53 protein-coding genes are annotated in these 57,671 nt (G+C 40.5%); 46 read left to right on the forward strand and 7 right to left on the reverse strand.

The window, feature by feature from the left end; all coding sequences use genetic code 11:
* Positions 1-37: 37 nt before the first annotated feature.
* From H4J54_RS13730 to H4J54_RS13765, 8 genes are all read left to right on the forward strand, one after another.
* Positions 38-1,012 (forward strand): hypothetical protein, encoded by a 975-nt coding sequence (locus tag H4J54_RS13730; protein ID WP_182191543.1) that lies wholly within the window; start codon positions 38-40, stop codon positions 1,010-1,012.
* 230 nt (positions 1,013-1,242) lie between these two features.
* Positions 1,243-1,671, forward strand: coding sequence for a 50S ribosomal protein L13 (gene rplM, locus H4J54_RS13735; RefSeq protein WP_182136671.1), 429 nt, complete (start codon positions 1,243-1,245; stop codon positions 1,669-1,671).
* Between the two features lie 3 nt (positions 1,672-1,674).
* Complete coding sequence (gene rpsI / locus H4J54_RS13740) at positions 1,675-2,067, forward strand: 30S ribosomal protein S9 (RefSeq protein ID WP_182191544.1); 393 nt, start codon at positions 1,675-1,677, stop codon at positions 2,065-2,067.
* A gap of 1,082 nt (positions 2,068-3,149) precedes the next feature.
* On the forward strand, positions 3,150-3,740 hold the full coding sequence (gene petA / locus H4J54_RS13745; RefSeq protein WP_182136669.1) for a ubiquinol-cytochrome c reductase iron-sulfur subunit: 591 nt from the start codon (positions 3,150-3,152) through the stop codon (positions 3,738-3,740).
* Complete coding sequence (locus H4J54_RS13750) at positions 3,740-5,008, forward strand: cytochrome bc complex cytochrome b subunit (protein ID WP_182136668.1); 1,269 nt, start codon at positions 3,740-3,742, stop codon at positions 5,006-5,008. The genes petA and H4J54_RS13750 overlap by 1 nt, the downstream gene beginning before the upstream one ends.
* Positions 5,005-5,703 carry a cytochrome c1 gene (locus tag H4J54_RS13755; protein ID WP_182191547.1) on the forward strand — a complete coding sequence of 233 codons (699 nt, stop codon included), beginning with the start codon at positions 5,005-5,007 and terminating at the stop codon, positions 5,701-5,703. The genes H4J54_RS13750 and H4J54_RS13755 overlap by 4 nt, the downstream gene beginning before the upstream one ends.
* A 96-nt stretch (positions 5,704-5,799) precedes the next feature.
* Positions 5,800-6,441, forward strand: a complete 642-nt coding sequence (gene sspA / locus H4J54_RS13760; RefSeq protein ID WP_182191549.1) for a stringent starvation protein SspA — start codon at positions 5,800-5,802, stop codon at positions 6,439-6,441.
* A gap of 11 nt (positions 6,442-6,452) precedes the next feature.
* Positions 6,453-6,935 carry a ClpXP protease specificity-enhancing factor gene (locus tag H4J54_RS13765; protein ID WP_259367072.1) on the forward strand — a complete coding sequence of 161 codons (483 nt, stop codon included), beginning with the start codon at positions 6,453-6,455 and terminating at the stop codon, positions 6,933-6,935.
* A 90-nt stretch (positions 6,936-7,025) separates the two neighbouring features.
* On the opposite strand, the gene hemL is transcribed toward H4J54_RS13765, so the two are convergent.
* The 4 genes from hemL to H4J54_RS13785 all read right to left on the reverse strand — a co-directional run bounded on the left by hemL (position 7,026) and on the right by H4J54_RS13785 (position 12,033).
* Positions 7,026-8,309 carry a glutamate-1-semialdehyde 2,1-aminomutase gene (hemL, locus tag H4J54_RS13770; RefSeq protein WP_182191550.1) on the reverse strand — a complete coding sequence of 428 codons (1,284 nt, stop codon included), beginning with the start codon at positions 8,307-8,309 and terminating at the stop codon, positions 7,026-7,028.
* Between the two features lie 45 nt (positions 8,310-8,354).
* Positions 8,355-9,365: an aspartate carbamoyltransferase gene (locus H4J54_RS13775; RefSeq protein ID WP_220464247.1), complete on the reverse strand. Its 1,011-nt coding sequence runs from the start codon at positions 9,363-9,365 to the stop codon at positions 8,355-8,357.
* Positions 9,366-9,913: 548 nt separating this feature from the next.
* Positions 9,914-10,345 carry a CopD family protein gene (locus tag H4J54_RS13780; RefSeq protein ID WP_182191552.1) on the reverse strand — a complete coding sequence of 144 codons (432 nt, stop codon included), beginning with the start codon at positions 10,343-10,345 and terminating at the stop codon, positions 9,914-9,916.
* Positions 10,345-12,033: a chloride channel protein gene (locus H4J54_RS13785; RefSeq protein WP_182191554.1), complete on the reverse strand. Its 1,689-nt coding sequence runs from the start codon at positions 12,031-12,033 to the stop codon at positions 10,345-10,347. The genes H4J54_RS13780 and H4J54_RS13785 overlap by 1 nt, the downstream gene beginning before the upstream one ends.
* 58 nt (positions 12,034-12,091) lie before the next feature.
* Here H4J54_RS13785 and H4J54_RS13790 point away from each other — a divergent pair, with 58 nt between their 5' ends.
* The 11 genes from H4J54_RS13790 to H4J54_RS13840 all read left to right on the forward strand — a co-directional run bounded on the left by H4J54_RS13790 (position 12,092) and on the right by H4J54_RS13840 (position 23,771).
* On the forward strand, positions 12,092-12,835 hold the full coding sequence (locus tag H4J54_RS13790) for a DUF6776 family protein (protein ID WP_182191556.1): 744 nt from the start codon (positions 12,092-12,094) through the stop codon (positions 12,833-12,835).
* Between the two features lie 64 nt (positions 12,836-12,899).
* Positions 12,900-13,241: an iron-sulfur cluster insertion protein ErpA gene (gene erpA / locus H4J54_RS13795; protein ID WP_182191558.1), complete on the forward strand. Its 342-nt coding sequence runs from the start codon at positions 12,900-12,902 to the stop codon at positions 13,239-13,241.
* A gap of 291 nt (positions 13,242-13,532) precedes the next feature.
* Positions 13,533-14,942, forward strand: a complete 1,410-nt coding sequence (locus H4J54_RS13800) for a M20/M25/M40 family metallo-hydrolase (protein ID WP_182191560.1) — start codon at positions 13,533-13,535, stop codon at positions 14,940-14,942.
* A gap of 473 nt (positions 14,943-15,415) precedes the next feature.
* Positions 15,416-16,033: a tetratricopeptide repeat protein gene (locus H4J54_RS13805; protein WP_182191562.1), complete on the forward strand. Its 618-nt coding sequence runs from the start codon at positions 15,416-15,418 to the stop codon at positions 16,031-16,033.
* Between the two features lie 156 nt (positions 16,034-16,189).
* A complete protein-coding gene (rnr, locus tag H4J54_RS13810) occupies positions 16,190-18,637 on the forward strand; it encodes a ribonuclease R (protein ID WP_182191564.1) in 2,448 nt (815 codons plus the stop codon).
* Positions 18,638-18,715: 78 nt separating this feature from the next.
* Positions 18,716-19,474 (forward strand): 23S rRNA (guanosine(2251)-2'-O)-methyltransferase RlmB, encoded by a 759-nt coding sequence (rlmB, locus tag H4J54_RS13815; protein WP_182191566.1) that lies wholly within the window; start codon positions 18,716-18,718, stop codon positions 19,472-19,474.
* A gap of 436 nt (positions 19,475-19,910) precedes the next feature.
* On the forward strand, positions 19,911-20,354 hold the full coding sequence (gene rpsF / locus H4J54_RS13820) for a 30S ribosomal protein S6 (RefSeq protein ID WP_182191569.1): 444 nt from the start codon (positions 19,911-19,913) through the stop codon (positions 20,352-20,354).
* Positions 20,355-20,361: 7 nt separating this feature from the next.
* Complete coding sequence (gene priB, locus H4J54_RS13825) at positions 20,362-20,694, forward strand: primosomal replication protein N (RefSeq protein ID WP_404851907.1); 333 nt, start codon at positions 20,362-20,364, stop codon at positions 20,692-20,694.
* Between the two features lie 64 nt (positions 20,695-20,758).
* A complete protein-coding gene (rpsR, locus tag H4J54_RS13830; RefSeq protein ID WP_077283912.1) occupies positions 20,759-20,986 on the forward strand; it encodes a 30S ribosomal protein S18 in 228 nt (75 codons plus the stop codon).
* 20 nt (positions 20,987-21,006) lie between these two features.
* Positions 21,007-21,459, forward strand: a complete 453-nt coding sequence (gene rplI, locus H4J54_RS13835; protein ID WP_146879299.1) for a 50S ribosomal protein L9 — start codon at positions 21,007-21,009, stop codon at positions 21,457-21,459.
* A gap of 461 nt (positions 21,460-21,920) precedes the next feature.
* Positions 21,921-23,771, forward strand: a complete 1,851-nt coding sequence (locus tag H4J54_RS13840; protein ID WP_182191571.1) for an EAL domain-containing protein — start codon at positions 21,921-21,923, stop codon at positions 23,769-23,771.
* Here H4J54_RS13840 and H4J54_RS13845 read toward each other — a convergent pair.
* Positions 23,725-24,669: a 1-aminocyclopropane-1-carboxylate deaminase/D-cysteine desulfhydrase gene (locus tag H4J54_RS13845; RefSeq protein WP_182191573.1), complete on the reverse strand. Its 945-nt coding sequence runs from the start codon at positions 24,667-24,669 to the stop codon at positions 23,725-23,727. The genes H4J54_RS13840 and H4J54_RS13845 overlap by 47 nt on opposite strands.
* Before the next feature lie 130 nt (positions 24,670-24,799).
* On the opposite strand from H4J54_RS13845, the gene H4J54_RS13850 reads away from it, so the two are divergent.
* The 27 genes from H4J54_RS13850 (at position 24,800) to tldD (ending at position 55,884) form a co-directional block, all read left to right on the forward strand.
* Positions 24,800-25,708, forward strand: coding sequence for an MSHA biogenesis protein MshI (locus H4J54_RS13850; protein ID WP_182191575.1), 909 nt, complete (start codon positions 24,800-24,802; stop codon positions 25,706-25,708).
* Positions 25,701-26,297: a PilN domain-containing protein gene (locus tag H4J54_RS13855; protein ID WP_182191577.1), complete on the forward strand. Its 597-nt coding sequence runs from the start codon at positions 25,701-25,703 to the stop codon at positions 26,295-26,297. Before H4J54_RS13850 ends, H4J54_RS13855 begins: the two co-directional genes overlap by 8 nt.
* Before the next feature lie 4 nt (positions 26,298-26,301).
* Positions 26,302-27,000 (forward strand): hypothetical protein, encoded by a 699-nt coding sequence (locus tag H4J54_RS13860; RefSeq protein ID WP_182191580.1) that lies wholly within the window; start codon positions 26,302-26,304, stop codon positions 26,998-27,000.
* Positions 26,993-27,322 carry a hypothetical protein gene (locus tag H4J54_RS13865; RefSeq protein WP_182191582.1) on the forward strand — a complete coding sequence of 110 codons (330 nt, stop codon included), beginning with the start codon at positions 26,993-26,995 and terminating at the stop codon, positions 27,320-27,322. The genes H4J54_RS13860 and H4J54_RS13865 overlap by 8 nt, the downstream gene beginning before the upstream one ends.
* Positions 27,319-29,031, forward strand: a complete 1,713-nt coding sequence (gene mshL / locus H4J54_RS13870) for a pilus (MSHA type) biogenesis protein MshL (protein ID WP_259367073.1) — start codon at positions 27,319-27,321, stop codon at positions 29,029-29,031. The genes H4J54_RS13865 and mshL overlap by 4 nt, the downstream gene beginning before the upstream one ends.
* 11 nt (positions 29,032-29,042) lie before the next feature.
* Positions 29,043-29,951, forward strand: coding sequence for an ExeA family protein (locus H4J54_RS13875; protein WP_182191584.1), 909 nt, complete (start codon positions 29,043-29,045; stop codon positions 29,949-29,951).
* Positions 29,948-31,054 (forward strand): lipopolysaccharide assembly protein LapB, encoded by a 1,107-nt coding sequence (locus tag H4J54_RS13880; protein WP_182191585.1) that lies wholly within the window; start codon positions 29,948-29,950, stop codon positions 31,052-31,054. Before H4J54_RS13875 ends, H4J54_RS13880 begins: the two co-directional genes overlap by 4 nt.
* A 1-nt stretch (position 31,055) precedes the next feature.
* Positions 31,056-32,771, forward strand: coding sequence for a GspE/PulE family protein (locus tag H4J54_RS13885; RefSeq protein ID WP_182191586.1), 1,716 nt, complete (start codon positions 31,056-31,058; stop codon positions 32,769-32,771).
* 11 nt (positions 32,772-32,782) lie between these two features.
* The gene (locus H4J54_RS13890; RefSeq protein ID WP_182191587.1) at positions 32,783-34,021 is read left to right on the forward strand and encodes a type II secretion system F family protein; all 1,239 of its coding nucleotides are present in this window, start codon (positions 32,783-32,785) and stop codon (positions 34,019-34,021) included.
* 28 nt (positions 34,022-34,049) lie between these two features.
* Positions 34,050-34,556, forward strand: coding sequence for a hypothetical protein (locus H4J54_RS13895; RefSeq protein ID WP_182191588.1), 507 nt, complete (start codon positions 34,050-34,052; stop codon positions 34,554-34,556).
* Between the two features lie 299 nt (positions 34,557-34,855).
* Entirely contained in the window at positions 34,856-35,473 is a 618-nt protein-coding gene (locus H4J54_RS19705; RefSeq protein WP_182191589.1) for a type II secretion system protein, read from the forward strand.
* Between the two features lie 52 nt (positions 35,474-35,525).
* The gene (locus H4J54_RS19710) at positions 35,526-36,035 is read left to right on the forward strand and encodes a type II secretion system protein (RefSeq protein ID WP_182191590.1); all 510 of its coding nucleotides are present in this window, start codon (positions 35,526-35,528) and stop codon (positions 36,033-36,035) included.
* A gap of 489 nt (positions 36,036-36,524) precedes the next feature.
* Positions 36,525-37,016, forward strand: a complete 492-nt coding sequence (locus H4J54_RS19715) for a prepilin-type N-terminal cleavage/methylation domain-containing protein (protein WP_182191591.1) — start codon at positions 36,525-36,527, stop codon at positions 37,014-37,016.
* 56 nt (positions 37,017-37,072) lie between these two features.
* Positions 37,073-37,561, forward strand: coding sequence for a prepilin-type N-terminal cleavage/methylation domain-containing protein (locus tag H4J54_RS19720; RefSeq protein WP_310650128.1), 489 nt, complete (start codon positions 37,073-37,075; stop codon positions 37,559-37,561).
* Entirely contained in the window at positions 37,551-38,141 is a 591-nt protein-coding gene (locus H4J54_RS13920) for a prepilin-type N-terminal cleavage/methylation domain-containing protein (protein WP_182191592.1), read from the forward strand. Before H4J54_RS19720 ends, H4J54_RS13920 begins: the two co-directional genes overlap by 11 nt.
* A complete protein-coding gene (locus H4J54_RS13925; RefSeq protein ID WP_182191593.1) occupies positions 38,141-39,085 on the forward strand; it encodes a PilW family protein in 945 nt (314 codons plus the stop codon). The genes H4J54_RS13920 and H4J54_RS13925 overlap by 1 nt, the downstream gene beginning before the upstream one ends.
* Positions 39,075-39,566, forward strand: a complete 492-nt coding sequence (locus H4J54_RS13930) for a pilus assembly PilX N-terminal domain-containing protein (protein ID WP_182191594.1) — start codon at positions 39,075-39,077, stop codon at positions 39,564-39,566. Before H4J54_RS13925 ends, H4J54_RS13930 begins: the two co-directional genes overlap by 11 nt.
* 953 nt (positions 39,567-40,519) lie before the next feature.
* Positions 40,520-41,059, forward strand: a complete 540-nt coding sequence (locus tag H4J54_RS13935) for a PEP-CTERM sorting domain-containing protein (RefSeq protein ID WP_182191595.1) — start codon at positions 40,520-40,522, stop codon at positions 41,057-41,059.
* A gap of 436 nt (positions 41,060-41,495) precedes the next feature.
* Complete coding sequence (locus tag H4J54_RS13940) at positions 41,496-44,336, forward strand: DUF6701 domain-containing protein (protein WP_182191596.1); 2,841 nt, start codon at positions 41,496-41,498, stop codon at positions 44,334-44,336.
* A 257-nt stretch (positions 44,337-44,593) separates the two neighbouring features.
* Entirely contained in the window at positions 44,594-45,637 is a 1,044-nt protein-coding gene (locus H4J54_RS13945) for a rod shape-determining protein (RefSeq protein WP_182191597.1), read from the forward strand.
* Between the two features lie 135 nt (positions 45,638-45,772).
* Positions 45,773-46,654 (forward strand): rod shape-determining protein MreC, encoded by an 882-nt coding sequence (mreC, locus tag H4J54_RS13950; RefSeq protein ID WP_182191598.1) that lies wholly within the window; start codon positions 45,773-45,775, stop codon positions 46,652-46,654.
* The gene (gene mreD, locus H4J54_RS13955; RefSeq protein WP_182191599.1) at positions 46,651-47,130 is read left to right on the forward strand and encodes a rod shape-determining protein MreD; all 480 of its coding nucleotides are present in this window, start codon (positions 46,651-46,653) and stop codon (positions 47,128-47,130) included. The genes mreC and mreD overlap by 4 nt, the downstream gene beginning before the upstream one ends.
* 1 nt (position 47,131) lies before the next feature.
* Positions 47,132-47,719, forward strand: a complete 588-nt coding sequence (locus H4J54_RS13960; RefSeq protein ID WP_182191600.1) for a nucleoside triphosphate pyrophosphatase — start codon at positions 47,132-47,134, stop codon at positions 47,717-47,719.
* 12 nt (positions 47,720-47,731) lie between these two features.
* Positions 47,732-49,195 carry a ribonuclease G gene (gene rng / locus H4J54_RS13965; protein WP_182191601.1) on the forward strand — a complete coding sequence of 488 codons (1,464 nt, stop codon included), beginning with the start codon at positions 47,732-47,734 and terminating at the stop codon, positions 49,193-49,195.
* A 171-nt stretch (positions 49,196-49,366) separates the two neighbouring features.
* The gene (locus tag H4J54_RS13970) at positions 49,367-53,548 is read left to right on the forward strand and encodes a YhdP family protein (protein ID WP_182191602.1); all 4,182 of its coding nucleotides are present in this window, start codon (positions 49,367-49,369) and stop codon (positions 53,546-53,548) included.
* An 82-nt stretch (positions 53,549-53,630) separates the two neighbouring features.
* On the forward strand, positions 53,631-54,443 hold the full coding sequence (locus tag H4J54_RS13975; protein WP_259367398.1) for a carbon-nitrogen hydrolase family protein: 813 nt from the start codon (positions 53,631-53,633) through the stop codon (positions 54,441-54,443).
* Complete coding sequence (gene tldD, locus H4J54_RS13980; protein WP_182191603.1) at positions 54,436-55,884, forward strand: metalloprotease TldD; 1,449 nt, start codon at positions 54,436-54,438, stop codon at positions 55,882-55,884. Before H4J54_RS13975 ends, tldD begins: the two co-directional genes overlap by 8 nt.
* 78 nt (positions 55,885-55,962) lie before the next feature.
* Here the strand turns inward: tldD and H4J54_RS13985 are convergent, their stop codons facing one another.
* Together H4J54_RS13985 and H4J54_RS13990 are read right to left on the reverse strand one after the other, a co-directional pair.
* The gene (locus H4J54_RS13985) at positions 55,963-56,799 is read right to left on the reverse strand and encodes a S1 RNA-binding domain-containing protein (RefSeq protein ID WP_182136631.1); all 837 of its coding nucleotides are present in this window, start codon (positions 56,797-56,799) and stop codon (positions 55,963-55,965) included.
* 79 nt (positions 56,800-56,878) lie between these two features.
* Complete coding sequence (locus H4J54_RS13990; RefSeq protein WP_182191604.1) at positions 56,879-57,346, reverse strand: TerB family tellurite resistance protein; 468 nt, start codon at positions 57,344-57,346, stop codon at positions 56,879-56,881.
* Between the last annotated feature and the right edge of the window lie 325 nt (positions 57,347-57,671).

A 57,671-nucleotide genomic window follows, 5' to 3' on the forward strand; every position in this document is an offset into this window, starting at 1 on the left:
ACAAGTTGTTTTTATAGTGAAAAGGAGTTTATAAAAAATGATTAACAAGAGGATTGTTAGCTTTAGCACCATATTCATGGTGCTAGTGTCGTTAAATGTATTTGCTGGGGTAACTGATAATCCTTTTAGGAAATCACTCGAAATAACAAAAGCATATCTGCCAAAAGCTATTTTGACTATGTGGCAGAGTGAGCATTTGATATGGCGAGCTCAGTTATTTAATCGCGCGTGTGAGCAAAATACTCAAGCGGTAAAACACGCGATTAATGCCGGATTTGTCTTAGTGAATCAAGTCATTATTGATCAAGCGATAATAAATCATCAGCTGATTGATGAAAACGCTAAACTGATATTGCCAGACAGTAATAAGTTGCATTACCAAGTTTTTAGCAGAGTATACGCCTATGCCTATACAAAACGACTGCGAATAATTCAGCAATATTACCCTGAAATCAGTGCAGATTTATGTGCACATGCTAAGACAATTTCACAACAGTATCCGTCTGATGATTTGCCCATAGTACCTTGGCAACTAACTGATCAAAGTGAGTTTAAAGTATGGCAAGCTGATTTATTTTCAATGCGTGTGGTTAATCAGCATTTTGTTGCGGCCTTTATTAAACGCCAACAAGCATTTGCTCACATCATAGATGCAGGAATTTATGCCATGATGCTACAAGATGAAAAGGCAATCAGTGCATTTTCTGCTCTTAGCGATAGCTATCAATATAACCATTTACTGATGAAAGAAATAACTCAGGCGTATAGCGAAGTAAAAGGTAAAAAATTACCTGATGAGCTTTGGCGAGCAAGTTATGCCCAAGCCGCCAATTTATTAGCAATGCAGGCCTACAAGTTAGCAACAATATCAGCATTAAGGCAAATTAGAGCGCTTTATCCTGAGCTATATCAGCGCATTGAAACTCATGCTATTAGTTATGTAAAATTGCAGTTGAGTAGATTGCAAGTGAGTAAATCACAGTTGAATGAAGCGTTTAATCAGCACGAGTAGCACTTTTTGTTAATTTCCGTTTGGCTTATAAAGAAAGATCAGTGATTAGGCGTGATCTTTTGCCTATTGTTCTGTATAATCCGGCTTCCCTACGTTACAAAGCCTGTTCTTTTTCCAGAGGACCGGCAACGGACTCGATGCTCGAAGGGGCAATGGCGTAGTCTTTAACGGATAACTTGAGGTTTTCTTAGGTTATTATTTAAGTAACATTTATATAATTGGGTTTTTTAATGAAAACTTTTGTAGCTAAACCAGAGAGCGTACAACGCGAATGGTTCTTAGTGGACGCCGAAAATAAAACTTTAGGCCGTATCGCTACTGAAATTGCAAGCCGTTTGCGCGGTAAGCATAAAGCAGAATTTACTCCTCATGTAGATACTGGCGATTACATCGTTGTTATCAATGCTGAGAAAGTAAAAGTAACTGGTAATAAAGCGAAGGGTAAAATTTACTACTCGCATACAGAATTTGTTGGTGGTCTTAAGCAAATTAGCTTTGAAAAGCTAATCGCAAAAGCTCCAGAGCGCGTTATTGAATTCGCAGTTAAGGGTATGTTACCTAAAGGTCCTTTAGGTCGTGAAATGTTCCGTAAGCTTAAAGTTTACGCGGGTACTGAACATAAACATACTGCACAACAACCACAACTTTTGGAGCTGTAAGTCATGGCTGATAATCAATATTACGGTACTGGTCGTCGCAAGAGCTCAACTGCTCGTGTGTTCATGAAAGCTGGTAACGGTGCAATCACAATTAACAAACGTGATATTTCTGTATACTTTGGCCGTGAAACGGCTCGTATGGTTGTTCGTCAACCATTAGACTTAGTTGAAATGTTAGAAAAGTTTGATTTTAACATCACTGTTTCAGGTGGTGGTATTTCTGGTCAAGCTGGCGCAATTCGTCACGGTATTACTCGTGCATTAATGGAGTTCGATGAAACTTTACGTGGTGCTCTACGTAATGCTGGTTTCGTTACTCGTGATGCTCGTAAAGTTGAACGTAAGAAAGTTGGTCTACACAAGGCTCGTAAAAAGCCACAATTTTCAAAACGTTAATATTTACGTTATGTTATTTCAAAAACCGGCTTCTGCCGGTTTTTTTATGAGAAAAATACCGGCTATGTCACTATGATATGGTCGTTCTTAGCCATCTCGGTAATTACTCCTGCATTACTCTAATGACTTATACCAAATTGATTAATTATCCGCTTATTTTAACTCGTGAAATGAGCAAAAAATTAGTGAGATTAGTAGGATATCTCTGTCAGAACATGGCTCCGTGGCATGCGTGCATTCATGCACGTCGATGTGAAAGTGCGGTGATGGCAAAGTTGCTTGGTGTTATATATTACTTGTTCTGTACCCAAGCGATAAATTAACTGTCCACTATGCCAATGCGCAACATAATAAGCTAATTCGTTGTGAGCAAGCCTATACGCGAGCCATTGCTCGACAATATGATCATGTGTTGTTTTAACGGTTTACGGCCATGTAAGCCTCAATTAAGCACATAATAATATGCTCTTGCGACGTTGTAACGGTTTACGGCTATGTAAACCTCAATCAAGCTTATTAGCTGCAGGGGTTTAGGTACTTATGTGTAGTCTGGAGCCCTAAGCATAACCATGAGAATTTGACTATTTATCGCTATTACCCGGATTGAATTTTACTCAACTGGCATAATGTCTCTGCGGTCTTTAATCAACAAATTAGCTTTAAGATGTAAGCTCACTTTGAGCCTAGTATTCATGTCGCCAATATAGTGAACATCCCCAGCCGACAAGTAAACTTTTAACTAATAGCGAGGTGTTTTTTCTTTTTAATAGCCAGTTAAACACTTAAAACTGACCGCTATTTTATGGCAACTTGCAAGGTAATAAAGCCATAAATACGAATAGTTTTTATTCATTGGGTGCGTGGTTATAATAATTGACTTTTATTTGCATAAACCTGTCTTGAAAAGGTTAATTGCCTTGTAAAAAACGAGGGTTTTCTTTATTATCAGAGCAATTTTTTTATCGTTGATTTAGTAGATCATTTTTATCGTTGATTTAGTAGATCAACAATCTACACAATAACTAGGTAATCCTCTTAGTCATGTGTTGTTGTATTAGCTAGATAATAATTGGAGAGTTTGAATGAGCAATGCGCCTGTTAACAACGGTCGTCGACGCTTTTTGACTGCAGCTACTTCGGTAGTCGGTGGTATTGGTGTTGTCGGTGTGGCTGTGCCTTTCATTGGTTCTTGGAACCCTAGTGCTCGTGCGAAAGCCGCAGGTGCGCCGGTTGAAGTCAATGTAAGCAAAATAGAGCCTGGTCAATTAATTCGTGCTGAATGGCGCGGTAAACCAGTGTATGTGGTACGTAGATCAGAAGAAATTCTTTCTGGTTTAAGTACACATGATGACCAATTAAAAGATCCACAATCAGAAGTGCCACAACAGCCTGCTTATGCGATGAATGCACATCGCTCGATTAAACCTGATTTATTGGTGGCACTGGGTGTATGTACGCATTTAGGGTGTGCACCAACTTACCGCAAAGGTGACTTTGATCAGGAAGTTGCTGGTGTTAAAGACGGTTTTTACTGTCCTTGTCATGGCTCTAAATTTGATATGGCCGGTCGTGTTTTCCAAAATGTCCCAGCACCGACTAACTTGATGGTGCCTGAACACTCTTTCCCAAATGAAGATACCTTACTCATTGGTGTGTCTGGAGGAGAAGCATAATGTCTTTTAAATTAATGGATTGGATCGAACAGCGTCTACCCTTAATGGAAGCAATAAACAAGCATGTTACACAATACCCAGCACCAAAAAATTTCAACTTTTGGTATGTGTTTGGTATTTTAGCGAGTGTTGTTTTAGTCAACCAATTGTTAACGGGTGTTTGGTTAACAATGAACTACGAACCATCAGGTGAAGGTGCCTTTGCTTCTGTAGAGTATATTATGCGTGACGTCGACTACGGTTGGTTATTACGTTATATGCACTCAACGGGTGCATCAGCATTTTTTGTTGTTATTTACATGCATATGTTCCGTGGCATGATGTATGGCTCTTACCAAAAACCTCGTGAATTATTGTGGCTGTTCGGTATGCTGATTTTCTTGGTATTAATGGCTGAAGCCTTTATGGGCTACTTATTACCTTGGGGTAATATGTCATATTGGGGAGCGCAAGTTATTATCTCCATTTTTGGTGCTATTCCGATCATTGGTGATGACTTAACGCTCTGGATACGTGGTGATTATGTTATCTCAGGAGCGACATTAAATCGTTTCTTTGCCTTACATGTTATTGCCTTGCCATTAGTGCTGGTCGTGTTAGTTTTCCTACATATTTTAGCGCTACATGAAGTGGGCTCAAACAACCCAGACGGCACTAATATTAAAAAGCCTAAAGGCAGCGTGGCTCCCGAAGAGTTAAGTAAATTTGCCTTTCATGAGCAGTACACTAAGAAGTACGACATTGTTGACGCTATACCTTTTCATCCCTACTACACAGTAAAAGATTTGGTCGCTATTGTGATCTTCTTAATTATATTCTGTGGGGTTATGTTCTTTGCGCCAGAAGGTGGTGGCTACTTTATAGAAGCGCCAAACTTTGAGCCGGCTAATGGCCTGAAAACACCAGAGCATATAGCACCTGTATGGTACTTTGGTCCTTTCTACACCATTTTACGTATTATTCCTGATAAGCTTTTAGGCGCTGTGGGTATGTTTGGTGCTATTATCGCCTTGTTCATGTTGCCTTGGTGTGACCGTGGTGTGGTTAAATCAATACGTTACCGTTGTACCGCTCATACGGTAAACCTTGTTCAATTCGCTATTTGTTTTATTATTTTAGGTGTTTTAGGTACTTTACCTGCATCGCCACTGAATAACATGATTGGTGTTGTGGCAAGTTTCGGTTACTTTGGCTTTTTCGTGGCTATCTGGATTTACAGTAAAAACGAAAAAACGAAGCCAGTTCCAGATAGGGTGACAGGAAAATGAAAAAATTTATTATAGCAATTTTAGCTGTGCTTCCTATGCTCGTTTCGGCAGCTGGGCCCAGCATACAATTAGATGAGGCTAATAATGACTTACGTGATAAAGCCTCGTTAAAACGTGGTTTTGAAGCTTTTATTGATAATTGTTTAGCTTGTCACCAGTTGCAGTATCAGCGTTATAATCGCACTTTTGCTGACCTGGGTATTTCTGATGAAGATGGCCTAGCAAATTATATGTACACCGGTGAAAAAGTGGGTGATCATATAACTAACACTATGCCAGCTAAAGATGCGGCTAAGTGGTTTGGTGGCGCGCCACCAGATTTAACACTTGAAGCACGCTTTAGAAGCCCTGATTGGATTTACACTTACTTGCGATCTTTTTATGTTGATGAAAGTCGTCCGTTCGGTGTTAACAATAAAGTTTTTAAAGATGTGGGTATGCCACATGTATTACAAAACCTTCAAGGTGTTAAAACAATAGATGAGCACGGTAATCTTTCTGAGGCTACTGGCGGTTCAATGACAACAGAAGAATATGATACTTTTGTTCGTGATATAACCAACTTCTTGGAATACACCGGTGAGCCAAATAAACTTGAGCGTGAAAGCCTAGGTTATTGGGTTATTGGTTTCCTCTTTATCTTGTTGTTCTTTGCCTATTTACTGAAGAAAGAATACTGGAGAGATGTACACTAATTACAAATGTTTTGTGAAACCGTGTAAACTTTAGATATTATTGGGGGCTTTGGCCCCCTTTGTTAGTTTTTTAAATAAGAATTTTTTGGAGGCATTATGGCCATCGCCGCAAACAAACGCTCTGTTATGACTTTATATTCGCATGCAGATGATATGTATAGTCATCAAACCCGCATCGTGTTGGCAGAGAAAGGTGTCGGAGTTGATATTAACTTGGTCGACTTAGCCGATTTACCTGAGGATTTATTGGATTTAAACCCTTATGGAACAGTGCCTACGTTAATTGATCGTGAATTAGCGCTTTATGAAGCGTCAATTATTATCGAATATTTGGATGAGCGTTTTCCGCATCCACCACTTATGCCAGTTTACCCGGTATCTCGTGGTCGTAGCCGTTTAATGATGCATCGTATCGAACAAGACTGGTACAGCCTAGCTAAAGTTATCTACAGTGGACCAGCTGATGCCGCCGCAAAAGCACGTCAAGAATTGAAAGAAAGCTTGTTAAGTGTTGCACCTATTTTGAATGAAGCGCCTTATTTTATGAGTGAAGAATTCAGTTTGGTTGATTGTTACTTAGCTCCGCTATTGTGGCGTTTACCTGTTATGGGTATTGAGCTTGATGGTGAAGGCTCAAAAGAATTAAAAACTTATATGTTAAGAGTCTTTGAACGTGAATCATTTCAAGCGTCATTAACTGAGTCTGAGCGTGAACTACGCTTTGGCGCTCCAGTATAAAGTCGTAAGCTATGACAAGTGAAATGAGCTCAAATAAGCCTTATGTTGTTAAGGCTTTTTATGACTGGATTTTTGATAACGGCCTAACACCTTACATTGTTGTTGATGTGAATGTTTATGGCGTTATTGTGCCTATGTCTTATGTTGATGACGGTCAAATCGTGTTAAATGTTTCGCCGTCAGCTGTGGGTAGTATTGCCATGGGTGAAGAAATTATTGAGCTTAGCGCACGTTTTGGCGGCAAGCTTGAAAACATGAGCATACCTTATGGTGCTGTTGTGGCTATTTATGCCAAAGAAAATGGTGCTGGCACATCGCTAGCGATTGAGCACCCTGAGCCAGGCACTATTACTGAGGAACCTTTACCCTCACCGGTGAAAATGTCTTCAGTCAAAGCAGTAGATAGCAAGGTAACGACTAAAGCGTCAGCTAAGCAGCAAAGCACTCAAGCATCAAAAGTGAAAAAGCCTAGCCTGTCGGTAGTAAAAAATTAAGCAAAATTAAGTATATTGGAATTTTGTTATCCATTAAAAAAGGTAAGCGTTATGCTTACCTTTTTTATTGTCTGCTTGATAATGTAAAGTCTACAGCTGAGCGAAACAACGATCAGCCGCGGCTAAGGTAAATTCAACTTCTGCATCACCGTGTGCCGTTGATACAAAGGCGGCTTCAAAGGAAGAAGGGGCAAGATAAACGCCTTCATCCAACATCAAATGAAAGAAGCGTTTAAACTTTTCACCATCACATGCGGTTGCCTGAGCAAAGCAAGTCACGTTTTCTTCCTCAGTAAAAAAGAAACCGAACATACCGCCAACATAATTAACCGCTAATGATATACCATTGCGCTCTGCAGCGGCTTTTAAGCCCATTGCTAGCTTTTCTGTCGTAGCACTGAGTTGTTCGTGCTTATTATCTTTAGATAGCTCATTTAACGTTGCCAAACCAGCTGCCATAGCAATAGGGTTGCCTGATAATGTGCCTGCTTGATAAACTGGACCAATAGGGGCAATGTAATCCATGATTTCTTTTTTACCACCAAAAGCTCCTACCGGCATGCCACCACCGATAACTTTACCTAAAGTAGTTAAATCAGGCACTATGTTGTAGTGAGCTTGGGCTCCACCTAAAGCAATGCGAAAGCCGGTCATAACCTCATCAAAAATTAAGAGGCTTTTATATTGATCACAAATGGCGCGTAATCCTTCCAAGAAACCTTCGACCGGTGGAACACAGTTCATATTGCCAGCAACAGGTTCAACAATGATACAAGCGATTTCATCACCCATTTCAGCGAAAATTTGTTTTACTTCATCAAGGTTATTAAAGCTAACGGTTAACGTGTGTTTAGCAACATCTTCAGGAATACCGGGAGAACTTGGCACGCCCATGGTTAACATGCCTGAGCCAGCCTTGACCAATAATGAGTCGGCATGGCCGTGATAACAACCTTCAAACTTTAATATTTTGTCACGACCCGTAAAGCCACGGGCCAATCGTATAGAGCTCATGGTTGCTTCAGTGCCTGAACTGGTCATACGTAACTTCTCCATTGAAGGAACCATTTCACGCACTTTTTCAGCCATGGTTATTTCAAGTTCTGTTGGAGCGCCAAAGCTAAGCCCGTTCTGGGCAGTTTCAATCACGGCGGCCAGAATTGCTGGGTGATTGTGGCCTAAAATCATCGGTCCCCATGAACCAACATAATCGACATACTGCTTACCATCAACATCAAAAATATAAGCCCCTTGAGCTTTTTTGATGAACAGTGGTGTGCCGCCTACGCCATTAAAGGCACGAACCGGTGAATTTACGCCACCAGGAATAACTTCTTGGGCGGCATTAAATAATTGCTGAGAATTTTTGGTCATAATATGCTACTCGCGGTTAAGGTAACCTAACTATTGAGGTTAAAATTAGTATTTATTGGTGTGCCAAATGACAGGCTTCTCATAATGGCTAAGTTGGTTTTCAACCCCTAAACTTAGGGCAAATAATGCCATACGTACCAGTACACCGTTTTGCGCTTGGCGAAATATGGCTAAATTATCTAGGTCATTTAAATCGATATCGAGTTCATTCGCTTCAGCACGAGAATCGCGCGGTAATGGGTGCATGATGACCGTATGTTCGTGGCAATATTGCTGATAAATTTTTCGATTCAAACTAAAGTGACCACGGTATAAGTCGGCTTCATCTTTACTGGCAAAACGCTCTTGTTGAATACGGGTTTGGTAAATAACATCGCAGGCCAAGTTGCCTTCAATTTTGTCAGTAATAACCACTTGGTGTCCAGCGTCAGTTAAGGTAGCCACTATACTATCTGGCATTTGCAGAGCCTTAGGGGCAATCATAGTGATTTTGATATTGTTATATAAACTAATTAATTTAGACAGAGAATGCACGGTTCTACCATGTTTAAGATCGCCCATTAAAACAATGTTTAAGCCGTCTAGCCCCATGTCATAACGCGCCATTTCTGACTGTATGGTAAATAAATCCAGTAGTGCCTGTGTCGGGTGTTCGTTAGCGCCATCGCCACCATTAATCACAGGCACACTGCTGCCTTTAGCAAAGTCAGCAACCGAGTGCATGGTAGGGTGGCGCATGGCAATCACGTCTGAATAACCACTAATAACACGGGCAGTGTCAAATAATGACTCGCCTTTTGAAAGTGAAGAGTTCTCTTGTCCAACCGTTTCTCTGACAAAACCACCCAGTAAATTAAAGGCGGTACCAAAACTAACACGGGTGCGAGTACTGGGTTCAAAAAATAAATTACTTAATATCGCCCCTTCAAGTACATGACAGCGCTTTTTTCGCATGGCGTAGGGCGCCATTAAGGTTGAAATCTCTAAAATACGGGAAATACTCTCTCTATCGAACTGCGATACAGATAAGATATGGCTTCCTTCAAATTTCATCATAGATAATACCTAGATTATCTAAATCTTTAGCAAGGCACTGTGCCAGCTGATTTGATAATTTTATTATATAGTGGATTGTTGCTGTTAAGCCAACAACGAAAAATTGTTGCGAAATATAGCATAAAAGTTGAATGCTGAGAATGTATTATCAGGATTTGAATTAAGAAAATGTCTGGAGTTTGACTAAACTGTTGAGAGGGTTAAACAAGATTACAGCCTTGGCAATGCAAGGGCTGTAGTCAGTTGACTAAGCGCCACCGATAGACAGTATAAGATGTCTCTGTGCTTGTTCAGCATTTAAATTTTACGGCTTAATATTGTGGTTTGGAAGTATGGCTTGATATTATGCTTAGATATTACCACTTGCTATAGCGGATAAATCTTACTTTTATCGTCAATCTAATAGGCTAGAGTAAGACTTACCTAGCACCCTATACGCTTTGTACAGGGTGTTATAACTACATCTGTCAGTACTGATAAACATAGCTTTTGGGCATTAATTCGCGCTGGATATAGCAAGTTATAACCAACAGCTTAATATGCCAAGCTTAAAAAGGTTTTAGATAAACCAGCAGTATGACAATCAGTAAGATAATTACAGGTACTTCGTTGAAAAAGCGATAAAACTTGCCAGAACGAGTATTTTTATCAGCAGCAAATATTTTGACTAATTTAAAGCAGTAACCATGATAAATGAGTAATAGCAGCACCAAGGATATTTTCACATGTAACCATTTTGCCGCCGCAAACCAGGGATAGCCATATTGATAAATAATGGCAATACCTAACAAAACCGTCAATAGGGCAAAGGGGGTAACAAAATAAAGTAATCGTCGCTCCATGCCTTTAAGGTGTTGATGTACATGAGGTTCCGCTGATTCGGCATGATTAACAAAAATGCGTGGTAAATAAAAGATACCGGCAAACCACGCGACCATAAAAAAAACATGGAATGCTTTAAGCCAGAGAATGGTAACCATCAGTTGGTTTTTCCTTTTAATAAATAAGAGCTAATATAATCAAAGGTTATTATACCCATAATTTCATCTGGATTATCTTGATATATATAAACACCACCCGTCCTTTTTTTCATTAGCAGCAAATAGGCTTCAGTCAGTGTTGATTGGCTAGAAAGCGGGATCAGCGTGTGTTTTTTTAGCGTCGGCTTAGCGTCTATGTCCGTCATACTTTGCTGGTAAAAAACAAATTGTGTTGTTTCATCAGGCCGTTTTATCTGGTGGATAACATTATCCTGTGGTTTTTGCTTTGATAATGCCGTGGCAATAGTTTTATCATCGACTTGTCGTAACAGGGTGATGCGCTCATCCATCACCCCAATGACTCCAATGCGCTGTAAGAACTTCTCAATAGGGGGTTGTCGGTAGGGTAAGCCCTGAATCTCAAGCTGGAGAATGAAAATTGAACGATTACCAAAAAATTGTCCAGAAAACACACAAGCACTAGTGATAACTATCATGGCGGGTACAATAATCTCTATCTGATTAGACATTTCCACCACACAGAGTAATGCCGCTAACGGGGCATTAAGTGTCGCAGCCATAAAGCCGGCCATGCCCATTAACGCAAAGTCACTGGCAGAAATGTCACCGTTGATAAAGTAGCTTGCGACCACAGAGCCACAGGTTCCTGCGATAGCGCCGATACCAAGAATAGGACCAATAATACCGCCGGGTATGCCTAAGCCAAGCGCAAAAATGGTCATCAGTACTTTTGCGACTAATAAACCCAGTAGTAGTTGCAATTCAAGACTATTTTGCAAAGAAAAATTAATCGCACTTAAATCGGTTCCCATCGCATAAGGCAGTGCATAACCCAAGCTGCCAGTAATTAATGCCGCAGTCAGTATTCTTGGCACAAGGTGAAAACGAGCACTGTGTTTGATCACTAATATCAGGTTGCGATTAAAAATAAAGGCGAAAACACCTAGCACCATGCCGAGTATAGCCAAAACAAGATAATGGTCGATGTTTAAAGTAATGGCGGTAAAATGGCCGAATTCGTGACTGACACCAAAAATATGACTGGTGGTCATCGACCCAACCAGAGCCGCAATCATTACCGGTATAAAAATATGCACTTTATACTCTCGTAAGATAACTTCCATCACAAATAAAACCGCGGCTATTGGGGTATTAAAACAAGCGGCAATACCCGCCGCAATACCGCAAGCACTTAAGCTGCGAATGGCGTTATAAGGTAAATTTAACTTGTTGGCAATATAGCTGCTACAGGCGGCGCCTAAATGCACAGCAGGACCTTCTCTGCCTACTGAAAAACCAGCAGCAAGTGCGGCGGCACTACCGATAAATTGATTAACCGTGTTACGAAATGGCATGACACCATTGGCAACTTTTAAACGATGTAAGACAAAGGGAATGCCGCTGCGGATATACTTGTAACCAGTTACCCAAGCAAATAAGAGAATAACGACAGCACCCATAATAGGTAATTGAAAACGACTTAAAGCGCTTATGCTGTTATAGTCGTCTTTTTCGGGCAGAAAAAATAACTGAATGCCTTCAATGGTAAAAATAAATAGCACAACTAACAACGCCGATGCAAAACCCCCAATAGCGGCTAGTAAACAGAGTTGCCATGACGTTTGTGGCACGGCGAGACGTTTTTTTAGTTGAGTTATTGTCTTCATATTGAGTTATTTTTATTGGACATATTTACAGACACTCTGGATATCATAATACTTTCAAATGAATTGGTTAGCAAAAATAAATTTCCGCACTGTGGTGATGCGCCTAGGAAGCTTTAGTTCAGCGATTTTACTGCTGGTGATCCTGGCCATTGTATTATTCTGCGGCTATCGCCTAGGTAATTTTTATCATGGTTATCAGAATCAGACCTTAGCACAGCAAAAAGCTCGCTTAGATTTTATCTATCAAGAATTAGCTGAGAAGACTCAACACATCAATACGTTAGTAGTTGAGCTTGAAGTTGAACGTATGGCGAATGCACGCAGCCAACAAACCTTAAAACGGATTGAACAAGCGCACTTTCAAGTTAAAAAAGAACTCGCTTTTTATGAAAAAGTCATGGCACCTGAGAAACAAGCAAATGGCCTAGTCATTGACGATGTGACCTTAACAAAAAGCCAAAGTCCTGCTCATTACCGTTTTCAAGTGGTGTTGGTGCAACAAGTATTACGTAAGCGTTATGCGAAAGGTTTTATTGAGTTGACTATTATTGGCAGTTTAAATAATAAGCCCACTAGCATTGACTTGTCTGAGCTGACGACACTCAACAAGGAAGATCTATCCTTTAGCTTTCAATACTTTCAAATTATAAGTGGCGAGTTAACCTTACCGGAAAACTTTATCCCTGAAACCATCAATGTGGCCGCAATATTACCAAAAAGCAGATGGCAAAAATATAATCGTATCGATCATAATTATCCATGGCTGAAAAGTATTGATAATATTACGCAGAGTTCACCATAATACTTGACTAAAACAGTCAAGTTTAAGATAATTACTTTAGTTCATCCGTTTTAAGTTGAGTTATATGTCAAATACTGAATTACCTATTAAATTTTCCGATGCTGCAGCGACCAAAGTATTATCGTTGATCACGGAAGAAGAAAACCCAGACTTGAAATTGCGTGTCTACGTTACAGGCGGAGGCTGCTCAGGATTTCAGTATGGTTTTACCTTTGACGAAAAAGTCAATGATGGCGATATGACCATAGTCAAAAAAGGCGTTACCATGGTGATTGACCCCATGAGTTTACAGTATTTAGTTGACGGCGAAGTTGATTATACTGAAGGCTTGGAAGGCAGTCGTTTCTTGGTAAGCAACCCAAATGCGAGTACAACTTGTGGTTGTGGTTCTTCTTTCTCGATTTAATTACCATCGATTGTAAATAAAAGCCGACGACAGTCGGCTTTTTTGATCTTGGCTTAGCGAAGATTAAAAACCTAAGGCAAGATCGCTAACTTATCGTTATAAAACAATAGGCTCTTTGTTTTTGCGTTTTAAAGGGCAGTTTATCTTTACACTTACCTAGGGTTTAATATTGGTGATATGAGCAAAATCAGGCGAAGTGATTGCAAGTTAATTACCTTTTATAGATACTGATCTCAAGTTGATTAATGGTAACGATACCATCAATAGAAAATAATACAGTTAAGGAAAAATATGATCACAAAAACAAAATTGATTGCCGGCACTTGTCTAGCCGTGTTAATGAGTGTGGGTAGTTTTACGACTAGTGCACAACAACTCAATACTGAGCAACAAGCGCAATTAAAGCAGTTAAAAACAACGGCATTGCAATCAGATTTATCCTACCAATTAATCGAGTCATTAACTACCGAAGTAGGTCATCGCATGATGGGCTCAACAGGGGATAAAAAATCGATAGTATGGGCGGTTAATAAAATGAAAGCCTTAGGCTTTGATAAAGTATGGACCGAAGAAGTCACCGGTAGCTACTGGTTACGTGGTGAGGCAAAAGCCCGCATTGTTGCACCGTATCCGCATGACGTAGTGGTTTTAGCGCTTGGTGGCAGCATAGGTACAGCTAAAGCAGGTTTGACCGCTGAGATAGCGCATTTTGAAACTTTTGCTGATTTAAAAGCGGCACCAGATAATAGCCTAAATGGCAAAATAGCCTTTGTTTCCTATCAAATGGAGCGTCATATCGACGGTAACGGCTATGGTCCTGCTGTAGGTACGCGCGTTAATGGCGCCGTTGTCGCTGCACAAAAAGGGGCTTCTGCCCTAGTGATGCGCTCAGTAGGAACAGACAATAACCGTACCGCTCATACTGGGGTCATGCGTTATAAAGATAAAGTTAAACAAATTCCTGCGGCCGCTTTATCAAACCCTGATGCTGATTTATTAGTTAATCAACTTAAGCGTGGCGAAGCCGTTAGTCTGTATTTGAAAATGACGGCTAGAACTAAAGCTGAAGTGGTTGCAACGTCGGCCAATGTTATTGGCGAGTTTACCGGTAGTGAGTTTCCAGAAGAAATTGTCGCCTTAGGTGCTCATCTAGACAGTTGGGATGTAGGAACAGGCGCATTAGACGATGGTTTAGGTATAGGTATGGTCATGGCGGCAGCGCATCACATCGGGCAATTGCCTGAACGTCCAAAACGCAGCATTCGGGTGATTTTATTCGCCGCTGAAGAAGTGGGCTTATTAGGCGCAAAGCAATATGTCAAAGATCATAAAGATGATATGGCGGCGCATGTTATGGGTGCTGAGTGGGATTTTGGCATAGGGCGTATATATAAAATGACCCCTGGTGTGGGTGCACAATCGCTCAATGCAATACGTGAATTAGCGCAATACTTGGCCCCAATGGGTGTAGCGCTTGCACCAGAGAATAATGCCAAAGGTCAGTCGGATATGAGTGCATTAAGTGACGCAGGTATGCCAAGCATTGACTTTGCACCAGACGGCTCAAATTACTTTGATTATCACCATACTGAAAATGATACTTTGGACAAAGTTGAACCTGAAGCACTTAAGGTCAATACTGCCATTTATACTATGTATGCCTACTTTGTTGCACAAGCTATGGTGGACTTTAGAAAGTAAAGCATGTCAATTGGGATAAGTTAGCCCTTGGGTAAATGAGGGCAGTTTTTGTGATAACACAGGCAAATTTCAGTTTGTTATGCTCAATTGAATGCAAGCTCCAATTGAGTACAACTGGAGCTTGCCTTTTGTTAAATTTTATCAGTATTCCCGTCATAAAAGTTCGCTTATTTGATTGCGATCTACATCAAAGCCCTTAGCGTTAATCGCTTCAGCCATTAGCGAACAAAAGAGACTTACTTATATGTATTTATCTTGATATTTTATTTGCTTAAAGTTAAATCTGTTAAATCTGTTAAATCAGCTAAATAAGATAAGTTAGTTGTCTGCTTAAAAGTAACTTACCTCAAGTGTCAAAAAATATTATGAGCTGTTTACTAAGTTATTTATACTAACGGCCGATATAAAGCATGACCTAACTTGAGTGACACCCTGAATCACACCTTGAATTACAAATTGTGCAAAGAGGCATTATGCAAAAACTACTTATCGCGATCTTATTGACAATAACTCATGTTATGAGTGCCTCTGCTGCTGAATTGAGGGCTGTGCAAATTTATAGTGATAACGTCTTGCTTGATTTAATAAAAGAAAACAAGCATTTAAGCCAAGTAGTTATTGATGATTGTCAACTGGTGCAAGATATTGAAGCGCGAGCGGTAAAGGCGCAAATGCCAGGCTATCAGTTCCTTTGGGGGGATATGCTTGCCTACGGTGTTTGCATAAAAAAAGATGTACCTTTGGGCTTACATTATATGCAAGCGGCAGCCGATCAGGGATTACCTGAAGCGTTAGAGCAAATGGGGCGCTATTATCATCTGGGTAAATTCGTACAAGTAGATATTAATCAAGCTATTACTTTTCTTAAAGAGTCAGCCGCATTGAATAACATAAAAGCTCAGCTTAGATTAGCCAATATGTATTTAGCTGGTCATGGTAGCCCATTGGATTTTCCTCAGCTATACACGCAATTACACCAATCAGTGACTGACGACAAAAAAACGCATAAAGTTATCGCTCAGCACTTAGCAAAGCTAACGAAAAAAATGCCAGAACGTGTAGTCAATGCCGCCAAAAATGGCCAATATTAAAGGCTCAAGTCGATAAACTGTACTTTTATTAATGTTTCAATTTTTATCTCGCTAGGTTTTAACCACCTCAATACACAGCACAGCCTGCCTATTGAAGTGGCTTGGGTATAGCGTTAATCTACGATATACTAAACAAAAAACCATTATTGAATAAATGTGACCAAAAACGACCCGCACCAACAGCGAGAAGCTGACAAATATGACAAGCCAGTAGCGAGCCGTGAGCTGCTATTGTCTCTGATCGAAAAATCAAACATCCCACCGACGTTTAAAGCCCTTGTGAGTCAATTGCAATATACTGATGACGACATGGTAGTGGGCGTGAAACATCGATTACGTGCCATGGAAAACAGTGGTCAAATTGTCTTTAATAAATTTAAGCAATATGCCATAGCAAAGCGTAGTGATGTGTTAACCGGCAAAGTTATTGGTCATCGTGATGGTTTTGGCTTTTTTTCTCCCGACAATGGTGACAAAGATTTTTATATTTCTTCTTATGAAATGAAACGGGTTATCCATGGTGATATTGCTGAAGCGATATTGCTTGATCGCAGCGATCGTAAAGGTCGTAAAGAAGTCAAAATACTTGATGTGATTAAACCTCGCACTGCCGGTGTTGTTGGGCGATTTTTTGTTGATCATCATATCGCCTGCGTGATCCCAGATGATGCTCGTATTCAACAAGAAATTCTGATCCAACCCGATAAAAAGTTAGGCGCTCGCCATGGCGAAGTCGTGGTCGTTAACATTATTCAAAGACCCACCAAGCGCTCGAACGCCGTTGGTGAAGTGATTGAAGTACTCGGTGAACACATGGCACCAGGCATGGAAATTGAAATTGCCTTGCGTGAACACGACTTGCCTAACCAGTTTTCTGCTGAAGTTATTGCCGAAGTTAGCGGTATTGCCGATGAAGTTGAAGCATCAGCAAAAGCGCCAAGAGTTGATCTACGTGATTTACCCCTAGTGACCATAGATGGCGAAGACGCCCGAGATTTTGACGATGCCGTTTATTGCCAACCCAATGCCGATGGCGGCTGGACCTTATGGGTGGCTATAGCCGATGTTAGTTATTATGTGCGTAATAAAACCGCATTAGATGAAGAAGCTATTTCTCGCGGTAATTCGGTATATTTTCCTAGCCAAGTTATTCCTATGTTGCCGGAAAAACTCTCTAATGGACTGTGTTCGTTAAACCCGGATGTTGATCGCCTTTGTATGGTTTGTGAAATGACCATCAGCGCAGCAGGAGATTTAGCGGGATCTAAATTTTATCCTGCCGTGATGAACTCTAAAGCGCGTTTCACTTATAGTAAAGTGGCGACCATCCTAGGGGTGAACCCAGAACAAAAGGATGATGACTATCGCGGGGAATTACGCACACAATACCAGGCTTTAATCCCTGATTTAGAAAATCTCAATACTATGTATCATGTGCTAGCGGCCGCTCGTACTAAACGCGGCGCTATTGCCTTTGAAACCACAGAATCACAGTTTCTCTTTAACAGCGAGAGAAAAATAGAGTCTATTGTGGCTATGGTGCGTAATGACGCGCATAAAATCATTGAAGAGTGCATGATTTTAGCCAATGTTGCGACCGCAGAGTTTATTGAAAAACATAAAAAACCCGGTTTATTCCGTGTTCATGATAAGCCTAGCGAAGATAAATATAATAATTTTATCAGCTACGTAAACGAGCTAGGGCTTGATTTATCTTCGATGGGAGAGACCAAAGCACAACCTGAACCTATGGATTATTGCCATATTTTAGAGACAATAGCTGACCGACCTGATCAAGAGCTGATTCAAACCATGCTCTTGCGCTCAATGCGCCAAGCCGTTTATCAAAGTGAAAATATAGGTCACTTTGGTTTAGCATTACCCTCGTACAGCCATTTTACTTCGCCGATACGTCGTTACCCAGATTTAGTTGTGCATCGTGTGATTAAAGCCATTTTAGATGAGCAAGCACAAGATGAAGCCAATGCTGGCGCACATAGTTATACACCGGAAGCCGTCATCGAACTGGGTGAACATTGCTCGATGACTGAACGCCGTGCTGATGACGCCACGCGTGATGTTTCTGATTGGCTAAAATGTGAATATATGCAAGATCATGTCGGCGATACTTTTACTGGTGTGATCTCAACGGTAACTAACTTTGGTTTATTTGTTCGTTTAGCCGACCTACATATCGAAGGCTTAGTACATATTACCTCGCTAGGTCATGACTATTATCATTTTGATGATGTACGTATGTGCTTAACCGGTGAAAATACCGGCGCTAAGTATCACATCGGCGATACGGTAGAAGTACAAGTTGCCGCGGTTAATCTTGATGAGAAAAAAATCGATTTAGCCTTAGCGGGTGAAAACGCCGTCACTAAACGTGCTAAACCGGCAGCAAAAGGTAAAAGCAGCGATAAGCATAAACGTGGCAAAGGCACTGCTGGCAAGTCCAAGGCAGAAGGCGAACAAGCTAAGCCAAATAAAAAGTCAGCTAAACCTGATGATAAAGCCAGTGACAAAACCACGACTAAAGCCAAAAAGCGCAAGGCGAGAAAAAAACGTCCGGGTAAAAATGCCCGTAAAACAACCGATTAGTCATATAGTGGCTGTGTTAGCAAATATAATGCAGACAAGCTTTTAAAGTAATTAATTAATAGAGAAAGAAATAAGTTTATGGCAAAGCAAGAAGAATTAGTATTTGGCATTCATGCTGTAAAAGCCTTGATTGAAAATGCACCTGAAAGATTTATTGAGTTATGGCTACTAAAAGGTCGTGAAGACGACCGGTTAATGCCGATTATTAACTTAGCGCAACAATACGGCATACCTGCACAAATGGCGAGCCGTAAAGTACTGGATGATAAAAGTGAAGGTGATCAGCACCAAGGTGTTGTGGCACGTGTTAAACCAGGAAAAGTCTTCACTGAAGCCGATTTAGATGACATTCTTGCTGAGGCAGCAGGTAAAGAACAAGCACCATTTTTATTGATTTTAGATGGCGTGACTGACCCACATAACTTAGGCGCATGTTTACGAAATGCTGATGCTGCGGGTGTGCAGGCGATTATTGTGCCCAAAGATAATGCCGCTCGCTTGAGTGCAATCGTACGAAAAGTCGCCGTTGGTGCAGCAGAAGCTGTGCCTTTAGTGCAAGTGACTAATTTATCAAGAACCATGAAAGCGTTACAACAAGCGGGTGTATGGATTATTGGCACAGCCGGCGAAACCGAGACTTGTCTTTATGATGTCAAATTGGCTGGGCCAATGGCCTTAGTGATGGGAGCAGAAGGTAAAGGCATGCGCCGTTTAACTCGGGAGAATTGCGACCAATTGGTTAAGCTACCTATGGCGGGTAGCGTCTCAAGCTTAAACGTCTCAGTGGCAACCGGTATTTGCTTATTTGAAATTGTACGACAACGTCTAACGCATTGAGTATTAACTCCAAGCTGAATTTTTTCGTCCTGATGAATTTAGCTTGAAGTGCTTTTGTTTGATCTGCTCCTAGCCCTAACCCACATAAATACTGCTTTGTGCGGGTTAGTTCATGCTTGCTAGTCTTTCCTGCGCCATTATTACTTGTCTCATTAAGTATCAACATTCTGCAAATATTGACTCACCATAAGTAAAAACAGCCTTTGAAGCGGACAAGTTTTAGCTCTATTAGGCTAGTTGCATCTGTACCTAAACCACTCAAGTTGATGAATTTTAAGTTTAAAATTAAATAAAAAAACTATATACAGCATCTTCTTGCCTTTTTTGCTCATTTTCCCTACAATGTGCCTCCTTAATTCAGCCTGAACTTTTGTTCCTTGCCTCAACTGGTGTTGGCTGAGCCAGACAATGAGGCTACAACCGTAAGGAGCTCGTAATGCGTCATTACGAAATCGTATTTATGGTTCACCCTGATCAGAGTGAACAAGTACCAGCTATGATTCAGCGTTACAGTGACATCGTCACTAATGCTGAAGGCAAAATCCACCGTCTTGAAGACTGGGGCCGTCGCCAATTAGCTTACCCAATCAATAAATTGCACAAAGCACACTATGTTTTAATTAACATTGAAGCGCCTCAAGTAGCTATTGATGAACTAGAAACTTCTTTCCGTTACAACGATGTAGTTATTCGTAACATGATTATGCGCACTAAAGACGCGGTTACTGAAGCTTCAGCTATGGCTGTTGCTAAAGAAGACCGTCGTGATGAGCGTCGCGAAGTGAAGAAAGAGGTTACAGAAGCACCAGCTACTGAAGCACCAGTTGTTGAAGCACCAGTTGCTGAAGCACCAGCAGAAGAAGCTGCGAGCGAAGAATAAGTAACCTGTGACCAACTCTCTGCCTATGAATAATAGCCAAGAGAATTGCTTGGTGTTAACCGGACAGGTGCTAAAAGTACCTAAAACGTCAACCAGCCCAGCGGGTATTCAACATTGTCAGTTTTCAATGGACCACAAGTCCATACAAAATGAGGCGGGCATGAACAGACAAGCGTTTGTTCGAATACAAGTTGTTGCAACAGGTAAAGTGTCACAACACTTAACTCGTGATTTAATTGAAGGCTGTAATGTTAAAGTGACTGGTTTTATAAACCGTCATGAATCTAGAAACGGAAATCCGCTTTTAGTATTACATGCCCAACAAATTGAAATGATTTAATTTAGGCTATTTTTATTTAACGGTGTTTTCACCTTAATAACTTAAGCCATATTAGGAGAAATCCATGTCTCGTTTTTTTAGACGTCGCAAGTTCTGCCGCTTTTCAGCGGAAGGTGCTGCTGCAATCGATTATAAAGATACAGCTGTACTAAAAAACTATATCACTGAAAGTGGTAAAATTGTTCCTAGCCGTATTACTGGTACAAGTGCTAAATATCAACGTCAACTTGGTCGTGCGATCAAGCGTGCTCGTTACTTAGCATTGTTGCCATATACTGATTTACATAAGTAACCTAATAAGGGGTTTTGAAAATGGAAGTAATACTTCTTGATAAAATCGCCAAATTAGGCGGCCTTGGTGACAAGGTAACAGTTAAATCTGGTTACGCTCGTAACTTTTTACTACCTAAGGGCAAAGCTGTTTTTGCCTCTAAAGCAAACGTTGAGCACTTTGAAGCTCGTCGCGCTGACTTAGAGACTAAACTAGCTGAGCAACTAACTGCTGCACAAGCACGTGCGACTAAATTAACTGAATTAGCTGAAATCACTATCGCTTCTAAAGCCGGTGATGAAGGTAAATTATTTGGTTCAATTGGTACTCGTGATATTGCTGATGCAATCACTGAAGCTGGTGTTAAAGTTGTTAAAGCTGAAGTACGTTTACCATTAGGTAGCATCCGTGAAACAGGTGAATTCGATATCGTAATTCACGTGCACAACGATGTAGATGCAACAATTAAAGTTGTTGTTATTGCTCAAGCTTAATTGCCTTAAGTAATCATCTATTGAAAACCCTGAATTCGTGATGAGTTCAGGGTTTTTTTATGTGTAAAAGGTTAGCTATTTATAAATCAATTATCCACAATAGCTTGTCAATAAAATGCCAGCAAGCAGTTTTATTACCATTAAAATAAAGTAGTTAAAGAAAAGTTATCAACAAAAAACTAAAAATATATTGATTTTTTTATGGTCTACAATTAGTTTAATTAGCTTGATATAATACAAGCTATTAAAAGAATGTAGTTATACCCAATTGATTAATTACCTGTTTACTTTAATGGTTAAAATGAAAAAAATATGGCGTTATAAAATCTATAAGTAGCAAAACTTCTGATTAAATTTTATGCTAGTGGTTTACCCATTTTTACATAAAACAGTAGATGACTTAATTAATCAAATTGATTTTAAGTGGCTCTTAAAAAAACTTATTTAGCAATGGAGTGCTCATGTTGGCAAAGGCTAAACTAATAGAACAACTGAAGATAAAATCCCTATTTATGATAATGGTAGTACTTTATCTGTTGGTTTGTGTTTTTTCGGTGCTAGCGGTTTACCAAGCGCAGAATAGCCAACACCATACCCTAGAAGCATTAGCGCTCAATAACCAGCAATTAGAAAATATTGCCAGTAAAACCGCTTTATTGAAGACAAATTTTGCTCGACTAGTACTAAAAAAAGAAGGTAATTCCCGCCAGTTAGCTATTACTAACACTCGCTGGTATCTAAGTTTTCAACAGCCCATTTATCTAGTATTTACCTCGCCATTACACCTTTTCTTCACCCTAGTATTATTTGTCATTGGCTGGCTAGTGCAAAAAAAACTGCAGGAAGAGTTAGTCATCAAGCTTAAACCTTTACGACAATTGGAGCGTTGGGCCAGTGTCACTCTAATGCAGGGCTCGTCTAATGCACTTGCTATTGATAACTCATCGCAAGAGATAGAAACTATTACCTTGGCCATTCGTCAATTACAGCAACAAATAAATGACAATGCCGCTAATGATATTGCTTGGGATCAAAGTATTCGAGCTAGCGCTTTACTGGATCAAGAAACCCGTATTGGTAACCGAGCTTTTTTCGATAATAGATTACAAGCCTTGCTTAAAGAGGATGATGCCCAAGGGGCAGTGTTTTTGATCCAATTTAAAGAAATAGACTTGGTACAAAACTTATACGGCTATCAGCAAGCCATGTCGCTTTTATTAACCCTTATTCAAGTCACTAAGCAAAGATTACAAGACCAGCCCGGCTATTTTCTTGCGCGGCACAGTGATGATGAGCTATCGGTGTTAATACCGAATGTTTTCATTAAGGATGTTGAGAAATTAGCGGATCTATTATTGAAAAAATTAGCCAGTGTAGTGATGCCGGTCGGGATCAATCAAGAAGAGTTTGTTCACATCGGCATCAGTTATTTTGGTGCTGAACAAGTACCCTATCAAATAATGTCAGAAGCCGATATGGCGTTACGTGCGGCACAGTTACAAGGGCCCTCTCAATGGTTTATGTTTGAAGCGGGTGAGTTAGCTGTCGTCAAAGCGAAAGGGTCATTAAAATGGCGAACCTTGCTCAATGCCGCGATAAACGGCAATGGTTTTGTCATATTTTTTCAGCCTGTTATTGCCAGTGATAGTGCTAAAGTGCTGCATCATGAAGTGCTATCAAAAGTTAAAGATAAAAATGGCACTTTAATCAGTGCCCGTGTTTTCTTTCCCATGGCACAAAAATGTGGACTCATGGTGCAAATAGATTTACTCATCCTTGTACAAGTTTGTCGTATGTTAACGGCCAAAAAAGCCCAACAAAATAAGTGTAGTATTAATATTTCAATAGACTCGCTGTTATCAGTTGGGTTTGCGGAGAAATTTATCTCAATATTGAGCAGCTTCCCTGAAGTCAAAGACCAGCTAATGATTGAAATTAGCGAGTATCAGTTAGTTAATCATTTGTCAAAATTACAACCCACGTTAGCCGCTTTAAGCACGGCAGGGGTGAAAATAATCGCTGACAAAGTGGGTCAATATGTTGTCAGTGCTCGTTATATTAATATTTATCCTATCTATGCGATGAAATTACATCGTAGTATTGTAATAGACATAGATAAAAAAATAGAAAACCAAGTATTTATTCAAAGTTTGAAAACCCTAGCCGCAGCTAAAAACATTCCGGTTTACGCCTTAGGGGTTGAAAAACAAGCCGAATGGCGTGCTTTACTGCAACTGGGTATAAAAGGTGGTCAAGGCCACTTTTTTACTGAACCTGTGGCACAGGCAGTACAGGCCATTGCGCTGGATTAAGTAAACCTCGTTCAAACATGCCAGCGAGACCTTGCAAGCCACCTGTATGCAGCAGCACAATACGATGATACGCGGGGAAATAACCCGACTTAATAAGTTCAAGTAGCGCTAAAATCATTTTCCCTGAATAAACCGGTTCAAAATCAATACCGACTATGTCATTAAAATGGCGTATTTCTTTTGCATCTTGCGCACTAAACTTAGCGTAACCACCCCGATGAAATTGATGCGCTATTTGCCAGTTTTGCTGATCTTTATCGCTGGACGGTAATAACGCCTTTACTTCATCTTCAAGATAACCTTGTTGTTTTAGTACCGCTATGCCTAAGAGATTATGTTGTGATTGGTCGCCAATAATAAGCCCTGCCAAGGTACCACCACTACCGACCGGGGTTATAATGGTATCAAATTCACTTTGTAGTTTTAGCTCATCAATCACTTCAGCAACACCGGTTAACGCGAGCGTATTACTGCCACCTTCAGGAATAATAAAGTGGTTAGGGTATTGCTGCTGCAACTGTTGTAAGTAGCCGTCTTCAGAGCGCAGCCGATAGGTTTTTCGATCAACAAAAGATAACTGCATGCCCCAATGCTTAGCCCAGGCTAGCGTATAATTGTCTTGATTGTGTTCTTCGCCACGAATAATGCCAATAACAGGCAATTGCTGCTGTTGGCAAGCGAACGCACAAGCATGAATATGATTTGAAAAACAACCGCCAAAAGTTATAACACCGTCAGCACCAATAGATTTTGCGTAGCGTAAGTTGTATTTGAGTTTGCGCCATTTATTACCAGAAATAACGTGATGAATTTGATCATCACGCTTAACCTGTACGGTTATTTTATGCTGAGTAAAAAGAGGATGAGTAATAGTTTGTAATGCTGAAAAAGTAGGCATGAATTTTGCTCATTATTTTGTATCTTATTTTGCATCTTAAGGCATGAAGTAATGAAAATACTTGCACCGAGTATAGAATCAGCGATAATAGTTTTATGATCAAAACTAAACAAAATAATAATATCGCTTAATGTCTATTATTACACGTATAAAAAATGCGTTCTCAAAAGTAAAATCCACGGACTTGATTGGTGTCGCTTTGCGACAGCAATCTATTAGTTATTTCGTTAGAAAGGCTAATGAAAGTAAAGGTGAAGTTTTTGAAAATAAAGGCAATGCAATTGCAAAAGCACTAAAGGCTTTGCTAAGTGTTGAACCCTTGTCAGGACAATGTCATTTAGTGTTGGCACACGCTCATTCGCAAATTGTACAAGTAGATAAGCCTAATGTGCCAGATGCCGAAATAAAGGCTGCGTTAAAATGGCAAATAAAAGACTTGGTCAGTATAGCACCTGACAATATGATGTTGGATTACTTCGATGGCCCAACGTTAGCCGGGGGGCATGAAAAAATTAATGTTGTTTGCGTAGCTAAAAATGATCTGATGGCGCTGGTCTCCATATTCAACGATGCACAACTCAATATAAATAGTATAACGACTGAAGAGTTTGCCTTTGCAAGCTTACTGCCATTGCAAGAAGACGCCGTCCTGTTTGTTTGCCAGCAGCCTAATGAAGAAATAAATCTTTTAATTGTTAAAGGCGGCCAACTATTTTTCAGTCGACGCTTGCGTGGTTTTTCACAAATTGCCAATAAAAGTGAAGATGAATTAACTATGGGTATTATCGACTCTCTGAGTTTAGAGATTCAACGTTCCACCGATTACTTTGAGCGACAATTAAAACAAGCGCCAATCAAAACGATTGAAATTTTGCTACCCGTGGAACAAGAAGCATTTTTAGCCCGTCAGTTGGCACAGAACACCAATGTAGAGGTTAAATTGTTTGCTATGCCAGAGACATTAGAAAGCCTTCGAGGCAGCGCCGTCGCTATTGGCGCAACACAGTTAAATTTTATGGAGCCAAATCAAGATGGCTAAATATTCAATAAACTTATTGCAGGCTGAACTGCAAACAGTGAAAGCGTTATGGACACTCAACCGTGTTGTAGCATTATGGGGAACGACTCTAGTGGTTATGCTCGGGTTGATTTTTATTGTGCAACTGCAAGTGAGTAACTTAACAACAGAATTTGCAACAGCAAAATCTTTCAATAGTCAGCAAAAACTACAGTTACAAAATTTAGAATCGGCCATTAGTAATAATCGCCAAGACAGTGAGTTACTAGCGCAACTCAATACCATTAAGCTAGTGATTGCAAATAAACAGCATTTACACCAACAATTAACCGACCCAACAAAAACCTATAGTGCCGGTTTCTCTAAAGCGATGGAAGAATTGGCAGCGTTGCACGATAATAATATTAGCTTACAAAAAGTTAATATTGGTCATGGTAATATGACTTTTTCAGGTCTTGCACGTACACCTGACGCCGTACCTAATTGGTTATCTGGTTTTGAATCATCAACATTTCTTTCAGGTCAGCGATTTATTAATTTTTCTTTAACGGAAAATGAACAAAAATTAACTGAGTTTGTGGTTAGCTCTGCACAAAGTGAAGGGGAGTAGCACCATGGCACAGTGGTTGGCTTACAGTGAGAAATTCAGCAATACCACACCACGTGAGCAATATTTAATTATTGCTAGCGGTTTAGTGGCCATAATATTCATCTTGTATAGTTTGTTCTTGGAGGCAGCAATTCAGCGTGTTGAGCAGCTTAATAAACAAGTAGTACATACTGAGCAAAACAATAAAAACAATCAGGATTCGATCCAAGTATTAGAGCAAGCATTAAGTGAAGACCCTAATGTTGCTTTGCGAAAACAGTTATTACAATATCAAGCTAAACTTGGTGGTATTGACGAGAGGTTGCTCACGTTAACCTCTGATTTAATTGACCCTATTCAAATGCGTTATGCCTTGATTAAACTATTAAAGTTACAAAAAGGCGTTAAATTACTTTCATTTAAAGTGCTCCCCGCCCGTGCGGTTACACAAAGCAAAACTAAGCCTGCAACTGATAAAATAGCAAGCGCGACCGTTGGTGACATCAAGGCACAGGCCCAACAATTACAGTTATATCGTCATGGCATTAACATTAAACTGCAAGGGCAATATTTTCAGTTAAAAGACTATTTAACCCAATTAGAGCGTTTGTCTTGGACATTTTTTTGGCAAGAATTTGACTATCAACTAAAAGTGTATCCAGTAAGTGAGCTAGAAATTGAAATTTATAGCTTAAGTACAGCACAGGAGTTTATTGGTGTATAAAATTATACTCGTTGCATTACTGCTATTTTTGCCTCAATACGCAAATAGTCAACAGGTTGATCCCACCAAACCTTTTGGTGCAGTAGCCTCAGTATCCACTACCACTAATAGTAGCGAAAAGAGCACAAGGTTAGTTTTGCAGTCAGTGATCAAAAGTAATAACAACAAAAAAGCGATTATTAACGGTCAAGTCCTTAATATCGGTGATAAATATAAAGGCTTTGCATTGATTGCAATCAATGCCAATGGGGTGGTATTAGATTCGCCACAAGGTAGAATGGAATTATCATTATTTTCCAGTGTTATAGCGAACTCACAATGAAAAAAGCATATAAAAATAAAAAGCACGCAATGAAATTGTTATGTTGTTCAGCAGTACTGGCATTGGTGGGTTGTCAATCAGCGCCAAAACCGCCCACTGATGTAACACAAGCATTAGACAAAGCGATTGCTCAAGCCAATCAGCCGGCAGCGCCTAAACCACTGCAAGCTTTACCCAACTCTGTTCGTCAAGAGCTTATGCAAAAAGAAACTCAACAAGCCCGTCATGGCTTATTAGCCGAAAAACGCCTAGAAATTGCCGCTAGTGGTGTTGCCGCTGAGCAGTTTTTAGCCGCTATTGTTGATGATTCACCTTACAGCATCGCGGTTCATCCTGACGTGAGTGGTACCATCACCCTGAATTTAAAAAATGTTACCTTAGATGAAACTCTTGACGTGATTGAGTCACTCTATGGCTATGATATTCGCCGTGAAGGCCGCGTTATTCAAGTGTATCCAGCGGGTATTCGCACTGAAACTATTCCATTAGACTACTTGTATGTTAAACGCAGCGGTATCTCTAGTACTAGTGTCAACTCTGGTGGTGTTTCTGGCAATAGTTCCAGTGGTGGCAGTGGTAATAGCGGCAACAGCGGTGGCAATAGCGGCAACAGCGGTGGCAATAGTGGCAACAGCGGTGGCAATAGCGATAGCAGTAATCAAGGCGGTGGTACTAGTAGTGGTGTCAATATTTATACTGAAAATGAATCTGATTTTTGGTCTGAATTAAAAGAAACATTAACCGTGTTGGTTGGCAGTGAAAATGGTCGCTCTGTGATTGTATCTCCCCAAGCTGGCCTGATTACCATTAAAGCCATGCCTGCTGAGATAACCGCAGTTAAACGCTTTATTGAAAGTACCGAAGAGCATTTACGCCGTCAGGTAATTATTGAAGCGAAAATAATGGAAGTGACCTTAAATGACGACTATCAACAAGGCGTAAAGTGGGATCAAGTGCTAGGGCACATTGAAAGCACTAACATTGATTTTTCAACAACGGGCAATATTGCAGGTAATGCGATTGCCTCGGCCATTGGTGGCGTAACAAACTTAAGCTTCCTCAATAAAGACTTCAGTGGTGTGATTGAATTATTATCAACACAAGGTAATGTGCAGGTACTTTCTAGCCCGAGAATTACCGCCACTAACAATCAAAAAGCCATCATCAAAGTCGGTGAAGACGAGTATTTTGTTACTGATGTTTCCAGCACAACCACCACAGGTACTTCAACCACAACGACACCTGAAATTGATTTAACGCCTTTCTTTTCAGGTATTGCTCTTGATGTAACGCCGCAAATTGATGCTGATGGTGAAGTTATTCTGCATGTTCATCCATCGGTCACTATCACGGATGAGCAAACAAAAACTATCCGTTTAAGTGATCAAGATATTATCTTGCCACTGGCACAAAGCAGTGTGCGTGAATCTGATACCATTATTCGCGCTAAATCAGGTGAAATTGTTGTCATTGGTGGTCTGATTGAAACCCGTAAAGTTGACTTAGAGTCTAAAACACCTTTCTTTGGTGATATTCCACTTGTCGGGGCATTATTTAAGAGCAAAAGTGAATCGGTACAAAAGAAAGAATTGGTTATTTTACTTAAACCTATTGTTATTGGCCAAGACACTTGGAAAAATCAATTACAAGATGCACGGGCGTTATTAAAACAGTGGTTCCCTGAAGATGCAGACGCAGCTAGTAATTAAGTTATAATCCTATGTATTTTAATCATTTTGGCTTAAGGGAGTTACCCTTTACCCTGACCCCAAATACCAATTTTTATTTAGGCTTAGAATCTCACAACGAGGCACTAGCTGTGCTGTTTACCGCGCTAAAAACCGGTGAAGGTTTTATTAAAGTGGTGGGTGAAGTGGGTACAGGTAAAACCTTAATATGCCGCAAATTGTTAAATGAAATACCGGATAATTTTGTTACCGCTTATATTCCCAACCCCTATTTAGAACCTGATGAGTTACGCCGTGCGGTAGCGGTTGAGTTAGGTGTTCAACAGGCACAAAGTATGTCGGTGCAGCTGTTAACTCAACGTATTCAGCAACGATTAGTAGAGTTAAACAGTCAAGGTAATTCAGTGGTACTGATTCTCGATGAAGCGCAAGCGCTACCGGGTGAGAGTCTTGAGGCATTGCGCTTATTTACCAATATTGAAACCGAAACCCGCAAATTATTACAAGTGGTTTTATTTGCTCAGCCAGAGTTAGATGAAAGATTGGCTGAAAAGGCCTTTCGGCAATTGAAACAACGTATTACATTTTCTTATAAATTGCGCCCGATGAATACCTTTGAGGTTGAACATTATATTCAACATAGATTACAAGTAGCGGGCCATAACGGCGCCCCTTTATTTAGTCGGGCTTTGGCAAAAAAAGTGGCTAAGGTCAGTGGCGGTATTCCAAGGCTGGTTAATATTATTTGCCATAAAATGCTAATGCTTGCTTATGGCGAAGGTCGTTATCAACTCACCAATAAACATTTAAGCCGAGCCATAGAAGATACTGAAGGTATGCAAGAAAAAACAGCAGGAAAATTTTATCTCATGAGCTTATTAATTGTCACCGTTTTGGCTGGCTTATACTTTTTCTGGGATATTTTGGGGACCTTGTTATGAGTGTCATTAACCAAATGTTAAAAGATTTAGATAAGCGTCAAAGCGAGCAGCAAAATGCGGCTAAGCTAGCTGTTTCTGGGCCAACAAAAAACTCAAATACTCAGCTGATTATAGTCATAGTTACTGTGATTATTATGTTGAATGTGGCGGGCCTATTTGGCTGGCAACTTTACAGTGAAAACCAGCAATTAAGAATGCAAGTACAGCAAGAAACTATCAGGCTGGCCACAGAAAAAAATTTAGCCACAACCCAGCACAATAAAATATCTGCTCCCAAGCTAGCAGAAGCAAAAGCGCCAATAGCTATGGTGGCATCAAGCTTGCCAAGCCCTAAAGATAACAGCGCCTTGGCGAGTAATCTCCAGCAACAAAATGAACAAAAAGGCAACAGCATAGCCGCGAAAATGACAGAAAAAAATTCCGTAGCTGTAAAACCCTCGCCGCTTCAAGTCGACGATAATAGCATTGCACCTGAGCCGGTTAATGAAACGCTTAAAGCTAAGTCAAGTTTAACTATTTCCCGCAGACAATTATCACCACAAGCCTTGGCAGCCAATAAAATTTCTGAAGCTGAACAAGCCATGGAACGCAATAATCTAGCTAAAGCTGAAGCGTTATTTGAAGAAGTGCTGCTCGTTATGCCTGAGCATGAAACCGCACGTAAACAGTTGGCGGCGTTATGGTACGGTAAAAAGTCTTATCGAGATGCGATTAACCTCTTATCGCAAGGTATTGCACTCGCACCACAAGCACAAGAAATGCGTTTAATGAGTGCTCGAATATACTACCAACAAGGTCAGGCAAGGCAGGCATACAATATATTAGGGCCAATAAAAGCCATTAATAGTGCCGAGATACAAACACTATTAGCTAACACCTCGGCAGAACTTAATGAGCATAACAGTGCCATTACCGCTTACCGAAAATTAATCACATTAGAGCCTGATGTAGGTCGATGGTGGTTAGGCGTTGCCGTCTCATTGGATAGTCTGGGCAATTTTGTGCCCGCAAGAGACGCTTATAAGCAAGCAATAGCACGCAATAATTTATCTAGCAGTGCGACGAAATTTGCTCGAGAACGCCTGATAGAGTTAGGAGAATAATATGGCAGCACCTAAATTAAAGATGCGTTTGGGCGATTTACTGGTTTACGAAAACATTATCAGTAATGAGCAACTGATGGAGGCGTTAAGCAGCCAAAAAACCAGCGGCCGAAAACTCGGTGGTGCTTTAATTGAACTAGGCCATATTAACGAACGACAACTACTCGAGTTTTTTGCCCAACAACTCGATGTGCCTTTTTTAGATATCAGCCAACGTAGAATTCCAGATGAAGTGGCGTTATTGTTACCTGAGGTGCACGCACGACGTCTACGCGCCATTGTTATTGAAGACCAAGGCGACTCTGTGCTCATTGGCATGAGCGATCCTGCTGATTTAAGTGCCCTTGACCAACTAGAGCAAATGTTAGCACCAAAACGTTTAAACCTGGCTGTGGTGATGGAGTCGCAACTCTTCAATGCCTTTGATGGTTTGTATCGACGCACCGCAGATATAGAGTCGTTCGCGAGTCAATTAGAGGAAGAATATGATCAAAGTAATAACTTTGATATGTCAAACAACTTCCTTGAAGAAGGCGGTGATGCAACCGTTGGCAAGTTATTGCAGTCAGTGTTTGAAGATGCCGTGCAAATGCGCGCCTCTGATATTCATATTGAACCCGATGAAAACGCTCTGCGCATTCGCCAGCGTATTGATGGCGTGCTGCAAGAAAATATCTTAAAAGAAAATAAAATTGCCTCTGCCATGGTCTTACGCTTAAAACTCATGGCCGGCTTAGACATCTCAGAAAAGCGTTTACCACAAGATGGGCGTTTTAATTTAAAAATTAATGGCCATAATATTGATGTGCGTATGTCAACCATGCCAGTGCAATATGGTGAGTCTGTTGTTATGCGTTTACTGGATCAGTCAGCGGGTTTACTGTCGCTCGATGAAACCGGTATGCCAGAAGACTTTGTTAAACGCATTCGTCATCAAATTTCACGACCACACGGCATGGTGCTGGTTACTGGCCCAACCGGTAGTGGTAAAACCACCACCTTGTATGCGGCATTAAGTGAACTGAATAAAGCCAGTAAGAAGATCATCACAGCAGAAGACCCAGTAGAATATCGCTTGCCGCGTGTTAATCAGGTACAAATCAATAGTAAAATTAATCTAACTTTTTCTACTGTATTACGTACCGCCTTACGACAAGATCCTGACATTCTTATGGTGGGTGAGATGCGCGATCAAGAAACGGTAGAAATTGGCTTACGAGGCGCATTAACCGGTCACTTAGTGTTATCAACACTACATACCAATGATGCCATCACCAGTGCGTTACGTCTTTTAGATATGGGGGCGGCAGGATTTTTAGTCGGCAGTTCGCTGCGCGCTATTATCGCTCAGCGCTTAGTCCGTAAAGTGTGTGAAAGTTGCCGTCAAGCTTATCAACCCGAACAACAAGAAATTATGTGGCTGTCTCATCTGGTTGACGAGGATATTAATGCCCTTAATTTTAGCCATGGTCGAGGTTGTCAAACCTGCCAATACACTGGATATAAAGGCCGTATTGGTGTTTTTGAGTTATTAGAAATGAATGAGCCCATGATGGCGGCGTTAAAGCGTGATGACACCGAAGCTTTCACCCAAGCCGCTAAACAACATCCAGGGTTCAGGCCTTTAGCCTTAGCCGCATTCGACTACGCTAAACTGGGTGTCACCAGTGTTGAAGAAGTACTGCGTTTAGTAGAAACCGTTGATGTCACAGGATAAGCCATAATATTATGCCCGCATTTAATTATATTGGCCGAGATGCCAACGGTAGCCAAGTCAAGGGGGTGATTGACGCGGCAAACTCTGCTCTGGCGGCAGAGCAATTGTCTCGCAAACGTATTATTCCCATATCAATAGAAACGGCCACACAGGCTAATACAGCGGTTGTGGGTAAAGATATTGATATCGAGGATTTATTAGGGCTTAACCAAGTTACCCTTGATGACGTGATTGTTTTTTGTCGACAAATGTATGCCTTGGTCAGATCAGGTGTGCCTATTTTAAGAGCCATTAAAGGTATGGCCGAATCGAGTACCTCAGTAAAGTTAAAGTCAGCGTTAATTGATATTTCAGCACAATTAGAAGGCGGTTTTCCTCTGTCGACTAGCTTGCACAAACACCCAAAAATATTTAATCCGTTATTTGTCTCATTGGTCCATGTTGGCGAAAATACCGGTAATCTCGACCAAGCCTTTTTAAAGCTTGCTGGCTATTTTGAGCGCGAGCAAGAAACCCGAAAACGTATTAAAACCGCCTTACGTTATCCCAGCTTTGTGTTAATTGCCTTAGTGGCGGCGTTAGTTATTTTAAATATTTTCGTTATCCCGACGTTTGCCAGTATGTTCGCCAAACTAGGCGCTGATTTACCTTTGACAACCAAAATGCTGATTGCTAGCTCAAGCTTTTTTCTCCATTATTGGCCACATATGCTCATAGCCAGTATTGTCGGCATTTTTTCACTGAAACGTTATTTAGCCACACCGGTTGGCATGTATGCCTGGGATAAACGCAAATTAAAATTGCCGATTGTTGGCAGCGTTATTGAACGCTCAATTTTGTCACGTTTTGCCCATAGTTTTTCTATTATCTTGCGTGCGGGTGTCCCCATGACCACTGGCTTAACCTTAGTGGCTGACGCGGTTGACAATACTTATATGCGCGATAAAATTTTGGCGATGCGCAGCAGTATTGAAAGCGGCGAAAGTTTGTTACGTTCCTCGGCGACTAGTGGCTTATTTACCCCGCTGGTACTGCAAATGATTGCCGTTGGTGAGGAAACCGGTCGAGTTGATGAGTTATTAGCCGAAGTGGGTGATTACTACGAGCGCGAGGTAGATTACGAGCTAAGTACCTTAACCGCACGTATTGAACCTATTCTAATCGCCATAGTTGCCGCCATGGTGTTAGTATTAGCCTTAGGTATATTTAGCCCAATGTGGAATATGATGTCAGCCTTTCAAGGCAAGTAAATGTATTTGTTATTAGGAGGCAAAGTTCATGACATCATTACAAGTGGCTAATAAAAGTGAAAAGTCATTAACCGAAATTTTAGTCGTGGTGGTGCTTGTCGCGTCATTAATGGCGAGTTTTATTTTTTACTTTTTTAAACAGCAAGGGCAAATAAACCAAGCCGGATTTTCATCAATAGCGCAAGTTTTTTCCGCGCGAGTCAATGGTATTCGCGGTCAATGGTTTATGGATTTAAAACCGCGTTTTGTGCGCCTTGCCAGCAACCAAATTCAACCTGATGGCGGCCTTATGCTGCAAGTGCCAGTGAATAAATGGGGTTGGGTCGACAGCCAAGATCAAGCTTTGTTGTGTCAAATAATTTGGCACTATGTTATGGAAGCCCCTTTGTTGTATATGAGGGCTCCTATTAGTGCTGTTTTGGTTGAGCAGCAAAAGCAAGTGCTGCCCTACTGCCAATATAGTTTACCCAGTGGTGAGTATTTCACTTATCAGCGCCATAACGGCAAAGTCAGTGAAATTAAACTGGCATATTAAACTGGCATATTTAATGCATATAAGATAGCGATTGAAGAGCAAGTTTTTTAATCTTTAATCAGCATTTAGCGCATAATGTGAATAAGTCAGTTACATTGTTGACATTTAATTGTTAAAATTAGTTGTTAAAATGGTATTACAATCGTTAAGATAATCAAGTCATATATTATGATTGCGTTAAAATGATCAAAGCTATATTATGATTAATAAGACGTTAATAAAATATCAATGAAACGTCAAGAAACGTCAAGAAACGTCAAGAAACGTCAAGAAACGTCAAGAAACGTTAAGAGGTGGTTATGAATAAGCAGTCAGGTTTTACCCTTATAGAATTAGTTATTGTGGTGGTGATCTTAGGCTTTTTGGCGGTTACCGCAATTCCTAAGTTCCTCGACTTAACGGATCAAGCTAAGCAAGCCAATATTGAAGGCATGGCCGGTGGTTTCGCCACAGCCGTTTCATTGGTGCGTGCTCAATGGGAGGCTGAAGGTCGCCCCAAAAATGCCACCAGCCAAAATATGGTGGATTATGACGGCACAGATTTAATTTTAACTACCCAAGCGACCGGTATTCGTCCGGGTTATGTGGTGTCTTCAGTTGCGGGTCAAAATAATGGCGCCACATTAGGCGGTGACTTTAGCGCAGCAAACTGCGTGGATATATGGCAAAGTATTTTTCAACAGCCACCGCGTTTAACTGACAGCATTGCGACATTAAACAGTGACAACACCCTAGATTATCTAGCGGTTAAGTCGGGTTCGGCAGCAACAAGCTTATGCCATTTTTATTTGAAAGAAACTTTAAATAAAGATGCCAACAATGACTTTGCTGACCCCGGTGCTTCAACTAGCATAGGTAACAGTTTTACTTACCAACCCGCAGATAGTGCAGTGGTTGTTTATATCAACAATAATTAATTAACACTCAATAATTAATTACAATTAATTATCAACAATAAAGGTTTATGTTATGAAGCAGTTAACAAATAATAGTTTTAGCAAGCAAAAAGGTTTTACCCTAATCGAATTAGTGGTGGTTATTGTTATTTTAGGTATTTTAGCGGCAACAGCGGCGCCTAAGTTTATTAACATACAAGACGACGCTAAGACGGCAACATTACAAGCGGTTAAAGCTTCAATGCAATCGGCTGCTACCTTGGTGCATAGTAAATCATTGATCAAAGGGAATCAGGATACAGCTGTTGCAGATGATCCCACTGTAATGGTAAACGGTGAAGCATTAGCTATTACTTTTGGCTATCCGTTGGCTGATTATGTTACTGGTACTCCAGATGGTGCTTGGACTGACTTGATAGAGGTTGCTGCAGCAGACTTTAAAACATTAACGATTAGTGGTGGTGACTTTTATGTTTATATTGGTGAGACTGTAACCGCAGCTCCAGATGATTGTTTTGTTTCTTACGCCGCACCAACTGCTAAAGACACGTTACCAGTCATTGTAGTAAGTGCTTGTTTGTAGTCGCTAATATAGTAAAGAAAATTTTAATAAAAGAGAGCTAAGCTCTCTTTTTTCTGTTTTGGGCGGCTGAGTCTATTAACATTATTGTATTTATTCAGCTAAAAAAAGCTTAATCAGTCCTTGTTTGTTAATGAATGATTATTAGTTCATTATTTAATAATAAAAAATTCAGGAATGAACACATTCAAAGACAAGAAATTGGCGGGTATAAAATAATACAGGCTAAGTGTTCGCTTTATATGCGCTTTATTATGCACAGTACATAAGCCAAGGGAATAGTTAAAAACTCAGCGTTTTTAGTACCCGCCATTTAAAGGTAACTAACGGGTAGAAAAGTGGTCATGTATTTTTAACACCAATGTGATTAAGCTGATTAATAGCCATGTATTTATGGCTAACGCTTTAATGGTTCTAGTACGTTAAGCTATTAATAGCTTGAGTGATTTAATAAAAGTAATAAAGGTAATAAAGGTAATAAAAGGGAATAATATGAATGCCAAAGGATTCACCTTAATCGAGCTGATTGTCGTCATTGTCATTCTGGGCATTTTGGCAGCCACTGCAGCACCTAAATTTATTAATTTAAAAGCAGATGCACAAACGGCAACATTACAAGGTGTTAAGGCGACAATGCAGGGTGCTGCGGCTATGGTGTATAGTAAGTCGTTGGTTAAAGGTAATCAAAAGCTTGCCACTGGTACGGTTAATATCGGTGACGGTGGTGGTGTGGATGATGATGGTGAGTTAGTTATTACTTTTGGTTATCCGCTAGCTAATGCCGGCGAGTGGCAACGATTGATAAGTCTTGATGTCGCCGATTTCAACTATCGTACATTGGGTGGTACAGGGGGCAGTATTATCGCTATCTATCGCGGTGATGTTACGCCGCCAACGAGCTTAGACGACCCTTGTATTGTTTATTATACTAAGCCGGCTAGTGAAGGTAATGCCCCGGATTTTATATTAAACGCCTGTATTTAGTGCGTTTGGTATAGTTATTGTATAGTGTTTGTATAGTTATTGGTGGTGGGATAAATGTGAATAATGTTAATCATCTGAAAAATAAAAGCTTAAATAAAAGCTTAAGTCAGGGCTTCACTTTGATTGAACTGATAATCGTGATCATTATTCTGGGGATTCTCTCCGTCACAGTAGCCCCGAAATTTTTTACTGCTAAGGGCTTTTCTGAATACGGCTATCGTACCGATGTGATAGCGAAATTACGCTTGATTCAACTCAAAGCCATGCAACAAACTCAAGCCGACAACAGCGAATGCCACCGTGTCTTGCTCACTACTACAAAGTTAGGCACACCTGATGTCTGTGCAAGTTCTGAAGATAACGCCACAAAAGTGCAGATAGCTGACCAAGACAAGGTCACCTTTTCCAGTAATATAACTAACAATAGCTTTTTATTCGATAGTATGGGGCGACCCTCCTGTACTGCTCCTTGTCAAATCACCATTACCGGTGAGCAAACTATCAGTGTGCAAATAGAGTCAGAAGGTTATATTCATGCGCTTTAAGCAAAAGCTATCCACAACATTGCTGCGGCCGACTAAAGCATCACAGCAAGGTTTTACCCTAATTGAAATCATTGTCGGTATTGTGGTGTTATCAATTGCCTTTTCAATATTTACCAGCTTAATTTACCCGTTAGCTAATCAAAGTGCAAAGCAAGTACATCAAATTAAAGCCGCAGAACTTGGCCAGTCGATGATCAATGAAATTATTGCTAAAGCCTTTGATGACAATTCTGATATGTCGGGCGGCATTTATCGCTGTGGTGAAGATGGCGAAGCAGAGTGCACTAAAGAAATTGAAATGGGCGCTGAGGAGACAGAACCTGGTGAATTAGGAAATAGAGAGCAATTTGACGATGTAGATGATTATAATAACTTATCAATAATGGCAAATTCGTTGGGTGACTCTCTAAATGATATCTATGTTGGTTATCAAATTAACGTTCAAGTGATTAACGACAGTGATTACGATGGCGACCATGACGAGGATGATAACGAATATACCGCTAAGCTGATTACAGTAACCATCACCACGCCGCAAGATTTTGATTTTGTATTTGCTGTCTATCGGGCGAATTTTTAATGTCTGGCTCTAAAAATAAGCTTAAACATCAGCCTAAGTATCAAGCTAAAAATCAGCAGGGCTTTACTTTAATTGAGCTAGTTACCGTGATTGTTATATTAGGGGTGTTGGCAACCGGTATTAGCTCATTTCTTCGCTTTGGCGTGCAAAGTTATACCCATGCTGCCGACAGAGATGCCTTAATCTCTAGCGCAAGATTCGTGGTAGAGCGGCTTAATCGTGAAGTCAGAAACGCCTTGCCTAATAGTATTCGTGCTCACGGCGACAAGAATCAATGCTTAGAATTTGTGCCTATCGTTAAAAGCGTGGTTTATCTTGATATTCCTGTGGCACCAGAACCGGCAAGGGATAGTGTTGATGTGCTTATGTTGGACGGCGACACACAATATGTTGTTGATACCACAAAATATGTTGCTGTTTATGCGTTAGATAGTGTCGATATATATAATCTAGACAGCGGTGTCATTAAAGCATTATTCGTCAAAAGTGTTACCGACGACCCGGTTAATACCTACGAGAAAAAAATAATTTTTTCTAACAATATTGATTTAAATGAGGAACCACCAACCGAAATTATTTTTAATGAGGAATCACCAACCGAACGTTTGTATTTTCTTGGCTCACCAGTAAGTTATTGTTATTGTATTGAAAAACAAGCTATTTATCGTTACCAAAATTATGATTTTGGCCCTTACAATTCCAATGGCACGCCAAATAGTACCCCTGATCCTTGCAATTCCAATGGCACGCCAAATAGTACCCCTGATCCTGATAAAGTCTTGATGGCAAAATATGTCGATAATTATGCAGTCGACGAGTTTCCCTTTCAAACCATCCGAGCGACATTACAACGAAATGGCTTAGCACTCATCAGGTTGAAGTTTGCTCGTAACCTAGAAGAGATTGTCTTTAATAATGAGATACAGGTGCCGAATGTTCCCTAAAAAATCGTTTAGACTAACAAAATTGCCTCGCAAATTGCCTCGCAAATTGCTTAGCCAATCAGGAAAGCCTCGATACCCCAATCAACAAGCGGGTAGCGCATTAATGATCGCTATTTTTGTGATTATTGTCTTGTCAGTGCTCGGCGCCGCTTTAGTGAAAATGTTAGAGTCGAGCCAAGAAAGTGTCGCCTATGAAGTATTAGGAACACGGGCTTATACGGCAGCACAGAGTGGCTTACAGTGGCAGTTGGCTAAAGTATTTCCTTTAAGCGGCCCTGCTGCTTGTGAAGCCCAGCATGAGATTGACAGTTTTAATAATACGCCGGGCTTAGCGCAGTGTAAAGTTAGTGTTACTTGCTCTCATATTGACCACGATACTATTCGTTATTACACAATCACTGCCACGGGCACCTGTGCTATTGGCAGCGAATTCACCTCAAGAAAAATAGCGGTCGAAGCCCGTACCCTTAGCTCGCTTTGATTTGTCTCAAAGGCTTTGTAGCGCGTTATTTAATAGCTAGAGACAGGATTGAAGATAAGCGACTATCAAGAGCAAGCACAGAGCATTAGTCAAAAGCGGTCAGTAAAATTGCGACTTAACTCGCTTGTACCCCTACTTACCAAGATAACACTTGCCGCCATTTTAAACGCTAAGCATAAGCTTGACTGGGTTAAACACTTGATCCATATTTTAGCTTCAATCTTAGTCACAATCACGACTGAGCTAAAGCCATTAACCTCTAACAGGGTCAAGTCGTAATTCAATCTGCGATTGACTGGAGTTTTCATTTTACTTACCTCACTTACCTCACTTGACTGACATAGATACTTTCAACTTTAACCGTCGCTCCGGTATTAAGTCGTTAGAGGGTCCTGTTGTTAACTATGACGAGACCTTCTATGTTCGAGCAGCCATGACAAAGGTTGTTGAACCTAGCTCCTTATTGATATTAGCCGCAGCACTGCTAGGGTTTATATGAGGTAAACCTACTCAACAATAGCTTGATAAAAGCTTGATAAAAATCTTACCCACTTCGTCGATTTAAAAGCAAGTGGCGTCAGCCTGACTAAGGGGGAAAATAATCCCAATGACCTGGCTGTTAGTGGCAAATTACGCAATGCCAAACCAGTGGCTTAAAGGCATAGGCTGATATCAGACAGATAAACTGCAAACAGCTGTTCTTACCTATTGTTATAAAAATGATAAAAAAACATCGAGTTAGTCTTTTTTTTGTTACTAAATGGGTGTAAAATTGTTAAGTTAATGAGTTAGGTACGAATTTAGCGTGTATAGCCTTTTGTATTTGTGCTGCTTTTAGAGTGATGAGACAAAAATCTCACCCGACTCAATTATGGCTGAAAATGTAACTTTCAAAGCTCAAGTTTAGTTCAGCTTTACGGTTAGCTGCTTAGGATATTTAAGGGATTAAGTGCATGAAGTATTTTATTTATTTGTTTGTTTGTTTGTTTTCATTTTCTATCTTCCTTGTTACATCAAATCAAGCCGTTGCCGGCCTCATTACTTCAAACCTTAGCGAAAATAGCTATATTACTTATGCTGGTTATGACTGGACGTGGGCGTCACCGGTAAATACGACGAAATATGAAGGTATAGACCCTACAACTAAACTGTTTGTCACTAACCTATTTAAAGATCCGAGTGCACATGCAGGTTGGCTTTTTATTGAAGGAAATGAGCTTGAAGGGTTATTTTCTACCTTAACTTTGGCTGATTTTCAGCGCAATGGCAGAGTTATTCAATCGGTGGCTTACTGGAATTCTGATTTTACTCACATAGATACTGTCAACTTTAACAGTCGATCGGGTATTAAGTCGTTAGAGGGTTCTGTTATTAACTATTACGATACCTTCTATGTTCGAGCCGCTACAACTCAGGTTCCTGAACCTAGCTCCTTATTGATTTTAGCCACAGCACTGCTAGGGTTTATACGGCGTAAACCTACTCAACAATAGCTTGATAAAAATCTTACCAACCCACTCCGTTCAAAAGCAAGTGGCGTCAGCCTGACTAAGGGGGGGAAATAATCCCAATGACAGGGTGTTTACTTGTTACTGGCAAACTATACGATGCCAAACCAGTGGCTTAAAGCAATAGGCTGATATTCGACAGATAAAGTGAAAACAGCTGCTGTGACCTTAATTGTTATCAATATGATAAAAAACATCTAATTTCCCTTTCTTTTGTTATTAAAGGGATGTAAAAATGTTAATCAAATGAGCCGGTGCGAATTTAGCACGTATAGCCTTTTGTGTTTGTGGTTCTTTGAGAGAGATGAGGCAAAAGTCTCACCCGACTCAATTATGGGTCAAAATGTAATTTTAAAGCTTAAAGCTCAAGTTTAGTTTAGCTTTAAGGTTAGCTGCTTTGGATATATAAGGAATTAAGTGCATGCAGTATTTTGTGTGTTTGTTTTTTTGTTTGTTTTCATTTTCGGCAAGTGCCTTTGCAGATACTGAGTATAATTATGATAAGCCTTCGCAGGGTGATAATATTTTTGCCTATAAGGGGGAATCGACTGAAAAAGTGCCAACGAGGTCCGATTTTCCATCAACGGCCATTACCAATGAAGAGTATGACACTTTAGAGTTTGATGACGAAAATTATCTAGTGAGTAAGGCAACTAAAAACAAAAACTTCCCATCAATGCGCTCTGTTATTGTTATAGAGCAGGAAAAATCTACGGTTACTGAACTCGATATATTGTGGAAGGGTTATGCTGAAAATAATAAAAATAATAAAAATAATAAAAAACAACAGCGTAAGGTTATTTTATATATTTGGAACTTCGAGAGTAAAAGCTACCAAGAAATAATAAAGTCAAAAAAACCTAAAGGTGACATTGCCCTTACATATTCGTTTACAAGTGATATTGCTAACTATATTGGCGGCGAGAAAAAAAATACCATTATTTTATATGCCGTTTCGCAAGCTAAAAACAACAATGGCAAAGACAGTACTCTTTATACAAACTTCGTACAAGTAACCGTAGTAGCTAATACAGAGCCGGCTATTGATCATTATGAAATTGTTCATGATGGCAAGGGCTTAACTTGTGCGGCTGAGCCAATTACCATAAAAGCTTGTACCGATATCGACTGCACAACTGAAAGTGAGGTCAGTGTAAACTTTATTATTACCGACCCAGACACAGGCAAGGTGATAGGAGAGCCCAAAAAAATTGACACCGGTAGCAAATTTAAATTTACATTTACAACCGCTGAGACGATTGTATTATCGATTGATACTAACCATACCGTTCAGTGCTCAGGCGGTGATGCTAGTTGTCAGATGACTTTTTCTGATACTGGCTTTAGGTTTTTTTATGGTGATAGCCATAGTGAAATTATTAGCGGGCAAACGTCAGGTCAAGAGTTTGGTCAACAGGTAAAGTTACAAGCGGTTAAAAGTAAAAATGGTGTTTGTGAAGGACTTTTTAGTGGTGAGGTAAAGGTCAGCCTTGCGCAAGAGAATGTTACGCCTGATTTGGCTTTTAACGCCGGCTTAGCCTTTCAAACCCAAGGCGATACTATCGCCAAATATCCACAATTTACCGATGAGGTGAAACTCCATTTTGGTGATGACAGTATCGCTATTATACCAAGAGCAAATTATTTTGATGCCGGTCAAATTCGTTTGCATGCTAATTATTCCAAGAACGGCATCACGCTTGTCGGTAGCTCGAATAATTTTTGGGTGAAACCCCATCACTTTGCATTAACAGCAAAAAATTCTAATGGCGCTTTAATGGGTCATAGTGCCACTAGTTCAATAAAACACAAAGCAGGTGAAAACTTCAATTTTACTGTCAGCGCATTGAACCTTGCGGGCGACTTAACGCAAAACTATCGCCAAACAGAGGGCAAGTTACAGCTAAAAGTCTCGCCAGTAGCGCCTTCGCAAAACGGTGCAATTGACGGCCGTTTTATCTACGCATCAGGGCAGTCGATCACCGCAACCCCTCTACCTCAAGATGTAACGCTGAGCAGTTTTAACGCTGGCGTAAAAGGGCAATCGGACTTTAGTCGTGCTCAATATGATGAAGTTGGGATAATTAAAATTGCTATGCAAGATACTAATTATGGTGGTTTGGGCAAGGTAGAGGGTTTAGTATCGGCCATTGATTTAACCGTTGGGCGTTTTACGCCAGCTTATTTTAAGCAAACGGTTAGGGAGGAAGAAGATAAAGGTGATTTTGATGCTTATCCTTACTCTGTCGACAGAGGTGCTTGTAACTTTTCTGATTGGGCTTATACCGGACAACGCAGCACAGATAATAAAGGCGCTATTACCGACGAAGGCGCTATTGCTTATAGTCTTCAACCAAAAGTAACTATTACTGCATTCAATGCTAATAACGGTATTACCGAAAATTATACCTTGGGCAAGTCTGAAGGTTTTATGAAGTTGTCGGCCAGTAGTGTTGATATTGATATACCGACACATGATGAAATACAGCAAGTTGTTGACAGTAATGGCGATGATCCCGTTGCTATTAGTGCCGTTATGCACACAGGTAGCTTAAGTGCCAGTCCTGATAATGCAGGTGAATTGCTTTATACTTTTTCGGACAATGATCATTTCAGTTATGAGCATAATGGTAGCAGTTTATTAGCGCCTTTTACGGCACACATCCCCTTTGTTACTGAGCAAATTACTGATACAGATGGCATAAAACTCGCTATCGATCCGCTGACCAATAAAGTGGCCGCATCAGCGACCGAAGACTTTGTTACCGAGGGGGTAGAAATTCGTTTTGCTCGTATGGTATTACGAAATAGTTACGGCTCAGAGTATGCCAAGTTACGATCGCAGGTAAGTATTGAAGTCTATGATGGTGCAAGCTTTAACACGCATAGCGATGAAAGTTGTTTAACGCCGCTTATTGGTGACAAAGAGCCTGGGGCTAAATACTCAGGCAATCTGGGTCTTTGGGATTATCGTTTAATCGACATTGAAGGAGGTGATAGCATAGAGGTAGGTAGTACCCAAGCTAGCGTGTCAGATGCTTTTTATTATGGTATGCAAAACCAATTATTTTTCTCCAAGCCCAAAGAACAAGGGATACTCGAATGGGAATATCAAGTGCCCACTTGGTTAGCATTTAAGTGGAATAGCTTAGACGCTAATCATGATGGTAATTTTTACGATGACAACCCAAGTGCGACATTAAGCTTTGGGGTTTATCGTGGTAATGACCGTATTATCTCATGGCACGAAGTCTTCAATTAATATTACGCTTGGCTAACATCAGGCATTTATTTAATGTGTTGGCGATAATGTTTATCAAATTATCTTTTTTAGTTAAATAATCTCAATATTTCTTCATATTTTGTCATTGAAATAACACAAGCGCGATAGTCTGCGCTATGATAGCGTGCTAACAGTAAAAAATATCATTTGTCAGCTAATTGGTAGCGGGCAAATTAAGTACAACAATATTCTGGCAATTTGTTGCCTAGGTTATGTTTAAAGGACATTTCGACAATATGTTTAAGAAATTACGCGGCATGTTTTCTAACGATTTATCAATTGACTTAGGAACCGCAAATACCCTTATTTATGTAAAAGACCAAGGTATTGTTTTGAATGAGCCTTCAGTTGTGGCCATTCGACAAGACCGCTCTGGTGGCTCTAAAAGTGTGGCTGCAGTCGGTATGGCAGCCAAGCAAATGCTAGGTCGCACACCCGGAAACATTGAAGCCATTCGTCCGATGAAAGATGGCGTTATTGCTAACTTTTTTGTCACTGAAAAAATGTTGCAGTACTTCATTAAACAAGTACACAGCAATAATTTTTTACGACCAAGCCCACGGGTTTTAGTTTGTGTGCCTTGCGGCTCTACGCAAGTTGAACGACGTGCTATTCGTGAATCAGCAATAGGTGCTGGCGCGCGTGAAGTGTATTTGATTGATGAGCCTATGGCGGCAGCAATTGGTGCAGGTATGCCAGTGTCAGAAGCCACCGGTTCCATGGTGGTTGATATTGGTGGTGGCACCACGGAAGTCGGCATTATTTCTCTAAACGGTGTGGTTTATTCTTCTTCTGCGCGCATCGGCGGTGATAAGTTTGACGATGCCATTATTAATTATGTACGTCGTAACTTCGGTAGTTTAATTGGTGAAGCAACCGCTGAGCGCATTAAACATGAAATTGGCTCTGCCTACCCTGGCGACGAGGTACTTGAAATTGAAGTGCGCGGGCGTAATTTAGCAGAAGGTGTACCACGTAGTTTCACTTTAAACAGCAATGAAATTTTAGAAGCGCTACAAGAGCCGTTAACCGGTATTGTCAGTGCGATTATGGTGGCATTAGAGCAATCACCACCTGAACTAGCCTCTGATATTTCAGAGCGTGGTATGATTTTAACCGGTGGCGGCGCCTTGTTAAGAGGGATAGATCGTTTACTGATGGAAGAAACCGGTATTCCGGTTGTAGTTGCTGATGACCCACTGACTTGTGTAGCTCGTGGTGGTGGTAAGGCCATTGAAATGATTGATATGCACGGTGGCGATTTATTCTCCTACGAGTAGCATACTAATTACTTATCGCCATTTTGCCTAATACCCTTATCGAATGTACTCCTTGATTAACGTCAACTTAGTACATTTGCTGGCTAGTTAAAGCCAATGGCGGTAAATAAATTAGCATTTATACAAGTTTAATTTATGAACCCTATATTTAAGCATGGACCATCTCCTGTGCACCGACTTGTTTTGGTGCTGCTTTGTTCTGCATCATTAATATTTTTTGATCATAAAATGAATAGCTTTGAGCCAGCTCGAGGCTTTTTGCAATCATTGGTCAGCCCATTACAGTATTTGGCTACCGCGCCAAAACAAATGATGAATTGGGCGGCAGATAATATTATCACTCGTCGTCAACTCCTCGCCGATAATCAACAATACAAAATCAACGAGTTAGTCTTTCATGAGCAAGCTTTACAATTAGCTATTGTTCAACGTGAAAATAATCGACTCAGAGCCTTGCTTGCTTCACCATTGCACGGTGATGCTAAAAAAATGGTGGCAGAAATTCTTAGTGTCGACAGTGACCCTTATACTCATCAAGTGGTGATCAACCGTGGTGCTAACGACGGCGTTTATGAAGGCCAAGCGGTCATTGATGATGAAGGGGTTGTTGGCCAAATATTGCATGTGGGTACCACAAGTAGCCGCGTGTTATTGATCACTGATATTACCCACGCTGTGCCGGTGAGAATAAGCCGTAATGGTCTGAGACTTATCGCCACGGGCGGCGGTGTTATTGATCGCTTAACCCATAATTATGTCCCTCACAGTAGTGATATTCGTACGGGCGATTTACTAGTGACTTCAGGCTTAGGTAGTAAATTCCCAGAAGGCTATCCGGTAGCAAAAGTTACCGGTGTTATTCAAGATGAATCACGCGCTTTTTCTCAAATTCAAAGCCAGCCAGTAGCCAAAATAGATCGTTTACGTTATGTTTTATTATTGTGGCCAGAGCAGAATAATCTGCAAGGGCCTAATGAAAGTAAAACATTGCCCGCTGAAAAGGCCAATATTGAATGAGTATTGTTAGTCGTTTAATTATGTTTTTAACGCTTTTAGTTGCACTACTCGCCAGTATTATGCCACTACCCTTGAGTGTTGATGCTTTTCGCCCTGATTGGGTATTAGTGGTTTTATTTTACTGGTGTTTGGCATTGCCCTCGCGCGTTAATGTTATTTCAGCTTGGGTTATGGGCTTTATTCTCGATGTTTTACTGGGCTCTACTTTAGGTGTGCATGCCGGCGCTATGGCGATTAGCGTTTATATTGTTGCTGGAAATTTTCAGAAAATACGTAATTTTTCTGTTTGGCAGCAAGCATTGATTATGGGTGTGTTATCAGCGTTATATCACTTAATTGTTTTTTGGTTACAACGATTTTTAACTGACGCTGTGTTTTTACCCAGTTACTTATATCCGGTGTTTACCACCATTATCCTCTGGCCCTGGGCTTTTTTACTCTTACGTAAAATAAGACGAAACTTTAGAATAACATAACATGTCTACTACTTTGATTTTGGCGTCACAATCACCGCGCCGACAAGAACTACTTCAACAACTGGGCTACGACTTTGTCTGTGCACCTGCAGATCTTGATGAAAGGGTACTCGCAGCAGAAAAACCTGAGCAATATGTCGCGCGCTTGGCATTAGCAAAAGCCCGTGTCATTGCCAAGCAATATGCTGATGATGTTGTAGTACTTGGCTCGGATACTAGTGTGGTTTTTGGTCAGCATATATTAGGCAAACCTGAATCGCTTGCCGATTGTCTCACTATGCTTAAGATGCTGTCGGGACATACTCATCAGGTAGTTACGGCGATTGCTGCAGTAAAAGGTGAACGTATGGATGTGGTTGTGGTCAGTACTGAAGTGGATTTTAAAAACCTCACCGAACAAGAAATAAAGCGCTATTGGCAAACAGGCGAGCCACAAGATAAAGCCGGTGCCTATGGTATTCAAGGCATTGCAGGACAATTTGTCAAACAAATTCGTGGTAGTTATTCTGCCGTTGTTGGCTTACCTTTATATGAAACAGCACAGCTGTTATCAGCATTTGGCGTAACATCGTCAATGACACAAACATAAATAGGAATCGATATGAGCGGTGAATTACTTATCAATGTTACGCCAAGTGAAACACGAGTAGCGTTAATCGAAAATGGTTCACTACAAGAAGTCCATGTTGAACGTGAAACTCGGCGTGGCTTAGTCGGCAATATTTATCTGGGTAAAATTATTCGTGTTTTACCCGGTATGCAAGCGGCCTTTGTTGATATTAATCTCGGCAAAGCCGCTTTTCTACATGCCTCAGATATCAATTCTAAACTCATTTTAAGCGAAGATAGCAGCAGTGAACAAGTGCCTGATATTAGAAATTTGGTGCATGAGGGCCAGCATATTGTGGTGCAAGTTGTTAAAGACCCTATGGGCACCAAAGGTGCGCGACTCACCACAGACATTACCATTGCGGCCCGTTATTTAGTGTTAATGCCTAATGCTAGCCACGCGGGAATATCACAGCGTATTGATGACCCAGCAGAGCGAAATCGTCTGAAATCGATCGTTACGCCTTATTGTTCGAAAGAGCATGGCTTTATTGTTCGCACCGCCGCTGAAGGTGCCAATATTGAAGAACTACAACATGATGCTGAGTTTTTGCGTCGCGTTTGGGCAAAAGTTCTTGAGCGAAAAGAGCGTAAACAAACCAAAGATCCTATCTATCAAGATTTATCGTTAGCATTTCGTGTGCTGCGCGATTTTGTGGGTGTTTCACTTGAGCGTATTCGTATTGATTCAAAACTCACTTATGAACAGTTGCTTGAGTTTACCACTGAATTTGTCCCCAATTTAGCGCCAGTGTTGGAATGTTACCCAGGCGAACGCCCTATTTTTGATTTGTTTAACGTTGAAAACGAAATACAGCGCTCATTGCATCGAAAAATTGAGTTGAAATCAGGGGGGTCTTTGATCATAGATCAAACCGAAGCCATGACCACCATTGATATTAATACCGGTGCTTTTGTCGGGCATCGTAATTTAGAAGAAACGATTTTTAATACTAATATTGAGGCAACACAAGCGATTGCTCGACAGCTTAGGTTAAGAAACCTCGGTGGTATTATTATCGTTGATTTTATTGATATGAATATAAAAGATCATCAGCGTCGTGTTTTACATAGTTTAGATATGGCGATGGCGAAAGATAATGTTAAATACAGTTTGTCAGGTTTCTCCGCATTAGGTCTGGTGGAAATGACCCGAAAACGCACGCGTGAAAGCCTAGAGCATATTTTATGTGGTGAGTGTGCGGTATGTCACGGTCGTGGGTATGTGAAAACAGTTGAAACCGTGTGTTTTGAAATTCTACGAGAAATTGTCCGGGTAAATCGCGCTTATGACGCGGATAAATTTATTGTCTACACCTCATCATCGGTGAGTGAATCATTAGAAAATGACGAGTATCATAATTTGGCTGAGCTTGAAGTCTTCATCGGCAAGCAGATTAAAGTACAGACTGAAACCCTGTACAGTCAAGAGCAATTTGATGTCGTTATGATGTGATCCTGTTTCGTGTTTATGCTTTTAATCAGCAGGTCAAGTATAGAGCACAATAAGCATGCAGGTCGCATGTAAGCTGTCAATTTGACATAGAAAAGCCTGACGTGACCTGTGCTAGCAGCATAGGTATTGTTTGGTTCCTATCAGTGAATAATGTGTGTTGGTAAAATATTAATGAGTGTTTCCACGGTCTTAAATAGATGGCTCAAACGTCTGTATAAACTATTAGCAATTTTGTTGGTAGCTTTTGCCGTGTCGATTAGTCTATTGCGCTTATTTTTACCCTATGCCCATAATTATCGCCAAACGGTCGAAGATTACCTCAACAACAGCTATAACAGTAATATCTCTATTGGCTCGTTAAGCATGGGTTGGGGTCAGTTAGGCCCAACATTGATCACCCAACAAGTTGAGCTTTTGTCTAATAACAAGAGTAAAGTCTACTTTGAAAGTTTGGCGGTTGAATTAGACTTTTGGCGCAGCATGCGCTCAGGAAAACTAGTTACGCAAGACTTTGTTATCTCGGGCGCAGAATTAGTCTTCGAACAAGCGGCATTGGCTAACTCCGCCGCAGAAATTTCTGCCAATGAAGCGGATAATAAAGACTTAATAACGTCACTTTCCTCAATATTACTTGAACAAATTTCTCGTTTTTCTATTCGTGACAGCCATGTGCTTTATCATACCCTTGCTGGGGTGCGAGCCTTTACCATTAATGAAATGTTTTGGACAAATGAAAACAATCAGCATAGAGCTAACGGTACTATTATCGTGGACGGTCTAAGCTCTAATAATTTAAAAGTGTTGTTAGACTTTCAAGGCCCCAGGTTTGATCAACTCAGTGGCCAAGCCTATTTAGAAGCCAATGACATTGACATTACTCCTTGGTTAGGAAGACTGCTAGCGATTAAGGATGCCAAGACCCACTCAGCGATTAATTTTAGTGCTTGGTTAAAGCTTAATACGGGTAAGCCAGAGTTTATTCAGCTCGCTCTTGGTGATAATGAAATCACTTGGCAGCATCAGGGTAAAGCCCAAAAGTTTGAGATTATAGGTGGTGATATTCAAATAAAAACCTTAGACGAATCAGCGTTTAATCTAGTAACCTCACCATTAATTGTTAAACGTAATGGTACGGAAACTAATAAAATATCCTTGATGGCTGAGGTTAATGGTACCCATATCAATGGTTATATTAATGCTATCGAGTTAGCCAGTTTTGCCGGCGTATCACCGCTATTAGTTGACGACGTTGGTCTTGAAAAACTATTACTAGATCTTGATGCGGTTGGCCGAGTTGAAGATATTCATTTTCGCAGTACTGCGGATAATTTCGCTATAACAGCCGCATTTAGCGATGTTGACAGCCATTTTAGTCAAGGTATTCCCGGCATTGACAATGTCAGTGGTGAATTAGTTTATGCTAATCATCAGCTGCAAATATCATTAAGTGCTGTTGATGGCGCTCTCGATTTCGATAAACATTTTAAATACCCTATTCCTTACACTCGCTTAACGAGTTTGATTAATGCAAAGTTTTCAGCGGATGACTGGCAATTTTCGGTTGAAAATATAGTATTTAATTCGCCACAGCTGAGTTTAAATGCAGACGTAAAAATAAATCGTTTTAAAGATCAAGCGATAACAATGTCACTCTTGGCGAGTGCTAGTGAGGGTAATGCAGAGTTTGCTGAATATTTTTATCCTCATTTATTAATGGGTGAGGGTCTGGTGAACTACCTAAATGGCGCGATTGTTGATGGTAAGGTTAAGCAGGCTTTAGTGTTATTTAATGGGCCCTTAAACAGCTTTCCATTTAACCACAGTGAAGGTGTTTTTGTGGTTGACGCTGAGTTGTCTGAAAGTACATTTAAATTTGACCCGCAGTGGCCGGCGATTGAAAACTTCGCCGCGAACTTAAACTTCAGCAATAATAGTATGCTTATTACCGGTAGAGAAGGCACATTGTCGGGCATTGACGTGACCGGTGTTCAAGCCGCCATTGCTGAGTTAACAGGTAGTCAAGTATTAACGGTTGATGTCGACATTACTCAAACTGAGCCGCAATTAGTGCGGCAACTGATGGCGGCGAGTCCAATGCAAAAAACGGTTGGTGTAACATTAGAGCAAGTGGTGGTTTCAGCGCCGATTAATGGTCATTTCTCTTTAACATTACCGTTAAATAATCCTGCAGCTGTTATGGCTAAAGGTTATGTTGAGTTTAAAAATAATCATGTTGCGTTACAAACACCGCGAATGGACTTTAGCCAAGTTAATGGCCGCTTAGACTATCAGAATGATCTCATCACTGTTTCGGGTATTGAGCTTGATTGGCGCGGTATGCCGTTAACGATTAATGTTTCCGCTCAGCAAAAGCCTGATTTCTATAACGTCAGTATTGAAACACTAGGTCAGTGGCAAACGTGCCAATGGCAAAGACAATTGCCTGATGAATTAGTTAAATATGCCGACGGTAAAATAGACTGGCAAGGTATGTTAGCACTGAATATTAGTGATGATAAATTTAACTATGATTACCAAATACACTCTAGCTTAGATGAGGTGAATTTAGCCTTACCCGCACCTTTTAGTAAGCGCATAGGCGAACAAGTTGCGGTAAAAATTCACGCCTTTGGCAATAAGCTTAATAGCACCATAAATGCTGATATGGGTGATGAATTAGGCTTTTATGCTTTACTGAATCATCAACAAACGCGTTTTTCATTAGCGCATTTAGTACTAGGTAAGCAGACCTTAGAGTCACCCATTTCAGGATTTCATATTAGTGCTGATCTAGCCCAAGCAAATTATCAGCAATGGCAGCCTTTAGTGTTAGATATTTTAGCGGCGGTTGAGTCCACAGCAGACAAGTTAAATTCATCAGCCGTGCCATCAGAGATAAAAACCCATGAGCAGAGCTTATTATCAGCGCCTGATAAAATACAGGGTCAGGTTGGCAACTTAATGGTTTATGATAAAAATTTCCAGCAAGTCAATTTTGACTTTATCCCTGAGTCGGATGGATGGCTGCTTAATATCAATGCTAAAGAACTAAAAGGCTCAGCTAAGTTTTATCCAGACTGGCATCAGCAAGGTATAGACATTAATGCAGATTTTGTTCATTTAAGCAGTGCTAAAAATGAGTTAGTGCCAGCACAGAGCATTGAAGCTTCTGTTGATAACACTTTGGTTGATAGCACTTCAGTTGATAAAACTGTGACGGATGAAAATCTGATTGCTGAGGCAGAGGTTACTGAGGAGACAAAATCTGGTAGTACAGCATCAGTAAAACCAGCGCCAACTCACAAAGTTGAGCCAGCGGTTGGCGAACTAAAGCAAACGCAACAAAGTAACATAGCGACTGAATCTGAGCTAATAAACTCAGTTAAACAGCCAATATCGCCACCAATTGACACTGTGAGTAATGCGGAGATTTTTGCTAATGTGCCACCATTAAAGGTGACCTGTGCAAGTTGCCAGTATGATAATTATGACTTTGGTGAGGTAAATTTCACCTTAGAGCGAGCAGATGAAAATACGCTATTATTGAAAAACGTCACCACTAAACGCGGTAATAATGCGCTGGCATTTAACGTTCAGTGGCAACAAGACAATGAGGGGTCAAATACTCGTGTTACCGGCACATTGGCGACTGATGATGTGGCGGGCGAAATAGCGCAGCTAGGTTACGTTTCGATTATAAAAGATAGTGGTGTCGAGATGAAATACGAGCTTGATTGGCAGGGTGGGCCGCATGACTTTGCAACGGCGTCGCTTAATGGCGAGCTATCAACAACCTTTGATGATGGCTATTTGGCTGATGTTGATGATAAAGGCGTGCGTATTTTATCCTTGTTAAGTTTGCAGTCACTGGTGCGTAAACTTAGTTTTGATTTCAGAGATATTTTTAGTGATGGTATGTTTTATAGTGAGCTAAAAGGCAGCTTTATGGTAAAAGATGGCGTGGCATATACTGATAATGTCCAGATGAGTGGCACTGCCGGTGATTTAACCATAGTGGGTAATACCAATTTAAATAATGGTGACCTTGATTATCGGATGTCATATAAACCCAATTTAACCTCTAGTTTGCCGGTTTTGGCTTGGATTGCGACACTAAATCCAGTAACATTTTTAGCGGGCATGGCACTGGATGAAGTGATCACGTCTACGGTAATTGCTGAAATTAATTTTGAAGTAACAGGAAACTTAGACGATCCGCAATTTAAACAAGTCAGTCGTAAAAATCAAAATATCAGCGTTGGCCGCTCTTCACCGCCTAAAATAGTTGAAAATATTTCAGCAGATGCTGCTAAAATGAAGGCTTCAGAGCAGCCTGAAAAACAACCTTTTTAGTGGGGTTTTGATGGATGATATGGATGGAACACATTGATTAATGATGATGGGCAATAAAATAATGCAAATTTGTGCGATACAAATGTCTTCTAATACCTGTGTTGAAGACAATATTGCTGATATTGAACAGCAATTAGCTACCCTGGAACCAGCGCAACAACAACTGGTTTTGTTGCCTGAATGCTGTTTGTTTTTCGGTGGTAAAGATAAAGCGCAACTGGCGTTGGCAAAAGAAAACCAGCAAAGCAATGGCCTAAAAACTCGACTTGGAAAACTGGCAATAAAATATAATGTTTTTCTCGTGGCGGGCAGTATTCCGGTACTATCAAACCAGCCAGAAAAATTTACTAACAGTTGTTTTGTTTTCTCCCCTGAAGGCCAAGAACTGGGAAGATATGATAAAATTCATTTGTTTGATGTTGCGGTGCAAGACAACGAAAAAAATTACTGTGAGTCTCGTTATGTCAAAGCCGGTGATCATGTTAGCGTAGTGAATCTTGCTGGCGTTAATGTGGGTTTGTCAATTTGTTATGATCTGCGTTTTCCCGAACTATTTCGCCAGCTGTGCCAGCAAGGGGCAAAAATTATTACTGTACCCAGTGCTTTTACTCGGGTAACGGGCGCCGCACATTGGCAAACCTTATTGCAGGCGCGTGCGATTGAAAATCAAGTATATATTGTCGCCGCAGGACAAGAAGGTGTGCATTTAAATGGCCGAGAAACTTGGGGCCACAGTATGATCATTAGTCCATGGGGCGAAATACTGGCTCAGCTTGATACCTCAAAAGGTATTATTTGTGCTGATTACCAAGAACAAGAATTAGACAAGGTGCGTAAAGCTATGCCTGTTGCCACTCATAATCGTTTTAAAAATAAGTTGATGTCGTATGAATAATGTTGAGATAGAGCTTTTAGCCAATAGTGAAATTGATCAAAGTATGCTGATGGATACCTTGGATAACATTTTCCAACGTAAAGTCGATTTAGCGGATTTATATTTTCAATCCAGTAGCCATGAATCATGGATGCTGGAAGACGGTATAGTCAAAGAAGGCTCTTATAACATCGAACGCGGTGTTGGTGTGCGCGCTATATCAGGTGAAAAAACCGGCTTTGCCTACTCGGATGATATTTCGCCCAGCGCATTAAAGAAAGCAGCTGATGCGGCGAAAGGCATAGCTAATGCTGAAAAGTCTGCGCGAGTGCAAGTTTTTGATGGCAAAAAAATGCAGCAAAACCCCGCTCAATACCAGGCGACAGATCCACTGGCTAGTTTGCCTCAAGAGCAAAAGATAACCTTATTACACGAAGTAGAAGCTCATGCCCGTAGTGTTGATAAACGGGTTAAGCAAGTGATTGTTAATTTGTCAGGTATTTATGAAAAAATATTGGTGGCGGCCAGTGATGGCACTTATGCCACCGATATACGACCATTAGTACGGCTTAATTGTTCGGTGTTAGTTGAAGAAAATGGTAAGCGAGAGCGCGCTAGTTCCGGTGGTGGTGCGCGTACAGATTATAGTTATTTCTTTGAGTTAGCGCATAATAAACCCCGTTATTTAGCCTATGCAGAAGAAGCCGTTCGCCAAGCCTTAGTTAACTTAGTCGCGATTGATTCACCGGCAGGATTATTACCGGTAGTGCTAGGTGCTGGATGGCCAGGGGTATTACTACATGAAGCGGTTGGTCATGGTTTAGAAGGTGACTTTAACCGTAAAGGCTCTTCAGCATTTTCGGGAAAAATTGGCCAAAAAGTTACCTCTGATTTATGTACTATTGTTGATGATGGCACTATGGCAAATCGTCGTGGTTCGATCAGTATTGATGACGAAGGTACGCCAGGGCAGTACAACGTGCTGATTGAAAAAGGTGTACTCAAAGGTTACATGCAAGACAAACACAATGCCGGTTTAATGGGCGTAAAGCCCACAGGTAATGGCCGACGTGAATCCTATGCACACTTACCTATGCCGCGCATGACCAACACTTATATGTTGGCAGGTGAACATAAGCCTGAAGATATTATCAAATCAGTTAAAAAAGGTATTTACGCCCCCAATTTTGCCGGTGGGCAGGTTGATATTACCTCGGGTAAATTTGTTTTCACGAGTTCAGAGGCGTATTTAATTGAAGATGGCGAAATTACCTCACCCATAAAAGGCGCCACTTTAATTGGCAGTGGCCCTGAGGCGATGAAGAACGTGAGCATGGTGGGTAATGACTTGAAACTAGATGCAGGTGTGGGTGTTTGTGGTAAAGACGGTCAAAGCTTGCCAGTTGGTGTTGGTCAACCGACTTTGAAAATTGATCAAATGACGGTGGGTGGTACGCAATAACGCCGGTCTAAAGTGCTACTTTAACGACTCATAAAAAAAGCCCTTTTGGGCTTTTTTTGTTTTAAGTGATTATAAAGATTAAGAATCTTTTAGGCGAATGCCTTTCGCTTCAATGGTAATTTTACCGTTTTTCATTAAATTACCTACTGTGGCCTTAAAAGTTTTTTTACTGACGCCTAAAATACGCTTGATCAATTCTGGGTCACTTTTATCATGTAATGGACTAAAACCGTCGTGCTCTGCAATATGAGCTAATAATACCTCACTAAAGTCTTTAACTTTACCTTCGCCTGGGCGGGTCAATGATAAATCAATACGACCATCTTCACGTACTTGCTTGATATAGCCGGTTATTTTTTTACCCGTACGTAGTGGCTTAAATATTTCATTATCGTAAAGTAAACCCCAGTGCAGATCATTAATAATCGCTTTAAAACCCAAGTCAGTTTTCGTGGCAATGGTTAATGTCACTTTATCCCATTTTTGATATTCGGCTGGCCAAATATCAATAAACTTATCTAACTTACTGGAGGCGACTAAACGGTCAGTTTTGAGATCGAGAAAGATCCGAACAAGATAATACTTGCCCGCTTCCATAGGGGTATGTTGTTGGTTATAAGGTACCAGTAAATCTTTAGGTAAGCCCCAATCTAGAAAGGCACCCATTTTATTGACTTGGCTAACTTTTAACGAGACAAATTCATCAACTTCCGCTAATGGCTTTTCCGTTGTTGCTACGATTCTATCTGCAGTATCTGCATAGATAAAAACCTTAACTTCACTACCCACTTGGCAATTTTCAGGCACAAAACGATTAGGTAATAACAATTCACCTAATTCATTTGCATTTAAATATGCGCCATTGTCAGTAATTGCTACTACAGGAAGAGTGTTGTATTTGCCGATGCTTGCCATGTGAATTCTTGAGGTCAGTTAACTTGCGGCTATAATAACCGATCTGGCGGCAAGTTAACTATAACTTTCAATGCTGGGACTAATTTTTATTTAACTGTACTGCTTTTAATTGCATATTTAGTTTAGTTTGAATGTATTCACTATGTCGTAAATGCAATAAATCGGCAATCTTACGAATAATATGCTCCTCAATGCTAGCGAGTTCGCCATCGGCATAAGCGACCTGCCATAAAAGCTCTAACATTCTCACCCGTTGTTCAGTACTGTAATTTTCGTTGATTTTAGAAGTAAATTGGTAAAAATCAGTAGCGTGTTCACAAAGTAAGAGCGAGTGCTTGATGATCTCAGTGACTTCATCGCCCGTTAATTGAAATTGACTGGCAATAATATCCTTGAGTTTTTGTTGTTCAGCGTTATCAAGTTGACCATCGGCAAGCATGACTTCACATAATAAGACACTACCGGCAATTTCTAAGCTTAACTCACCTGCTTGCTGATTATTTTCTTCGCTTAATAATTGGAAAAAGGCACTGATTTTTGACAACATAAATTACTCTCTTTTTAGATGATGAATACTAATGTACTTACTTTTAGGTACAAGTGCTTAATTAACTTATTTTAATAAAAAACTGTAACCCTGAGTATGCATAGCTTAACTCAAGTGCCTTGGTTGCTGTTAATTAAGCCACCAAAAATGACTGTGGTGGTATTAATGCTCAGGTTTTTACTTTTGTGTTAGTGATCTCTTGTACCTTTTTTTATGTATTAATGTTAAATATTGTTTTGGCGTTACTCTATATTGGGCCAATAAATACAAGAACAGCGCTTAAACGCAGTCTTGTATTAGTCAATTCGACAAAAATTTTTATAAA

The sequence above is a fragment of the Colwellia sp. MB3u-8 genome (assembly GCF_014076985.1).
Lineage (GTDB): Bacteria > Pseudomonadota > Gammaproteobacteria > Enterobacterales > Alteromonadaceae > Cognaticolwellia.

Coding starts and splice junctions, on each gene's coding strand:
- H4J54_RS13730 (WP_182191543.1), top strand. CDS start 38: ATGATTAACAAGAGGATTGTTAGCTTTAGCACCATATTCATGGTGCTA.
- rplM (WP_182136671.1), top strand. CDS start 1,243: ATGAAAACTTTTGTAGCTAAACCAGAGAGCGTACAACGCGAATGGTTC.
- rpsI (WP_182191544.1), top strand. CDS start 1,675: ATGGCTGATAATCAATATTACGGTACTGGTCGTCGCAAGAGCTCAACT.
- petA (WP_182136669.1), top strand. CDS start 3,150: ATGAGCAATGCGCCTGTTAACAACGGTCGTCGACGCTTTTTGACTGCA.
- H4J54_RS13750 (WP_182136668.1), top strand. CDS start 3,740: ATGTCTTTTAAATTAATGGATTGGATCGAACAGCGTCTACCCTTAATG.
- H4J54_RS13755 (WP_182191547.1), top strand. CDS start 5,005: ATGAAAAAATTTATTATAGCAATTTTAGCTGTGCTTCCTATGCTCGTT.
- sspA (WP_182191549.1), top strand. CDS start 5,800: ATGGCCATCGCCGCAAACAAACGCTCTGTTATGACTTTATATTCGCAT.
- H4J54_RS13765 (WP_259367072.1), top strand. CDS start 6,453: ATGACAAGTGAAATGAGCTCAAATAAGCCTTATGTTGTTAAGGCTTTT.
- hemL (WP_182191550.1), bottom strand. CDS start 8,309: ATGACCAAAAATTCTCAGCAATTATTTAATGCCGCCCAAGAAGTTATT.
- H4J54_RS13775 (WP_220464247.1), bottom strand. CDS start 9,365: ATGATGAAATTTGAAGGAAGCCATATCTTATCTGTATCGCAGTTCGAT.
- H4J54_RS13780 (WP_182191552.1), bottom strand. CDS start 10,345: ATGGTTACCATTCTCTGGCTTAAAGCATTCCATGTTTTTTTTATGGTC.
- H4J54_RS13785 (WP_182191554.1), bottom strand. CDS start 12,033: ATGAAGACAATAACTCAACTAAAAAAACGTCTCGCCGTGCCACAAACG.
- H4J54_RS13790 (WP_182191556.1), top strand. CDS start 12,092: ATGAATTGGTTAGCAAAAATAAATTTCCGCACTGTGGTGATGCGCCTA.
- erpA (WP_182191558.1), top strand. CDS start 12,900: ATGTCAAATACTGAATTACCTATTAAATTTTCCGATGCTGCAGCGACC.
- H4J54_RS13800 (WP_182191560.1), top strand. CDS start 13,533: ATGATCACAAAAACAAAATTGATTGCCGGCACTTGTCTAGCCGTGTTA.
- H4J54_RS13805 (WP_182191562.1), top strand. CDS start 15,416: ATGCAAAAACTACTTATCGCGATCTTATTGACAATAACTCATGTTATG.
- rlmB (WP_182191566.1), top strand. CDS start 18,716: ATGGCAAAGCAAGAAGAATTAGTATTTGGCATTCATGCTGTAAAAGCC.
- rpsF (WP_182191569.1), top strand. CDS start 19,911: ATGCGTCATTACGAAATCGTATTTATGGTTCACCCTGATCAGAGTGAA.
- rpsR (WP_077283912.1), top strand. CDS start 20,759: ATGTCTCGTTTTTTTAGACGTCGCAAGTTCTGCCGCTTTTCAGCGGAA.
- rplI (WP_146879299.1), top strand. CDS start 21,007: ATGGAAGTAATACTTCTTGATAAAATCGCCAAATTAGGCGGCCTTGGT.
- H4J54_RS13840 (WP_182191571.1), top strand. CDS start 21,921: ATGTTGGCAAAGGCTAAACTAATAGAACAACTGAAGATAAAATCCCTA.
- H4J54_RS13845 (WP_182191573.1), bottom strand. CDS start 24,669: ATGCCTACTTTTTCAGCATTACAAACTATTACTCATCCTCTTTTTACT.
- H4J54_RS13850 (WP_182191575.1), top strand. CDS start 24,800: ATGTCTATTATTACACGTATAAAAAATGCGTTCTCAAAAGTAAAATCC.
- H4J54_RS13855 (WP_182191577.1), top strand. CDS start 25,701: ATGGCTAAATATTCAATAAACTTATTGCAGGCTGAACTGCAAACAGTG.
- H4J54_RS13860 (WP_182191580.1), top strand. CDS start 26,302: ATGGCACAGTGGTTGGCTTACAGTGAGAAATTCAGCAATACCACACCA.
- mshL (WP_259367073.1), top strand. CDS start 27,319: ATGAAAAAAGCATATAAAAATAAAAAGCACGCAATGAAATTGTTATGT.
- H4J54_RS13875 (WP_182191584.1), top strand. CDS start 29,043: ATGTATTTTAATCATTTTGGCTTAAGGGAGTTACCCTTTACCCTGACC.
- H4J54_RS13880 (WP_182191585.1), top strand. CDS start 29,948: ATGAGTGTCATTAACCAAATGTTAAAAGATTTAGATAAGCGTCAAAGC.
- H4J54_RS13885 (WP_182191586.1), top strand. CDS start 31,056: ATGGCAGCACCTAAATTAAAGATGCGTTTGGGCGATTTACTGGTTTAC.
- H4J54_RS13890 (WP_182191587.1), top strand. CDS start 32,783: ATGCCCGCATTTAATTATATTGGCCGAGATGCCAACGGTAGCCAAGTC.
- H4J54_RS13895 (WP_182191588.1), top strand. CDS start 34,050: ATGACATCATTACAAGTGGCTAATAAAAGTGAAAAGTCATTAACCGAA.
- H4J54_RS19705 (WP_182191589.1), top strand. CDS start 34,856: ATGAATAAGCAGTCAGGTTTTACCCTTATAGAATTAGTTATTGTGGTG.
- H4J54_RS19710 (WP_182191590.1), top strand. CDS start 35,526: ATGAAGCAGTTAACAAATAATAGTTTTAGCAAGCAAAAAGGTTTTACC.
- H4J54_RS19715 (WP_182191591.1), top strand. CDS start 36,525: ATGAATGCCAAAGGATTCACCTTAATCGAGCTGATTGTCGTCATTGTC.
- H4J54_RS13920 (WP_182191592.1), top strand. CDS start 37,551: ATGCGCTTTAAGCAAAAGCTATCCACAACATTGCTGCGGCCGACTAAA.
- H4J54_RS13925 (WP_182191593.1), top strand. CDS start 38,141: ATGTCTGGCTCTAAAAATAAGCTTAAACATCAGCCTAAGTATCAAGCT.
- H4J54_RS13930 (WP_182191594.1), top strand. CDS start 39,075: ATGTTCCCTAAAAAATCGTTTAGACTAACAAAATTGCCTCGCAAATTG.
- H4J54_RS13935 (WP_182191595.1), top strand. CDS start 40,520: ATGAAGTATTTTATTTATTTGTTTGTTTGTTTGTTTTCATTTTCTATC.
- H4J54_RS13940 (WP_182191596.1), top strand. CDS start 41,496: ATGCAGTATTTTGTGTGTTTGTTTTTTTGTTTGTTTTCATTTTCGGCA.
- H4J54_RS13945 (WP_182191597.1), top strand. CDS start 44,594: ATGTTTAAGAAATTACGCGGCATGTTTTCTAACGATTTATCAATTGAC.
- mreC (WP_182191598.1), top strand. CDS start 45,773: ATGAACCCTATATTTAAGCATGGACCATCTCCTGTGCACCGACTTGTT.
- mreD (WP_182191599.1), top strand. CDS start 46,651: ATGAGTATTGTTAGTCGTTTAATTATGTTTTTAACGCTTTTAGTTGCA.
- H4J54_RS13960 (WP_182191600.1), top strand. CDS start 47,132: ATGTCTACTACTTTGATTTTGGCGTCACAATCACCGCGCCGACAAGAA.
- rng (WP_182191601.1), top strand. CDS start 47,732: ATGAGCGGTGAATTACTTATCAATGTTACGCCAAGTGAAACACGAGTA.
- H4J54_RS13970 (WP_182191602.1), top strand. CDS start 49,367: ATGAGTGTTTCCACGGTCTTAAATAGATGGCTCAAACGTCTGTATAAA.
- H4J54_RS13975 (WP_259367398.1), top strand. CDS start 53,631: ATGTCTTCTAATACCTGTGTTGAAGACAATATTGCTGATATTGAACAG.
- tldD (WP_182191603.1), top strand. CDS start 54,436: ATGAATAATGTTGAGATAGAGCTTTTAGCCAATAGTGAAATTGATCAA.
- H4J54_RS13985 (WP_182136631.1), bottom strand. CDS start 56,799: ATGGCAAGCATCGGCAAATACAACACTCTTCCTGTAGTAGCAATTACT.
- H4J54_RS13990 (WP_182191604.1), bottom strand. CDS start 57,346: ATGTTGTCAAAAATCAGTGCCTTTTTCCAATTATTAAGCGAAGAAAAT.